Source organism: Lysobacter sp. BMK333-48F3, from assembly GCF_019733395.1.
Taxonomy (GTDB): domain Bacteria; phylum Pseudomonadota; class Gammaproteobacteria; order Xanthomonadales; family Xanthomonadaceae; genus Lysobacter.
Map to the genome: position 1 here is coordinate 3561544 of NZ_JAIHOO010000001.1, position 57671 is coordinate 3619214.

Genomic DNA, 57671 nt, shown 5'->3' on the forward strand with positions numbered 1-57671 from the left:
GCGGCCGCGCCCGGGAACGAGCGGGCGGACAAAAAGAAAGGCCCGCTTGCGCGGGCCTTTCGGGCATTGCGGGAGAGCGCCAGCGATTAGTGCTTGGCGGCTTCTTCCTTGGCCTTGTCGGCAGCGGCGTCGGCCTTGTCGGCGACGTTCTGCGCGGCATCGGCGGTGGCGTCGGCGGCCTTGGCGGCGGCGTCGGCAGCGCCGGCGGCGGCCTGGTCGGCGCCAGCGGCGGCAGCGGCAGCGGCGTTGTCCACGGCGGTGCCGGCAGCGGCGGCGGCGTCGGCGGTGGCAGCGGCGGCGGCTTCGGCGCCTTCGGCGGCGGCGGTGCCGGCGGCGTTGGCGGCCTGGGCGGCGGCGTCGCCAGCCTGTTCGGCGGCGGCGGAGGCCTCAGCGGCTTCGTTCTTGGCTTCTTCGGTCTTGGTGCAGGCCGACATTGCCAGGACGGCGGCGGCGAGCAGGACGAGATGGGTCTTCATGAGCTGTCTCCTGAGGAGTTGTCTGAGAAAAACGTCTGGGTGGATCTGTCAGGCAACGCCAGTGCTCGCTGCGGTCCGGCAAGCCGGCTTCGATCGTTCACTGACCTTACGGAAAAAGCCGCCGGAGAACCGGCGGCTTTCCCGTTCGACACGACAAAAGTCGCGTCGGAACCGAAGCGATATCGCGCGAGGCGATATTACTTCTTGGCTTCTTCCTTGGCAGCTTCCGCCGGAGCGGCAGCGTCCTTGGCAGCGTCGGCAGCCTGGCCAGCGGCGTCGGCAGCGTTCTTGGCAGCGTCAGCAGCGGCGTCGGCAGCGGCCGGGGTGGTGGCAGCGGCAGCGGCGTCGGCCGAGGTGGCGGCGGCGTCGGCGGCGGTGGCAGCGGCGTCGGCCGAAGCAGCGGCGGCGTCGGCGGTGGCGGCGTCGCCAGCGGCAGCGGCGGTGTCAGCAGCGGCCTGGGCTTCGGTCGAAGCGGCAGCGGCGTCGGCGGAAGCTTCTTCGGCCTGCTTCTGGTTCGAGCAAGCGGCCAGGGCCAGGCCCAGAGCCAGGGCGATCAGCGCCTTGTTGAAATTCATGATTCGGATTCCTCGTCGTTTAGTTAGGCAACGCGCAGTTGCGCGCCGATAACATGATGACAAGCCGGTGACGTGTGTCAAGCGGCCCGCCGGTTTTTTTTGTGCAACGCGTTTTTAACTTTTTACACCAACTCGATCGCAATTGCGGTGGCTTCGCCGCCGCCGATGCACAGCGAAGCCACGCCGCGCTTGCCGCCGCGCGTGCGCAAGGCATTGATCAACGTGACCACCAGACGCGCGCCGCTGGCCCCGATCGGGTGGCCCAGAGCGACTGCGCCGCCGTGCACGTTGAGCTTCTCATGGGGGATGCCGAGGTCCTTCATCGGCGCCATCGCGACGCAGGAAAAGGCCTCGTTGACCTCGAACAGGTCGACGTCGGCGACGCTCCAGCCGGCCTTTTCGAGCACGTTTGAAATCGCTTTCACCGGCGCGGTGGTGAACCACTCCGGGGCCTGGGCGTGGCCGGCGTGGGCGACGATCCGCGCCAGCGGCGCGAGCCCGCGCGCGGCGGCCTCGTCGGCCGACATCAGCACCGCGGCGGCGGCGCCGTCGGAGATCTTCGACGAGGACGCGGCGGTCAGCACGCCGTCCTTGCCGAACGCCGGGCGCAGGCCCGGGATCTTGCTGACGTCGATCTTGCCCGGCTCTTCGTCGCTGTCGACCACGGTGTCGCCCTTGCGGCCCTTGACCGTCACCGGGACGATCTCGTCCTTGAAGTGGCCGGAGCCCTGCGCGGCCTGGGCGCGCTTGACGCTTTCCTCGGAAAACGCGTCGATCGCGGCGCGGTCGAAGCCGTACTTCTCGCACGCGGCGTCGCCGAACACGCCCATCGCCTTGCCGTCGTAGGGATTGGTCAGGCCGTCCCAGGCCATGTGGTCGAGGAACTCGGCGCTGCCGTAGCGGATGCCGGTGCGCGAGTTGTTGAGCAGGTGCGGGGCGTTGGTCATCGACTCCATGCCGCCGGCGACGACGACCTTGGCCGAGCCGGCCTTGATCAGGTCGTGGCCGAGCATGATCGCCTTCATGCCTGAGCCGCAGACCTTGTTGATGGTGGTGCAGCCGGCGGCGGTGGGGATGCCGGCGGCGAGCGTGGCCTGGCGCGCCGGGGCCTGGCCGAGGCCGGCCGGCAGCACGCAACCCATGATCACTTCGTCGACCTGGTCGGCGGCGACGCCGGCCTGCGCCAGCGCGCCGGCGATGGCGGCGCTGCCCAGGGTCGGAGTCGGGACGCCGGTGAACTGGCCGAGGAAGGAACCGATGGCGGTGCGCTTGGCACCGACGATGACGACGTCGCTCATGGGGCGAGAACTCCGGGTTCTGTGCGCCGGCGGGGGCCGGCGGGTCGTAGGGCGCCGGCCGCGGCCGGAATCTGCGAATTATGCGGCGCCGTGCTGCAGCGCGGCAAATTCGGCATGGCGGATAACGAAAAACGAACAAATCGCCCCGCGCCAGCCGGCCGGCCGCTGAATGCCGTAGCGGCCAAAAGCGGCCGCAGGTGCCCCCGGGCCGGGGGCATGGCGCCCCGGCGCGGCGGCGGCATGGCAGTGCCGCGCGGCACAGATGAACCGGTGATTGTCGCGGCCCCGGGCTTGGACTAAAACGTGACCGAGCGCAGCCCTTCCGCAAGGGTGCGGACGCTGCGCCTCCTACGGGGGTGTGCGATGAAGCGATACGCAGCGGTGGCGCGGCCGGGAGCGCGCCTGAGCCTGTCCGCGCTGGTGCTGGCCCTGGCCGCCTGCGGCGGGGGCGGCGGAGGCGGCGGCAACCTCCGCGCCGATCCGCCGCCGGCCACGCCGCCGCCGACCACTCCGCCGCCGCCGAGCCCGAACCAGCCTGCGGCCGACGTCCACCTGGCCCTGACCAACGCCCGCGCCGCGCACGCCCTGGGCCTGACCGGGCAGGGCATCCGCATCGGCGTGGTCGACAGCGGGGTGCGCCGGACCCATCCGGCCCTGGCCGGCCGGGTCGGGCCGATGCTGATCTACACCGACCCGCGCACCAACAACCACGCCATCGACGACGTGCTCGGCCACGGCACCTATGTCTCGCAGATCGCCGCCGGCACCCCGGTCGGGCAGTGGCCCGGCGGCATCGCTCCGGGCGCGCAGATCGTCTCGGCGCGGATCCTGGCCGACACCCGGCCCAGCGACGACGGCTCCGGCCAGGGCAACCAGGCCACCAACAACGGCGGCCTGGACATCGTCAGCCGCGACCTCATGAACGCCGGCGTGCGGATCATGAACAACTCCTGGGGCGGCCTGTACTGGACCGGCGACAACGTCACCCAGAGCTTCATCGCCGCCTACCAGCCCTTCATCGACAACGGCGGCCTGGTGGTGTTCGCCACCGGCAACGAATCGCGCCCCGACCCGACCGACAACGCTTCGCTGCCCAGCCAGGGCGCCGGCGCCTCGATCCTGGAGCGCGGCTGGCTGGCCGCGGCCGCGCTGGACAGCAACAACCCGACCCAACTGGCCAGCTATTCCAATGCCTGCGGCATCGCCATGCGCTACTGCCTGGTCGCGCCCGGCAATGTCATCGCCACCGGGGTCAACGACGCGGTCGGCAGCCCGACCTACTGGTTCATCCAGGGCACCTCGTTCGCCGCGCCGCAGGTGTCCGGCGCGGCGGCGCTGGTCTGGCAGGCGTTCCCTTACTTCAACAACGACCTGGTCCGGCAGACCCTGCTCGGCAACGCCAAGGACCTGGGCGCGCCCGGGGTCGACCCGGTGTTCGGCTACGGCCTGCTCGACATCGGCGCGGCGGTGCGCGGCCCGCGCCGGTTCGATTGGGGCGACGTGCGGGTCGCCTTCGACGGCAGCTCGACCTGGTCCAACCCGATCGCCGGCGCCGGCGGCCTGATCAAGGAAGGCAGCGGCACCTTGCGCCTGGACAGCGCCGCCGCCCACACCTACACCGGTGCGACCCAGGTCAACGCCGGCGTGCTGCGCTTGAACGACAACGGCGTGCTGGCCTCGCCGCTGGCGGTGCGGCCGGGCGCTAGCTTCGTCGGCGGCGCCGGCGCGCGGGTCGGCAATCGGGTCGACAACCAGGGCGCGCTGCGCCTGGAAGGCGCCGGCCTGCGCATCGACGGCGACTACCTGCAAAGCGCCGGCGCGCAACTGCAGTTCCTGATCGGCTCGCGCCTGGAGGTCGGCGGCAGCGCCAGCCTGGCCGGCGGCGCGCACGTGCTCGGCCAACTGCCGGGCTATGTGCGCTCCAGCCGCGAGGTGTTCCTCAACGCCGGCAGCGTCAGCGGCACGTTCGACAGCCTGAGCAGCGCGCCGGGCGTGTTCCTGCTGGCGACCCTGGGCTACAGCGGCACCCAGGCCTGGCTCGATATCGTCGCGCTCAACATCACCGCGGCGGCGCAGAGCATCGGCGTGCCGACCGCGGCTGCGGCCGCGGCGCAGCGCGTCGACGGCGCCCTGGTCGGCTTGAACGGCGGCGCCGCGGCGAACGGCGACGGTGCGCAGGGCGGGTTCGGCGCCGGCCTCGGCGCCTTGCAGCGCAGCGCCGACACGGCGCAGGCGCGGCGCTCGCTGACCAGCCTGTCGGGCGAGCTGCACACCGCCGACGCGGCCTTCGCGCAACTGGCGATCGAGGCCAACCGGCGCGCGCTGGAGTCGCGCCTGGACGCGCAGGTCCGGCGGCCGCAGGACGGCGCTTGGAGCGAGCGCCTGGACGCGCAGCGCGTCGCCGCCGGGCGCTACGAGCTCGACGCCGACGGCTGGGTGATGGGCCAGGACCGGCGCCTCGGCGCCTGGACCTATGGCGCCGCGCTGAGCCGCAGCGAAGGCTATGCCCGCCACGCCGAACTCGGCGACCGCGAGCGCAACCGGCAGACCGAGGCGCAGCTGTACGCAGCCTGGAACGGCGAGCGCAACTACGCCTTCGGCCGCGCCGCGTTCGGCTACATGGACCGCGAACTGCAGCGCGAGATCGCCCTCGGCGCGAGCCGGTTCGGGGTCGGCAGCGACTACGGCGAGCGCTACCTGCACCTGGGCCTGCAGGCCGGCCGCCGCTACGGCCGCGGCGCGACGGTGTTCGCGCCTTACCTGGGCGCCGAGCTCATGCGGCTGCAGCGCGAGGGCTTCGACGAGCCCGGCGCGCTCGGCTTCGGCCTGCGCAGCGAAGCGTCCAGCCTGCAGGCGACCCAGGCCCTGGCGGGCCTGCGCCTGCAGCGCGAAGGGCAGTGGGGCGGGACGCGCTGGCGCTGGGACGCGCGCGCCGAATGGCAGCGCCGGCTGAGCCTGCGCGGCGACGCCATCGCCGCGCGCTTCACCGCGATGGAGGTGTGGGCGCCGATCCTCGGCGAGCCGCTGCCGGAGGAAGTCGGGGTGCTTGGCTTCGGCCTGGACCTGCGTTTCCCGCGCGCCGGCGAGCTGCGCCTGGATCTCGACCAGCGCTACGAAGACGGCCAGCCGCGCTTCGGCGCGATGGCGTGGTGGAGCTATCCGTTCTGACGCGGCGCTCGCGCCGCGCCGATCGCAAGCGGCGCGAGCCCCTGTAGGAGCGGCGTGAGCCGCGACGGAGAAAGCGCAGGAAGGCCAACGGCATCGCAATCGGCCGAAGCGCCGTACCGTCGCCTGCTTGCGGTTCGCGTCGTTGCCGAGGTGTCGCGGTCGCGGCTCACGCCGCTCCTACTCCCGAAGGCGCGAGGCGAAGCGCGATGGGGGCGCAAACCAAAACGCCGTCGCGGTTGCGACGGCGTTCGGGTTGCGGCGACCGCGGGACGCGGTGTGGCTCAGCTCTTGCCGTCGAACAGCTCGCGGCCGATCAGCATGCGGCGGATTTCGTTGGTGCCGGCGCCGATCGCGTACAGCTTGGCGTCGCGCAGGATCCGCCCGGTCGGGTACTCGTTGATGTAGCCGTTTCCGCCCAGGGTCTGGATCGCTTCCAGCGCCACCTGCACCGCCGCATCGGAGGCGTGCAGCAGGCAGGAGGCGGCGTCGACCCGGCTCTTGTGGCCGGCGTCGTAGTCGCGCGCGACCTGGTAGGCGAAGGCGCGGCTGGACTGCAGCGCGGTGTACATGTCGGCGATCTTGCCCTGCATCAGGCCGAAGGTGCCGATCGCCACGTCGAACTGCTTGCGCTCGCGCACGTAGGGCAGGGCGATGTCCAGCGCCGCCTGCATCAGGCCCAGCGGGCCGCCGCTCAGCACCAGACGCTCGGTGTTGAGGCCGCTCATCAGCACCTTGACCCCGTGGTGGACCTCGCCGAGCACGTTCTCGGCCGGGATCTGGCAGTCCTCGAACACCAGCTCGCAGGTGTTGGAGCCGCGCATGCCCAGCTTGTCCAGCTTCTGCGCGGTGCTGAAGCCCTTCATGCCCTTCTCGACGATGAAGGCGGTCATGCACTTGCTGCCCGCGTCCTTGCCGGCGGTGCGCATGTACACGATCAGCACGTCGGCTTCGGGGCCGTTGGTGATCCACATCTTGTTGCCGTTGGCGACCCACACGCCGTCGCGCAGCTCGGCGCGGCAGCTCATCGAGCCGACCACGTCGGAACCGGCGCCCGGCTCGCTCATCGCCAGCGCGCCCTTCCACTCGCCGCTGCACAGCTTGGGCAGGTACTTCGCGCGCTGCGCCTGGTTGCCGTTGGCGTACAGGTTGGACACGCACAGGTTGGAGTGGGCGCCGTAGGACAGGCCGACCGAACCGGACGCGCGCGAGATCTCCTCCATCGCCACCAGGTGGGCCAGGTAGCCCATGTCGCTGCCGCCGAACTCGCCCGGCACGGTCATGCCGAGCAGGCCCAGCTCGCCGAGCTTGGGCCACAGGTCCTGCGGAAACGCGTTGTCGTGGTCGATCTGCGCCGCGCGCGGTGCGATCTCGGCTTCGGCGAAACGGCGCACGGCATCGCGCAGTGCGTCGATTTCTTCACCCAGGGGAAAACTGCGCATATCAGCCCTCGTAACGAATCAGCGGCCGCCCATTGAGCGGTTGGAGGTTGCGGTTGTTGCGGCGGTAGTGCGACAGGAACCCGTCGATCTGCCGTTGCGACATGGTCACCGGCGCCGGCATCACGTACCACTCGACATTTTCCGTCAGCGGCGGGGTCGTGAGCGAGCCCAGGTAGTGGTAGTAGGCGTGCGACTTCGGGATCAGGCCCTCGATGTCGATCTCGTGCTGGGCCGGCTTGCGGCCCGGCTGCAGGCCGTCGAGCACGTCCTGCGCGACCGGATTGGCCTGGCCCTGTTCATACATCACCCCGATCACCGCCAGCCGGCCGTCCTGGGCCTTGAACACAAAATGCCCTTCGAGCGGGAAGTGGCGGCCGTCCAGGGTGTGTTCGCTTTGCGAATGGAAGTGGAACTGGGCCAGCTTGAAATGGCGGCCGCGGATGGTGGCTTCGGTGGCGTGGGTGTCGACCTGCACCGCATGGCCGTTGTCTTCGACCTTGTCGACCGGGCCGTGGGTGTGTTTGAACTCGATCGCGCCCGGCTCGGCCGCATCGGCGGCGACGGCGCTGGCGGTGACGATGTCGATCGGCGACTGCGACTTGGCCGATGCGGCCTGCCAGGACTCCTGGCGGTCGTAGTCGTAGACCTCGCGGTGGCCGGCGGCGGCCGGTTCGTTGGCCTGCACGGCGCAGGCGCCGGCGAGAGCGAGGGACAGGGCGACGGACAGAATGAGGGGTGGGGCGATGGCAAGCTTGGGCATGGCGGGCTCCAGGGGCTGGCGACGCGAACGCGAAACGGACACACGGCGAAGGGCGCGTCATGCTAAACGCAGCGACGCGCCATCCCCCTATGTCGGATGCGACGACGGGGCCGTTCGGCCCCGTCGAAGTGGATCAATGACCGCCGCGGATGCGGCCGCGGAAGCTCGGCGTGCTGCGGCCGAGCGGCAGCTTGAGCTTGCCGATCGCGTTGATGCGCTCTTCGGCCAGGCGGTCGGCGGCGGTGTAGGTCGGGATGCTGTCGCGCTCGGCGATCTCGAAGATGCGGCCGAGGTTGTGGTAGATCGTGCGCATCATGCGCATCGCGCGCTCGCGGTTATAGCCGTCGAGTTCCAGCGCCACGTTCATCACGCCGCCGGCGTTGACCGCGTAGTCCGGCGCGTACAGGATGCCGCGCTTGGCCACTTCGTCGCCGATGGCGTTGTTGGCCAGCTGGTTGTTGGCGGCGCCGCAGATGATCTTGGCCTTCAGGCGCGGCAGGGTCTGCTCGTTGACGGTGCCGCCCAGCGCGCACGGCGAGTACACGTCGGCGTTGACGTCGTAGATCTCGTCCAGGCCGACCGCTTCGGCGCCGTACTCGGACACAGCCTTGTCGACCAGGCCCTTGTTGATGTCGGTGACGAAGATCTTCGCGCCGCGCTCCTTGAGCAGCTTGACGAATTCCATGCCGACGTGGCCCAGGCCCTGCACGGCGTAGCTGTACTTGCCGACTTCCTCGTCGCCGAAGCGCTTGTTCAGCGCCGCCATCAGGCCCTGCAGGGTGCCGTAGGCGGTGAACGGCGACGGGTCGCCCGAACCGCCGTGGACCTGATGCACGCCGGTGACGTACTCGGTCTCGCGGTACACGTATTCCATGTCGTTGACGTCGATGCCGACGTCTTCGGCGGTGATGTAGCGGCCGCCCAGCGAATCGACGAACTTGCCGAAGGCGCGGAACAGGGCTTCGGACTTGTCGGCCGACGGGTCGCCGATGATGACCGCCTTGCCGCCGCCGATGTTGAGGCCGGCGACCGCGTTCTTGTAGGTCATGCCGCGGCTCAGGCGCAGCACGTCGTTGAGCGCGTCCTGCTCGGTCTTGTACGGCCACATGCGCAGGCCACCCAGGGCCGGGCCGAGCACGGTGTTGTGAATCGCGATGATGGCCTTCAGGCCGGCGTCCTTGTTATGGCAGAAGACGACCTGCTCATGGCCGAAGGTGTCGAGGGTTTCGAAAATCATCGGGTGCTCCGAACCGGCGCGGGCTGCGCGTAGCGCTGGCGACGCCAGGTGGTGTGTAAGTCGTTGAATGGGAATGGATTGGCCGGTACGTCGTGGCGGTAGGGCCCGGCGTAGCGCGGCGTAGTCTAATGCAATCGGCCGATACGGCTAGGTATTGCAAGGCCCGCGCCGTCGTGGCTGGCGGGGCAGGGAGGCGCATTCAGGAAAGTCCGCGGCGGCGCCTTGCGCGCTCGGCATGGGCGGCGCGGCGTCGGGGTGCGGGTTCGACTTCCGCGCGGCATCGCCGGTTTTTCGCGCAGCGACGGCGGTACGGCGGACCCGCTCGCCGTGGCGCGGCCGGACGGCGCGCACAGCGACTTTGCCGCGGCTGGCTGTTGGTTGTTGCGCAGCGGCATGCGCGCAAGGCAACGCACGAGCGTTCGCAACGGCGCTGGCGAGGTTGTGTCCATCGTGCGGCTTGTCTCGATCCAAATCCGCGTCGCGCGCATCGATGTGACGTGGGGTACTGCGCGCAGGATGCGCCCGGATTCTGCGTGGCGCCGCTGCGTTCGCGCCTGGCAGTCCTCCGGTGCTTTACGACGCTGCGTTGGCCGCAGCGAGCGACGACGCGGCGACGGAGGTCGGCTGCTCGGAACCTCGGCAGGCACGGAGGGCGTTAAGCCGTAAGCGGATACGTGAGGCGACGGCGATCGACGGACGGCTTAACACCCTCCGTCCCCTCGGTGTCCGCGTCGCCGCCGCGAGCGCGTTGGCTTCGATTGCCGGAACCGATGCGAGGTCCCAGGACTTCGTCGCGATCGCGCAAGGACTGCGAGGCGTCGCCCGTGCGACGCGCATGCGCCGCCAGGGCGGCGCCGGGGAACGGTCGCGACGCGGTCCGGCGCCGACCGGCCAGCCGGGGGGCTCGGCCGGGCGGCGCTTATGGATCGACACGGCACGCACGGCGCCGCCGCCGCGCAGGCGGCGAAGGAGTGGCGAAGGGACGGAGGGCGTTAAGCCGCGGACCGCAGACCGGTTTTCAGATCGTCACCACGCGGCTTGACGCCCTCCGTCCCTGACGGATCTGTCGATCAGCGGCGAACCCAGTAGCCGTCGCGGAACCGCCAACCCGGGCCGTGGTGATTCCAGCGCGGCCCGACGTACACATAGCCCGGCCGCACCCGCAGGTAATGCCCGCCGACCCAGACATAGCCGCGTCCGGTCCAGCGCCAATGCCCCGGCGCCCAGGCGTAGCCCGGCCGCGGCCGGATCCGCTCGTAGCGCGGCGGCGGAGGCGCCACCCGCACCACGTCCACATCGATATAAGTCCGCGCCTGCGCCGCCGGCGCGGCTACGCCCGCCATCGTCGCCACGCCGAACACCGCCGCCATCATCCACGGACGCATCGCCATCGTCGTTCTCCTCGTAGTCGGCGGCCACCCGCCGGTCATCGGACACAACGCCGGACCCGCGCCGTCTGTTGACTCGGTCTCGCGCAGCGTTCAGACCCGCGTCGGCTTACTGAAGCTGCGCTGCATCCGTGGGACACCGCTCCTAAAGAAGAACAGGGGTAGGAGCGGCGCGAGCCGCGACTGCGTCGTCGCGATCGGCACCGCCCCCTTGCCATCGACGTTCGATCCATCCCCGGGACTTGCGCCGCCGCTCACGGTTTCGCGGTCGCGGCTCGCGCCGTTCCCGCCCCCGGATTGCGGGGTTGCGGCCGCGACCTGCGTCGCAACCGCGGTTTCTCCGCTGCAAACCGCCTAGCACCATCCCCCACCGCACGGCAAGCCCGCGAACGCGGGTGCCCGCGCGGGGCTACAATACGCGCAGCCCGCAACGCGTATCGAGATGCCCATGAGCACCACCGCTGCCAACGTTCCCGCCGCTCAGCCCGACGCCACCCCGCTGCGTTTCGTCACCGCCGCCAGCCTGTTCGACGGCCACGATGCGGCGATCAACATCATGCGTCGCCTGATCCAGGGGCAGGGCGCCGAAGTCGTCCATCTCGGCCACAACCGCTCGGTCGAGGACGTGGTCCGCGCCGCGCTGCAGGAAGACGCCGACGGCATCGCCCTGTCCAGCTACCAGGGCGGCCACGTCGAGTACTTCAAGTACATGGTCGACATGCTCAAGGAACGCGGCGCCGGCCACATCCGCGTGTTCGGCGGCGGCGGCGGCACCATCACCCCGGAAGAGATCCGCGAGCTGCAGGCCTACGGCGTCGAGCGCATCTACCATCCCAACGACGGCATGCACATGGGCCTGGTGGCGATGATCGAGGACGTGGTCCGCCGCGCCAGCGACGCGCGCCTGCCGACCGAGCCGACTCCGCCGCTCGCGCATATCGACGACGAGATCAGCATCGGCCGCACCCTCAGCGCGATCGAAGAGAACGCGCTCGACGAGGCGCAACTGGCGCACCTGCGCAAGCAATGGCAGTTGGCCGGCGGCAAGACCCCGGTGGTCGGCATCACCGGCACCGGCGGCGCCGGCAAGTCCTCGGTCACCGACGAACTGCTCAACCGCTTCCTGGCCAACTTCCCCGACATGCGCATCGCGGTGATCTCGGTCGACCCGACCCGCCGCCGCACCGGCGGCGCGCTGCTCGGCGACCGCATCCGCATGAACTCGCTGCGCAGCCATCGCGTCTACATGCGCTCGATGGCCACCCGCCGGCAGAACGCGGCCACCAACACCGTGCTCAAGGACTGCATCGGCTTCCTGCGCAGCCTGGGCTACGACCTGGTCATCGTCGAAACCGCCGGCATCGGCCAGAGCGATTCGGAGATCGTCGACCTGGTCGACTTCCCGATGTACGTCATGACCAGCGACTTCGGCGCGCCGAGCCAGCTGGAAAAGATCGACATGCTCGACTACGCCGAGCTGGTGGTGCTGAACAAGTTCGACAAGCGCGGCGCCGAAGACGCGCTGCGCGACGTGCGCAAGCAGTGGAAGCGCAACCGCGTCGCCTTCCAGACCAAGGACGAGGACGTCCCGGTCTACCCGACCATCGCCAGCCAGTTCAACGACCCGGGCATCAGCTGGATGTTCGCCAACTTGTGCCGGTTGTTGCGCGAGAAGCTGGGAGTCGGGAAAGGGGAATCGGGAATCGGCGTCGGTCGCTGCAGCTTCGATCCCCAGATCGACACCTCGCTCAAGGAACCGCGCGCGACGGTGCTGATCCCGGGCAGCCGGGTGCGCTACCTGGCCGAGATCGCCGAACAGGGCCGCTCGATCAACCGGCAGATCGAGACCCAGTCCGAAATCGCCGACCGGGCGCAGTCGTATTGGCAGTCGTTGCACGATCTGGAAGACGCTGCATTGCCGAGGGCGCTGGACCTGTATGCCGGCGAAGCGCTGTTGCCTGCGGGCCCTCACCCCGGCCCTCTCCCGCAAGCGGGAGAGGGAGCAGGGCGGAGCGACGAGCAAAACACCTCTCCCGCGAGCGGGAGAGGTCGCGCCGCAGGCGCGGGTGAGGGCAGCCCGGTCGCCATCGACCGCACCCTGCTGACCCTGCGCCAACGCTACAACGACGCCGTCCAATCGCTGACCTCCGAAGCGCTCAAGCTGCTGCGCGATTGGCCGGCGCGGCTGAAGTCGATCACCGACGAGGTCAACGAATACAAGGTCCGCGACAAGGTCATCCGGGTCGAGAACTACCGCGAGTCGCTGAGCCACCAGCAGATCCCGAAGATCGCCGCGCCGACCTACAAGAGCTGGGGCGAACTGCTGACCTTCCTGCAGAAGGAAAACCTGCCGGGCTACTACCCCTACACCGGCGGCGTCTATCCGTACCGGCGCACCGGCGAAGACCCGATCCGCATGTTCGCCGGCGAGGGCACCCCGGAGCGCACCAACCGCCGCTTCCACTACCTCTCGGTCGGCCAGCCGGCCGCGCGCCTGTCGACCGCGTTCGACAGCGTCACCCTGTACGGCGAAGACCCGGCCGTGCGCCCGGACATCTTCGGCAAGATCGGCAACTCCGGGGTCAACATCGCCTCGCTGGACGACATGAAGAAGCTGTACTCCGGCTTCGACCTGTGCGCGCCAAGCACCTCGGTGTCGATGACCATCAACGGCCCGGCACCGATCATCCTGGCGATGTTCATGAACACCGCCGTCGACCAGCAGGTCGAGAAGTACCTGCGCGAGGACCAGTCGCGTTGGGACGAGGCGCGGGCCAAGATCGACGCCCTGTTCGAAGGCCGCCAGCGCCCGCAGTACAGCGGCCAGCTGCCCGAGACCAACGACGGCCTCGGCCTGGGCCTGCTCGGCGTCACCGGCGACCAGATCGTCGACGCCGAGACCTACCAGCGCATCCGCGACAAGACCCTGGCCACCGTGCGCGGCACCGTCCAGGCCGACATCCTGAAGGAAGACCAGGCCCAGAACACCTGCATCTTCAGCACCGAGTTCGCCCTGCGCATGATGGGCGACATCCAGCAGTTCTTCGTCGACAAGAACGTGCGCAATTTCTACTCGGTGTCGATCTCCGGCTACCACATCGCCGAGGCCGGCGCGAACCCGATCAGCCAGCTCGCCTTCACCCTGAGCAACGGCTTCACCATCGTCGAGTACTACCTCGCCCGCGGGATGAAGATCGACGACTTCGCGCCCAACCTGTCGTTCTTCTTCTCCAACGGAATGGACCCGGAGTACACCGTCATCGGCCGCGTCGCCCGCCGCATCTGGGCCCGCGCAATGCGCGAGCGCTACGGCGCCGACCCGCGCAGCCAGATGATGAAGTACCACATTCAGACCTCGGGCCGCTCGCTGCACGCCCAGGAAATCCAGTTCAACGACATCCGCACCACCTTGCAGGCGCTGTACGCGCTGTTCGACAACTGCAACAGCCTGCACACCAACGCCTACGACGAAGCCATCACCACCCCGACCGAGGAGAGCGTGCGCCGCGCGGTCGCGATCCAGATGATCATCAACAAGGAGCTGGGGCTGAACTTCAACGAGAACCCCTGGCAGGGCAGCTTCATCGTCGACAAGCTCACCGACATCGTCGAAGAGGCGGTGTACAAGGAGTTCGAGGCGATCAGCGAGCGCGGCGGCGTGCTCGGCGCGATGGACACCATGTACCAGCGCGGCAAGATCCAGGAAGAAAGCCTGTACTACGAGCACAAGAAGCACGACGGCAGCCTGCCGCTGGTCGGCGTCAACACCTTCCTGCCCAAGGACCACGGCGGCGACATCGTCACCGAGATCGAGCTGATCCGTTCGACCGAAAGCGAGAAGGGCCAGCAGATCGACAACGTCCAGGCCTACCAGGTCGGCCGCAACGGTTATGCCGGCGAAGGCCTGCGCGGCCTGCAGGCCGCCGCACGCGAACGCCGCAACGTGTTCGCCAGCCTGATGGAGGCGGTCAAGACCCACAGCCTGGGCCAGATCAGCCACGCCCTGTACGACGTCGGCGGCGAGTACCGCCGCAACATGTAAACCGGCGCTTCCGCACCGGCTGCGACGAAAGGCCCGCGCAAGCGGGCCTTTTCGTTTCCGTGCACCAGCCCATGTAGGAGCGGCGTAAGCCGCGACAGCCGAAGCGGCGAAATACCGCGTACTCACCCGAATCGACCGATCTCCAAGCTTCGCAGCGACAGCCGCCGCGGTCCGAGCCTCGGCGGTAGACGCTTGCGACCCTCGCTTCGGTGGTCGCGGCTCACGCCGCTCCTACATGGGCTGGTGCACGGAAACGAAAAGGCCCGCGCAAGCGGGCCTTTCGTCGCAGCCGGTGCGGAAGCGCCGGTTTACATGTTGCGGCGGTACTCGCCGCCGACGTCGTACAGGGCGTGGCTGATCTGGCCCAGGCTGTGGGTCTTGACCGCCTCCATCAGGCTGGCGAACACGTTGCGGCGTTCGCGTGCGGCGGCCTGCAGGCCGCCGCACGCGAACGCCGCAACGTGTTCGCCAGCCTGATGGAGGCGGTCAAGACCCACAGCCTGGGCCAGATCAGCCACGCCCTGTACGACGCCGGCAGCGCGTACAGCGCCTGCAAGGTGGTGCGGATGTCGTTGAACTGGATTTCCTGGGCGTGCAGCGAGCGGCCCGAGGTCTGAATGTGGTACTTCATCATCTGGCTGCGCGGGTCGGCGCCGTAGCGCTCGCGCATTGCGCGGGCCCAGATGCGGCGGGCGACGCGGGGGCGCGGTCGCGGCCAGCGCGGCAAGATCCAGGAAGAAAGCCTGTACTACGAGCACAAGAAGCACGACGGCAGCGTGATCGACGTCGCGGATGCGCGACGGTCGGCACTTATCCGATCATTGTCAACGGCCGCTCCGGCGATCTGCTGGCCCTTCTCGCTTTCGGTCGAACGGATCAGCTCGATCTCGGTGACGATGTCGCCGCCGTGGTCCTTGGGCAGGAAGGTGTTGACGCCGACCAGCGGCAGGCTGCCGTCGCGCACCGCGCGCACGCAAACCGCGCTCGCCCGCACGAAGTCGACGACCGCTCGCCGCACCTCGCCAGGACTGTGCCGCAAGCACGTTCGTTCATCGCGAATCATGCGGGCCCTCTCAATCGGCCATTCGGCGTTCTGGGAAGATCGCCGCGCCTCACGGCACCGGCGACGCGGGGGCGTCGCCGGCATCCCTTTCAGGAGCGGTCCTATGACTATCCCGCTGCGACGGCTGCGCGCCGTCGCTCAGTGCGTTTGGGTGCTGGCTGTACTGGCGTTGGCGACGGCGAACGTCGCACACGCCCAAACGAAAACGCAGTCCGCCGGCAAGACCGTCGGCGACTTCAGCATCGGCGTCGAGCCGCGCACGGTGTTCAGCAGCCGGGAAAGCTCGGTCGCGACCTACGTCGTACTCAGCAGCTCCGACCAGTTCGAGAGCGCCGCCGCGCTCACCGTGTCGAACTTGCCCAGCGGCGTGAGCGCGAATTTCTCGCCGGCCGCGCTGGCCGCGACCGCCAACGGCAGTTCGCGCTCCAAGCTTACCTTGAACGTCGCCGCCGGCGCGACGGTCGGCACTTATCCGATCATTGTCAACGGCCGCTCCGGCGATCTGCTGCGCACTACCACGGTGAACCTGGTGGTGACCGCCGACGCCGGCTACAAACTGGTGCTGTCGGGCACCCAGCACGTGACGCCCATCGGCGGCAGCAGCCAACTGCCGGTGACCGTGGTCGGCACCGCGTTCAACGACCCGGTGAGCCTGGGCGTGACCGGCCTGCCGGCCGGCGTCAGCGCCGCGTTCGGCCTCAATCCGGTCAACCCCGGGGCCAAGGCGGCGGTGAATTCGACCCTGACCTTGCGCGCGTCCGCGCAGGCGAAGCAGGGCCGGTACCCGTTGACCATCACCGGCACGTCCGGCGGCATCGTGCGCAGTGCGGCGATCGACCTGTACGTCAATCCGGCGCCGGATTTCACCTTGTGGACGGTGGGGCGCAGCCGCGCCCTGGTCGCGGTGACCCAACAGGCCGGCATCAGCGGCTGGCTGGACATCAACGCGCGACCGCTGCACGCCTGGAACCAGCCGATCGCTTTCTCGATGGAAGGCCTGCCGCCCGGCGTCAGCGCGCGCTTCAGTCCCGCGGTGGTGAACCCCTACGGCCCGACCAGCATCGCCTTCACCGCCAGCGGCGACGCCGCGCCGGGCAACTATCAGGCCAACGTGGTCGCGACGGCGGCCTCGGCGACGCACCGCTTGCCGGTGCAGCTGACCGTGCTGCCCTACATCGACCCCAGCCGCCTGCCCAACGAACTCACCCGCGTCGGCATGTCGCTGCGCGCCGGCGAGTCCTTGTTGTTCAACATCATGAAACCGGAAGGCTACGCGCCCGGCTTCTACCTCAACACCCAGGTCGGTTTCGGCACCGGCCGCGGCACGCTGTACGTGCGCGAAGGCGCGCCGCCGACCGATACCGAGTTCCATTGCCGCACGTCGGGCGTGTGGAGCACCTTCTGTCGGGTCGAACGCAATCCGCAGGCCGAGTTCCCAATGACGTACTTCCTGCGCCTGAAAGCCGATACGGATATCCAGGGCGCCAGCGTGATGGCGGCCTACGGCGCCGCCTACGACGCCCGCCCGCGCGCGCTGTTCGCCAACCCGACCGATTACCTGGTCAACGACAACACCGTGGTGGAAAGCCCGCTGACCGTCGCCGGGCTCAACGGCAACGGCGGCGCCGCGCGGCTGAGCTATCGCATCAGCCATCCTCATCGCAGCGATCTCAAGATCGAACTGATCGCCCCGGATGGCCGCGCCTACCTGCTGCGCGACCACCACAACGGCCCGATCAACCCGAGCCCGGAACTGCCCCTGGACCTGACCGACCAGGTCGCCAACGGCGTGTGGAAACTGCGCGTCACCGACGACGTCCTCGGCGGCTCCGGCACCTTGCTGCACTGGACGCTGGATTTCTTCCGCAAGCCGTAGCCCTATCCGATCCACGCCCCGCCTTCGCTGTTCCCTTCTCCCGCTTGCGGGAGAGGGGCAGGGGTGAGGGCAAACCAGCCGCGACGACTTCCCCAAAGCTCACGACACCCAGTCTTCGCCGTTCCCTCTCCCGCCTGCGGGAGAGGGGCAGCGGTGAGGGCAAACCAGCTGCGACGACTTCCCCAAGATCACGACACCCGGCTTTTGCCGTCCCCTCTCCCGCCTGCGGGAGAGGGGCAGGGGTGAGGGCAAACCAGCCACGACGACTTCCCCAAGATCACGACGCCCAGTCTTTGCCGACCCCTCTCCCGCTTGCGGGAGAGGGGCAGGGGTGAGGGCAAGCGCAACAGGCAAGACCGGCGCCTTACACTGCGCGCATGGAACAACTCAGCGCCCTGCTGGCGCAACTCGGACACGACTCCGCGCTGGAACAGCCCGACCGCGTTCCAGCCCGGCTCGACGCGCTCGACCGCATCGATGCCTGGCTACCGCACGCGACCGACGTCGACCTGCGTCGCCGCGCCCAGGCCGCCGCCGACCGGTTCGAAGCGCTCAACGCCGCGTTCTACGACGACCTGCGCCAGGACATCCGCAACGGCCACGGCGCCGCGCGCCTGCTGCACTACGCGGCGGCCTGGGCGCGCGAGGTGGCGACCAGCGACCCGCAAGCCTACGACCTGCTCGACGAGCTGATCGCCGGGGTACTGCCGTTCGGCGAGCCTCAGGCCCCGCAAGTCGCGCTGGCGCCGGACATGGTGTTCTACCAGCCCACCCCGGCCCGCCACATCCTGGCGATGATCCGCGCCAGCGAACTCGGCGCCGGCGACGTGCTCGTCGACCTGGGCTCCGGCCTGGGCCACGTGCCGCTGCTGGCCGCGATATGCACCAGCGCCGAAACCGTCGGCATCGAACTGGAACCGGCCTACGTGGCCTACGCGCGCCGGGCCGCCGCCGACCTCCACCTGGCCAAGGTGCGTTTCGTGGAAGCCGACGCGCGCCATGCGGATGTCTCTTCCGGCACCGTGTTCTACCTCTACACCCCGTTCCAGGGCGCGATCCTGGCCGAAGTGCTCGAACGCCTGCACGCACAGGCCGCACACCGCGCGATCCGCGTCTGCAGCTTCGGCCCCTGCACGCCGACGCTGGCCGCACAGCCGTGGCTGGCCCGACAGGACGCCGGCGACGCCTACGGCCCGGCGCTGTTCCATAGCGTCGCCGGCTGAGCCCGCCGACGCGCCGGAGCGTGCGGGCAGGGCAACGCGCAGGACCGCCGCGCCCGTACCCGCGCGCCGCCGCTCCGCGATAATGCCCGCATGACCATCTTCCTCACCGACTTCGCCCGCCCGCGTCTGTTCCCGCGCGAACCGCGCCGCAACACCATCCAGGACATCACCCCGGAGCAGTTCGAGCGCCACCTCAACGACACCCCGCCGTTGATGGTGCTGGACGGCTACGCCCCGTTCTGCAAACTGCATGTGCACCGCAACTGGACCAGCACCCGCTGCCTGGCGGTGCCGATCACCGACGCCAACCGCCACCTGCTGCGCAGCGGCTACGACGCCCGCACCAAGGACGAACTGCCGGTGCTGGTGCGCTGGTTCGAAGACCTCGACCCGCCGGTGGCCGAATACCTGATCGTCATCCTCTACAGCCGCGAACAACTGGCCAAGGAAGGCACCGCCATCGATGCCGACTGGGGCGTGGTCGGCTGCATGTACACCGCCGAGCCGCTCGAGACCCCGATGGCCCCGATCACCATGATGCGCAACGCCCTGGGCGTGGAAGAGGGTGGCTCCGGCGTGGCGCTGGACCGCGAGGCCTACCGGCGCAGCGTCGAGTTCTGGAGCGCGCACGCCAACTGGCGCGGCTGAAGCCAGAAACCGCGCACGGTTCGCATTGCAACGTCGCCGGATTCGTCGTACACCGGGCAGCGGTCGTCTTCGAAGGAAGCCCAGCATGGACCGAACCACCGCCGGTTGCCTGTGCGGCAACGTCCGCGTCGTCGCCACCGGCCGGCCCTATCGGGTCGGCCTGTGCCACTGCCTCGACTGCCGCAAACACCACGGCGCCCTGTTCCACGGCTCGGCGATCTTCCCCGCCGACGCGGTCAGCGTCGAAGGCGAAACCCGCCACTACCGCAACCGCCACTTCTGCCCGAACTGCGGCTCGCCGGTATTCGGCCGCAGCGGCGACGAAGTGGAATTGAATCTGGGCGCCCTCGACGCGCCCGACCAATTCCAGCCCACCTACGAACTGTGGACCGTCCGCCGCGAATCCTGGCTGCCGCCGTTTCCGCTGGCGCATAGCTACGAGCGCAATCGCGAAGGCGGGGGGCGTTACGAAAACTAGGCCAAACAAGCTAATTGGCATATTCGTCCACGCATCGCGAACGTCGAAACACTGCCTGACTCGGTACGACCGCAACCCACGGTTGCGGGTTTCGTTCATTCAACCCGATCGATCGAACAATTTGTGCCGAAACCGCCGCGCAAGGCTTGCAAGCCGGCCCCGGGATAGAGGACTTTTATCCGGCCCCAACGCCCACTCAGGAAGAGGACGCCGCATGTGGATATTCAAGACCAAGCTGCCGCCCCCGGAAGTCCCGCTCAGGTTGCGCGAATTGCTCAAGGACTACCCAGGGCATGTCGAAAACTTACAAACAGTCCTGAATGAATTCGCAGAGCCGACGCCCCGAGTGCAGCCATTGGACGAGGCCATCTGGGCACTTCAGAACCGGCTCGACTGCTTCCTTCAAGAGGCCGTTCGACAGCTTGAAGCCGCGCAGGCCGACGGAAATCCCTTGTCGCTCGACGCGGCCGAACGCGCAAGATCGACGATGGGCCGCGCGCTCTTGAGCTTCGACAGCGATCCTGACGGGCTTGGGCGTTACTTCAAGCGGCACAAGAAGGCATTCGAATGACCTCCCAAGAGCGCGTGTTGGACATAGGGGGCGGCGAGATGATTTTCTGGGATCGGATCGTTCCGGATAGCGGCATGGAGCAGGCCGCATCCCACTCCCAGCCCAAGGCGATCTTCTTGGTGGGCCAGCCGGGCGCAGGGAAAAGCGCCCTGATAGCCATGGCGAAAGCAGACCTGGGCAATGATCTGATCATGATCGACCCGGACAGGCTCCGCAGCTATTGGCCGGGTGTGCGTGAACTGCGCAACGCGAGCCCATACGCCTGGCGTCTCGATACCGACCATGATGTCGGCCTCTGGGCCGCCGCCTTGCAAGAGGTGGCGGTTCGAGACCGTAAAAACATCATCATCGATACCATGTTGAGCGACGCGGAAGCCCTGCTCGACCAGATACGGTTACTGCAGGTCGAGAGCTATGAAGTTCAAGTCCGAGTCGTGGCCGTGCATAGATTGGAGAGCGAACTCGCCGTCGATGCGCGCTTCCTGAGTGGCTTCCTCCGGGACGGTCACGGTCTTTATCACCAGGAAACCTTTCGTAAGCAGTGCTACGAGAACATGCCCAGCTACTTGAACCGCGTGCGCGGTCAAGCAGAAATCCCGATCCGCATCTTCAATTGCGATGGTCTGGAGATCTATGACGGCCGCATCAACCCAGCGCCGCCCGGAGCGGCGCTCGAGCAAGCCCGCGACGCCCGGCTTGCCGATCCAAAAGTCACCAAGGCAGTGCATAAGGGGCTGAAAAAGCAATCGTCGCTGCATCGCGACCTTCCCGAGTTACTCGCGCGCATGACCGAGCCGCCGATGCCATGAGGTGGGAGTTCTGATGCCGGACTGATTCCTTCCGAGGTGAGACTTGGCAAATTGTTTGTACACCTTGACCCTGTCGAAAAGCTCGTGGCTTCGGTCGTGAGGATGCAATGAGCTAGCCAAAAGCAGTCTCGCGTGTCCAGGGGCGCGGGCTTTCTAGTAATGTTTAATTATGGGGCGATGCTTCGAATCGAGGACGTCAAGATTTCCTCGCCCCTCGTGCGAATGGCCGGAGGGTCTTGTTTTCTTCGTTCGTAAAAGCGGCGCTGATGCGTTCGGCTTGGCAGATTAGTTATGCGCGGGATGCAGGTTGATGGCGCTTGCTGAATTTCTCGCGCGCGCAGGCGCGCGCATATAGTTGATTCTTTGGGTGTCGGTCACATTGTTATTTAATGTAACGCCAACAGGGGGCGAAGATGGCTAAGAGGGGTGTGAAGAAGGGCGTTAAAGCCTTGAATAAGACTGGAACTAAAAAGCAAAAAATTGTTGGTCCGAAGTTTAGCAGTGGCGACGTGGGGGCGCAGCCACTTGACTGGATGAAGTTGCTCTCGTTGTCGCGTATGCCGGGGCAGGATCGCAAAAAGCTTATTTATGGGACAATCAATGATCATCGTACAGAACACGAGCGTGATTTTGATAGAGTTGTTTTTTGTACTCCTGTTCGGCGCCTAAAAGATAAAACGCAAGTGTTTCCGTTGGACATGCACGATGGAGTAAGAACTCGCCTTACTCATTCAATGGAGGTCTCAAACTTAGCGCGATCTATGGGGACTGCCGTAGCGGCAAATATCGAGGCGCTCGCGTCCATTCCTGGCGCGCAGAGAAATGTGCCCGCCTTGCTGGCGGCTATCGCACTGACTCATGATTTGGGAAATCCTCCCTTTGGTCATCAGGGGGAGGTCGCAATTCGCAGTTGGGTTGAAAGTAACGAAGCAGAAATCAAGAAGGAGGCTAAGAGTGAGTTCAATAGAGATTTTCTCAAGGACTTCCTTCTCTTTGAAGGCAACGCGCAAGGGTTTCGTCTGCTGACTAGGCTGCAGCATCAAGACCATAAAAGTGGGCTAAGGCTTACTGCATCAACACTTCGGGCATTTATGAAGTACCCATGGTTATCAGGTGCGGTTAATTCTGATGGAGGTCCAAAGAAATTTGGTGTGTTTCGGTCCGAAAAGACTATTTTTGAATGGGCTAGTGCTGAAACGGGGCTAGAGGTTGGGGTTAGGCATCCTTTGAGTTATCTAATGGAAGTCTGTGATGATATTGCTTACTCGGTTTTAGATATTGAGGATGCGGTAAAAAAAGAGCTGGTTAGCGTTGCCGAGCTGGCTTCATTTATTGGTAATGATGAGCGCTTCAAAAACGATGTTCGTGTTGAGCACCTTTTGCAGCAATATAATGATGATCGTGATTGGCTCAATAGCCTCCGCATGCCGCGCGAAGACCGTGTAAAAGTTGCTCTTTCTAGCAAGGAGATCAGAGATTCTCAAGTTGATATTATACGCAGCTATGCGATTGGGCTGATGGTCTCAGATGCGATTGATCGATTTATGGCGCTCGAGACAACTAATGCTTTCGGTACTTTAAAGAAGGGGATTGCTGAGGATTTCAGGTCTTCCCGGCTTGTGGATGCTTTCAAATGTTTCGCTGTGTTGCGCGTCTATAATCACCCCTCCGTTCTTAAGGCGGAGCTGCAAGGGCATAACATCATTCCTGAACTGATGACTGTTTTTTGGAGGTCGATAGTCAAGCATCGACACGGGACGCAATCAAAAATAGACGAATATGTTATGTCACTAATGTCGCCAAACTATGTTCGTGTATACAGGCAGTCTGAGGATCTAGGCCTGCCTTGTTGGTATCGGCAGGTACAATTGGTATGTGATCAGGTTTGTGGAATGACAGATTCCTATGCGATAAGAGTGCATTGCGATCTTCGAGGGTTAGGGGCTCTATGAGCTCAGTGTCTATTCAGGTATCTCAGAAGTTGCGGGGGTTTGTTCGTGCACTTAAAAAATATGACGAACTAAGTGCGGTAATTGATGTTTGGAACGAAGTTGGGGAGGCTTATCTTTTTGGCGGAGCTCCTCGGGATGTTGCTTTCGGTGCCCGGAAGTCGATTAATGATCTCGATATTTTTGTATCGGGCCCCGTGCGAATGGAGTCGATCAATGATCGGGTGTCGTTGTTAAAGAAGACAAATTTCGGCGGTTATCGATTTGTTGTTGGTCAATTCGACGTTGATGTTTGGGAGTTGGATAAAAGCTATGCATTTCGCTTTGATGCTTCCTCATATATAAACGCGCGAAATTTGCTTGATTCAGTCTGCTTTTCGACAGATGGCGTGGCCGTTTCGTTGAAAACTGGTCGGAGCATCGTAACGCCCGAGTTTACTAGCAGTTTGGCCGATCGGAGATTGGATTTTGTGGTTCCGCCTGCGAAATTGGAAGCGGTTATTGGGGCGAGAATTGCCCGCCTTGCGTTGAAGCTCGAGTTGGAGCTCACTCCCGCTGTCGCTAGCTATTTCGTTGAATGCTTAGAAATCTTCGGAATTTCAGCATTAATCGATGCTGAAACTCGGTGGGGGAGTAAGCGTATTCTTAATGAAATATCGATGGAGCAGATAAAGCTTGATATTCGAGAGGCTATAAGGAGGGCTCGTATTTGCTTGCGCAATGAATATTGATACTTACTGTTTGAAAGGGCGGGTTGATTAAATTATTGGGTTCTCGGCGCCGCGTGGAGAGGGCGTTCTTGATGTCGTCCAGCGCTTGGTACGAACGCAAGCACAGCGCTTTGAATGCTTCGCTGAATATTTGGGCTAGATAGCGGGGCTATTAGCCTATCCGGGCTGTAGCTCGTTCCGTCGAGGGCAAATGCATTAGTCCGTCGCTGGACGGACAAGCCGAGACCCGAGCAGAATCTCAGCTCGGTGGACGGAAGTTCGCAATGCCAAGCCGCACCATCATCGTCGCAGGCGCAACAGGTCTCGTGGGTAGAGAACTTCTGTCCGGGCTGCTGGGCGACCAGAGCGTAGCCGCCGTGCATAGCCTCGGTCGCAGAATGCTGGCGGCGCAGCATCCCAGACTAACGGGTCACGTCGTCGACTTCGCTGCACTGCCCTATCTGCCGCGCGCGGACGAGGTGTATCTGGCGCTGGGCATGGCGATCAAGGTCGCCGGCAGCTAGGCAGCGTTTCGTGCCGTCGATTACGACGCCAACCTAGCGCCGTCGCGACGGCGGCCTTGGCCGCGGGCGCCAAGCGGGTCGGCCTGGTCAGCGCGATGGGCGCCGATTCCAAGTCGAAGGTCTTCTATGGCCGGGTGAAGGGCGAACTGGAGGATGCTTTGGCGGCAATGCCGTTCGAGGGCATGGTCTTCGCGCGACCATCGCTGCTGGTCGGGGATCGCAAGGTGCTTGGGCAACCGACGCGGCAAGGCGAGGTGCTGGGCTCCGCTCGGTAAGGTTGTGGGGTTCCTGATCCCGGCGAACTACAAAGCCATCGACGCGTCGGGGGTCGCCTCGGCTTTGCTCTCCGGGGTGCCGTCGGCCCAAGGTAGGAAGGTCCTGCTGTCCGGTGCGATGCGGCGCTTGGCGTTTTCGCGGCCCTGAGTTGCCCTGGATGGAGGGCCAATTCGGCTTCCTTGCCATGGCAATCAAAGTGGTCGCTCGCCTGGAGCGACCCGTTGCGGGGGCTTTAGGTGGACTCGGATACGGCCTTACTGTCTTGGGCCGCGGCTCGGGTCTTCTTGCGAACGTTGGGCTAGGTTTTGCGCGTGCTGTTGGTCGCGCTCTTGATTGAAGGATTGGTTCGCACGCAAGGTGTCCTGCATCGGCGGTGCCGGCTCGGATGTGGAGACACCCGCGTGGAATCCTGGTACGACACCCGCGACCCACAGGGTTCCATCTACAACCCCGATGTGGCCGATGCGACCAGCATCGGGAATGCCGTTCTGCTTGGCTTGAAGCATCGCTTGCGCCACTTTCTCGTCAGTCACCTGCGCAGGTACGTTTTGTCGGATCTTGTCGAACATGGCTTGATCCTCAGGCGCTAGCCGTGAGGGTGTCGGTGTGGGGTCGATGCGTGCTGGCGATGAAACCGGGCTGATCGGGGCAGGGGCCTGCGAGCCGGAGGCTGGTGCTGGGGAAAGGGGGGCTGCATGGGGTGCGCGACTTGCCTCGTAGCGATCGGCAGCCAACTCGGGATCGATCCGCCTGCCAAGATTGACGTTGGCGGCGAAGTCGCGGGTGGGGCGGTCGAAGACCTGGTCCGCTGTTCGTTGGACGATGGCCAATCCGGCCTGGGTGCTGATCGCTGCGAGCGTATGCCAATCTGCGACACCGTTGACCTGCTCAGTCCCATGCCAAAGTTGAAAGGCCTGTACTGCTCGTTGAGTGGCCGAGCCAAAAACGCCATCCGCGGTGATCGGCTGTTTGATCCGCTCATTGATTCCGAGCTGGATCAGATTCTCCTGTAACTTTGTGACTTCCGGGCCCTGCTCGCCGACTTTCAAGCTGCCGTCGACCATCGCGTCGCGTGGTTGGTGAGTTTTGATTACGGAGGTAGGGGCTTGCAAGTACGACGGCAAGCCTTGGTCGTTCGGCTGCATCCAATCGCTGCGATAGCCGGGCGGTTGAAAGCGCTCGGCGACTTGCTGGAAGTCCGGTGTCGCTGAGAGCGCCGCGGCGTGCGTTCGCAATGTCGTTAGCGTCGCAATGTCGGCTGTGCCGGTAGCTGGGAGGTTGTTGCGCTCCTGGAAGAGCGAAACAGCTTCTCGTGTGCTCTTTCCATAGTCTCCGTCGGCTTGCAGCGCTCTACCGTTGGCATCGACCGCGCCGACCAGCTTCAGATTTTCCTGTAACGCTTCTACGGAAAGATTGGCTTCGCCAGGGCGTAGCTCATTCTCGAAAGGTAGTTGGTAGGGGATGCCTTTGAACCGTTCCTCGATGATCAGCAGTTGGTCGAGTCCGTCGCGATTGAGCGCTATATCGTTGTAATAGTCGTAGCTGCTCGTCCCGTAGTCGTCCGTCGCGGCCTGCTTTCCCTGGACGACTTTCACGGCCCCGCCATATCCGGCGATATGTCGTGCTTTCAGGAAGCCCGCGATGTGCTCCTCGGAGTCGCCCTCTACGAGCACTCCCTGCCTCATGGCGGTGCGATAAGCGGCGTCGCTGTTGCGTTTGAACGCTTGATCCTGCAAGTCGGCGGAGGCCTTGTACTGGTCGAGGCTCAAGCCGTCTTTCCAGTTGGAAGCATCTTCCAGGAAGCGGGTCATGCCTCCCGACTCGGCCCAGGTCCATTCCCTGCGATACCCCGACATCGCCGCTCTGACCTTGTCCGCGTCGACGTAGCCCGCATCGGCCAGCCAGGTAGCGCCCGCCTGATACCGTCCGACATAACCCGCACCGTTGATGATGCTCAGGTCGCCGCCATTGCTCTCGGTCAAGACGGTTGAAGCCACCAGTCTCCGAGTGGAATAGTCGCTTAGCCCTTCGATATTGCCCTGAGCATACTGATTGGCCGTCAGTACGGCTCGTTCTTGCCTACGCGTCCCTGCCATGTTCCTCCTCCTTGATGATTGATCACTGGTGCTGCTTGCACTTCAGTTGGGCCATGACCTCGCTCGGCAGGGTCCGTGTCAGGTCGAATACCGTGAAGCCCGCGGTATATTTGCCTCCGTCTTGCTGGCTCGCCTGCACATAAATCTTGTCCCGCCCCGCGATTGAGACAGCGAAGAACGCGCCATTTCCTGTGCCTTCTTCAGCTTCTCCCGGGGTGCATTCATCGGCGATCGTGGAGACTTCAGCCGCAGCGCCGAACTGTTTCTTGAGGACGTCGAGGTAATCGTCCGAATAGAAAGGCTTGCTGATCGAGATGGACTCGACGGCAGCCTGCGACCCGTTGATGGATAGGGTCGAGTCGCCTTCGTTTCTTTTCGTGGTCGCGTAATCCAATCCAGGCCTGCCGTTCGGCACCTCTTTGACCGAGAACCCGAGCAGCAAAATTGTTCCGTGTTGTGAGTAGCGGCCGGAGGCGTACTCTTTGGGCGACGGGTCGATCCATTTGATCTGGGGTAGGGCTCTATACGCCGTCCAATCGCGGCCTTGGTCGCTCACGAACAGCTCGGCGCTGGCGAGCATGTCGCTGGACTGGGCGGGTGCAACACGTTCGGTGCGAGGCTTTGAGCTGGTCGAACTTTCAACCGCGGCGGTTCCCTTCTGGCAGCCTGCCAAGCTCAGTAACGCAATGGCGGCTGCTGCGGTCAGGTAGTTGAGATTCACGTCATCTCTCTTTGTTGGATTGGTCCTTTGGCGAGACTCGGATGAACAGGGGTTCGGTCCCGAAAGCTGTAAATAGGTCAGTCCTCAATAATCATCTCGATCGTGACGGCATGCACGCAGGCAGTCTGATCGCCTTCGGGGGACTGCTGGTGGGTGTAATCCACCAATAGCGATTGTCTGCCTTTCCAGTAGTGCCAGGCTTGCGGTCTGTTGTGCGGCCCGGGGAACTCACTGTACTGGTAATCCATGGCGTTCAGCTTGTCGTGCAGGCCAGCGAGGGCTAGCGCACATGTCCGGCGCCGTTGCGGGTCGTATTGTTTTTCATCCGGAAGGCGGATCCCAACCCGTTTGTCGTCGCTGGTGTACTGGCTGAAATCGAACGAATACGCCGAGCCGGAGTCCAGGCTTCCCTGCATCGACCAGGTGCCTTCGACTCCAGAAGCGCCCAATGGGAAATGCGTCAGTTCTTCCACCCGTGCTTTGCTCAGGTCGTCTGGGGCTAGGGTTCCATGGATCAAGGCGAACAACTTTTCTTCGAACTCTGCGCTGCTCAGCTTTGGCGCTGAGGCCGACGCATTGGGTGTGTCTTTCGCACGCTGAGCCTTGGGGCTGGAAAGCGATGCCGGTTGATCGGATCGACCGGGCTGCGGTGCGGTGACCAAGACCTCCGCTGGGGAGCCGCCGGCGACGAGGCCCAAGCACAAGATCGCGCAACAGAGTGTGCGTGTGTCGAAATGGATCTTGGCGATGAGTCGGGCCATGGACCGGTTCCGAAAAGACGCCGTTAGGGTCATGGAACTGGGATCGGGTTGCAAGAGCAACTGGGAGTAGCGTATTTGCTGGGGCCTATCGGATCAGTTCACAGCTCTGTCGATCACGACCGAGATGTGATCGATGCACTCGATGCCGCCGCGGTCGAGCGGCTCGGTCGGGTAGAGGTCTACGTGGACCACTTGCCCATTCCTGGAGAAACGCCAGTTCGACGCTTTGCCGTGCACTCCGGTCGATCTGTCGCTGCGGAAATTGGCGGCGTCAAGTTTGCGATGCAACGTGTCGAAAGCCAGCGTGCAAGCAGCGGCGCCGGTTCCTTCGCTTTGCTCAATTGGAATCGCCGCAATCTCAAGCCTGATGTCGTCGGCCGCGAATCGCTCGATGCCGATGGAGAATCGCCACCCCTCGACAGTCGTTCCCTTGGCGTAGGACGCATCACGGCTGTCCAGGCGATGCAGGCTCAGTCCGGTCAAGCGTTCGATGTGTGGCTCGGTGAGGTCGGCCTTGGTGCGGACGCCGTCGATCAAGCCTAAGATGATCGACTCCACTTGCTTAGCCGGAAGCTCAGGCGGGGAGAATGGGAGCTGTTTGACAATAGTCATCTCGATCGTCATGGCATGCACGCAGGCGGCCTGACCGCCTGCAGGCGTGTCGTGGTAGGTGTAGTCCACCAACAGCGACTGCCGGCCTTTCCAGTACTGCCAGGCTTGCGGCAACCCATCCGGCCCCGGGAATTCGCTGTCCCGGTAGCCCATGGCTTTCAGCTGGTCGTGCAGGCCGGCCAGGGGCAACGCGCAGGTATGGCGGCGCCGCGGGTCGTAGCGCTTCTCGTCTGGCAGGTAGACCTGCACCTCTTTGTCGTCGTCGGCGTGTCGGCTGAAGTCGAACGAATACGCCGAGCCGGAGTCCAGGACGCCGCGAGCCGACCAGGTGCCGTCGACTTCGGATGGGCCCAGTGAGAGGTGCGTCAGCGCTTCGACCCGAGCCTTGCTCAGATCGTCCGGGTCCTGGATGCCTTGGACCAGGGCGAGGATTTTCTCCCGCAGCGCTGGGCTGCTCAGCTTGGGCGCCGAGGCCTGCGCTTCGGGCATGTCGTTCATGAGCTGAGACTCGGAGCGGGGCGGCGGTGTGGGCTGTTCAGACCGAGTGGCCTGCGGCGCCGTTGCGGAAACACCCGGGGGCGATCCACAGGCGGCCAAGCCCAGACACAAGACCGTCCAGCCGAGCGCGCTGGGGAGGAAGGGAGTCTTGGCGATGAGTTCGGGCACGGGCTGGCTCCCCAATGACAGGGCCAGGGTTGCGGAACGGTCGCAGCCTGGCAAGAGCAACCGGCAGTTGCGCCATTCCTGTGGGTGACGTTCGCAATGGCCATTGGCTTCGAATAGCGCCCACGACAGTCAAACCGGAACGCCCATTCCGTTTCGACCCATTCACACTCAACGACCGTGTCAGTTCTGACAGGTCGGCGACCGATCCGCTTCGCGGCAGACGCTATAAGTCGCTCGACAGGTGTCCGCCTGTCGCCGACACAAGGAGCGTTTGCCTCATGGATTTCGGATCTCGTCGTTCTCTGCGTTTCGTCCCGGCTGCGTTGGCGGCCGGTCTGTTGTGTTCGCTGGGGTTGCAGGCGCAGCCGGTCGGGGGCGACCCGATCGCGGTGTCGTATGCGCAGACCTACCGCGTGCCGGTGTCGGAGGCGCAGCGCCGGATGGCGCGGGTGCCGGCGATCGCGCAATTGGAGCAGCGCTTGCAGCGGGAGCTGCCGGAAGCGTTCGCCGGCCTGTATATCGAGCATCTGCCCAGCTATCGGGTGGTGGTGCGTTTCACCAAGACGCCGAAGGCTTTGCTGGCGCGATACACGAAGGATCCGGTGTTCGTCGCTCAACTGGCGCCGCGGCCGTTGGAATTGCTGCGCGGGGCGCAGGAAGAGTTGGCGGCGCAGTTGAGTTCGTCCGGGGTGGCGTTCGAATCGGGGGTGGACGTCAAGGCTTCGCAGGTGAATCTGTTCGTGCTGGATACCGCGACGGCGGCCAAGCGCCTGTCGGGGCTGATGGCGGTGGCCGACTACATCAAGCTGCACAAGGTGCCGGCGTTGATGACGCCGACCGCGATCGTCGGCGGCAATCAGGTCGACGGCAGCACCCAGCGTTGCACCACCGGTTTCAACGTGTTCAACGCGACGCGCGAGTTGGGGGTGATCACGGCGGGGCATTGCGACAATGCGCTGACCTATATCGGCAGCCCGAACGCGACCCTGGCGTTCCAGAGCGAGCAGAACGGCGGTTCGCTGGATCTGCAGTGGAACAAGCAGTCCGGCGGCACGCCGCAGGAGCAGAGCAACCAGATCAAGCTGGTCGGCGGGCCGCAGGCGACGATGGACATCACCAGCCAGACCACGTCGGCCAACCTGCCGCTGGGCACGACGGTGTGCAAGATGGGCATCACCACCAACTACACCTGCGGCGAGGTAGCGGACAAGAACGCGCAGGCGATGTACGCCGGCTCGGTCGGCACCTATATCCGCGTGCACAACGCCAGCAACCAGGTGATGACCGCCGCCGGCGACAGCGGCGGGCCGGTGTTCGGCACCAACACCGCCTACGGCCTGGTCCACGGCCGCGGCGGCACGGGAACGCCGACCCATAACGATCTGTACTTCATGCCGGTGGATCATTTCTCGGCGATCGGGGTGACCTTGCTGAAGGAGAAGTTCGCCCTGACCAGCATCCCCAACGTGTCCGGGCCGCATAACGTCAGCTTCCAGGCGCAAGTGTTCTTCCAGGGTGTGCCGAAGTTCCCGGTGCAGCGCAAGACCAAGATCGTCAGCTGCGCGATGGGCTGGACCTGCAGCGACTACAACGGAACCTATACGACCAGCAGCACGTCGCCGCTGACGTTCAACTACAAGTGCAACGTCACCGGCTCGAACCCGACCTCGACCTTCGTCTGGAGCACCACCCTGGTCGGCGCCGACGGTGTGGCGACCAATGCGATCCAGCACACCAGCACCTGCACCTCGACCACGGTGGCGGGCGCGGCGAAGGCTGGCGGAGAGGGCGGGGCGCCGTCGATCACGATCGAGCCTTGATGCTGGCCAGGGGCGGCGACTGTCGTCGCCGCCCCTGTAGGAGCGGCGTGAGCCGCGACCGCGAAGATCCGACCTTGCGCCGTCATCTGCGGCGACCGACGCCTTAAAGGGTAGGAGCGGCGCAAGCCGCGACCATGCAGCCGCATGTTTGCGGTCTGTATTTCGACTGAGGAATGTAGCCGTATCGCGTGTATGAGGCAGGGATGTCGGTTGCAAGGTGGATTCGGTGCGAGTCCCACAGTTGCACGGTCGCGACTTGTGACCGGAGGAAATCCCCGTGGGGCGTCGCTCCTACCCGCGACAGGACTTGGTTTCTGACAGGGGCACGGGTCCTCGGGTTTTCTGCGCGTTCCGTGGTCGCGGCTTACGCCGCTCCTACAGGGAGCTGCGGCGGCGACGAACGGTCGTTGAGGCTACCGTTGGTCGTCTGAACAGGGCTTTGTCGTTGGCGGAGTGAGACGGGTGTCCGAGGCTGCGCTGGGCGGACGTTGTCCCCCAGTGCCGGCCGCGTGCCCGCTCCTGCCGCGGGTGCGCCGGCATTCCCCCGTTGACCAGGACCTGTGTCATGACTACCCATTCGACGTTTCGGCGCGGCCCGAGGGGTTGGGCTGCGGTTTCACTGATCGCGTTGGGTCTGGCTGCGCTCGCGTTCGCGAGCCGGATATCGACGTCTTCGTTCGAGTCTGTGCAACACGACGCCGCGGGTGCGTCGCAGGACGCCTCGGGAGCGGGCGGTCCCAATCCGCTGGCCTTGGCGGCCATGCAGATCAACGGCGGCGCGTCGCCGGACGGCATGTGGCAAACCCTGCCGGCGGTGCAATTGCCCGAGCGGTTCCCGGCGCCGACCGCATACGTGCCGCTGACGCTGGACGCGATGATGCTGGAAGCGCGCTTGCGCGGCACGCCGCGCGAGACCTTCGGGCCGATCCCGGAGCAGACTCAGATCTACCTGCCGCGCGCCAGCGGCGGTTTCGTCCAGATCGCGCTGGCGCAGAGCCAGTTGCTGGGGCCGGGGCTGGCCGGCCAGTACCCGCAGATCAAGACCTATGTGTTCGAGGACGAGCGCGAAGGCTTCACCGGCCATATCACCGTCGGCACGCGCGGGGTGTTCATTTCCGGCCAGACCGACGACGGCATCCTGCGCGTCGAGCCGGTCGAGACCGCCAACGGCCGAGTCTATCTGAGCTATCGCGACCAGGACCGCACCGACGGCGCCAACGATTTCCATCAGGACGACGACGATCACCACGGTACGCCGGTGCCGCGCTTCTCCGCCGCGCTGGTATCGCAGATCCAGGCCAACGCCAAGGTCTCGGCCGGCACGCAGTTGCGGATCTACCGGCTTGCGGCGTCGACCACCGGCGAGTTCTACCAGGCCCGCGACGCGGGCGGCGGCGCGGCCGACGTGCTGTCGTCGATCGTCGCCGACCTGGCCGGCGCCAATGCGGTGCTGGAGCCGGAGGTCAGCGTGCGCCTGGTCGTGGCCGATGCCAGCGACGATGTGATCTACAGCGATCCGGACACCGACCCGTTCGACAACACCCAGAGCCCGTGCACGCTGCGCGACGCCAATCGCGACAACAACAAGGTGGTGCTGGACGACGCGGACTACGACATCGGCTTCCTGTTCGCGACCCGCGGCGGCAACGGCGCCAGCGGTTGCGCCTGGTTCGTGGTCTGCCTGACCACCTACGACACCCTGCACAAGGGCCGCGGCGCGGGCCAGATGGGCAACAACGGCGCCAACAGCGCCAGCGGCTTGCTCGCGCACGAGGTCGGCCACCAGCTCGGCGCGCGGCATACCTTCACCGGTTCGGACGGCAGCTGCACGCTCAACGAGTTCCTGGCCGGCGACAGCGAAAGCGGCTACGAGCCGGGCAGCGGCACCACCCGCATGTCGTACAACGGCAACTGCGGCACCGACGATGTCGACACTTCGGTGATCGGCGCCGGTTCGTATTTCCACTCGCGCAGCTTCGACGAGATCGTCACCAACGTGTTCAGCGGCGACGGCTCGACTTGCGGCACGCTGGTGAATACCAGCAATCTGCCGCCGAACGTGAATGCCGGCGGGGATTACACGATTCCGCGGCAGACCCCGTTCGAACTCAGCGGCTCGGCGACGGACGCCGATGCGCTGACCTACAACTGGGAGCAGTACGACCGCGCGCTGACCCAGCGGCCGATCAACACCGACCCCGGCGACGGGCCCTTGGTGCGCTCGCTGCCACCGGGCGCGTCCAGCTCGCGCATCATCCCCAACCTGCAGGATCTGTTGGACGGCGTGACCCGCGCCGGCGAGATCCTGCCGCAGGTCGACCGCGAGATGAACTTCCGCCTGATCGCTCGCGACAATCGCATGGGCGGCGGCGGCGTGGCCTACGACGGCATGCACATCCAGGTGTCGGGCAGCCCGTTCTTCATCACAGCGCCGAACAGCGGCACGCTGGGCGCCGGCTGCACGGTGCCCTTGAGCTGGGAGGTCGGCGGCGGTTCCATCGCGCCGCAGGTCAGCGCGCTGTTCTCCAGCGACGGCGGGCAGAACTTCGCCACCACCCTGATCGGCGCGACCGCCAACGACGGCGCGGCCTCGTTCGTGGTGCCCTGCGCCGGCGGTTCGGACAACCGGATCAAGCTGCAGTCGGTCGGCAATATCTTCTTCGACATCAACGACCAGGACCTGAGCGTGACCAATACCGCGCCCAGCGTTGCGGTCGACACCGCCGGAGGCGCGGTCGACGAGGCCTGCGAGTTCACCGTGCAGTTCAGCGCCCAGGCCACCGACACTTGCGGCGTGCTGGCCGGCGATGTCGAGGTCGAGTTGATCAAGGCGGCGAACAACTACACCCTGGGCACGCCGACGATCAACATCCAGCAGGTCTCGGCTACGGAAGTCGGGGTCAGCGGCAGCGTGGTGGTGTCCGAGCTGACCGGTTCGCCGGCGCAACTGACCGTCCGCGTCACCGCGCAGGACGCCTGTGGCCTGACCACCCAGGACACCGCGCTGGCGCAGATCGTCGACGACACGCCGCCGACGATCGACGTCAGCCTCAGCCCGGACCAACTGTGGCCGCCGAACCACAAGATGGCGCCGATCTGGGCCACGGTGGTGGCCAAGGACAACTGCCCGGGCGTGGCCTACACCCTGACCAGCGTGATCAGCGACGAGCCGGACAACGGCGATGCCGACGGCGACACCGTCAACGACATCCAGAACGCCGCGATCGGCACGGCCGACCTGCAGTTCGACCTGCGCGCCGAACGCGCCGGCAACGGCGACGGCCGCGTCTATACCGCGACCTACACCGCGGCGGACGGTTCGGGCAACGACGTCAGCGATTCGGATACGGTGTTGGTGCCGAAGAACAAGTGAGTTCTTGGGTTTACGAAAGATGCAGGAAAACGCCGCCTTCGGGCGGCGTTTTTCTTCGTCGGCATTTTCCCTGCGTCGCAGTTCCTCTCGCAACGACGATGCAAAGGGTAGGAGCGGCGCAAGCCGCGACCGCGTTGCCGCACATTCGCGTCGCCACCGCCTGCAACCGACGCTCCAACGAGTAGGAGCGGCGTCCCACGGGGATTTCCTCCGGTCACAAGCCGCGACCGCAACGGCAGAGGTCGGTTTCTAACGGCGGCGCCGGGAGTCGGGGTTTCTGCGCGTTCCCTGTCGCGGCTTACGCCGCTCCTACAAGAGCGAAAAAGCGCCCCGGATGGCCGGGGCGCTGGGTTTGCTGCTTGGCCGCGAGGGCTTACGGCGTGGTCTTCAAGGTCAGCGAGTAGGCGCTCAGGATCGGGTTGATCGGGCTGTAGTAGCTGTTGCCGCCGCCGGTGCGGCCCTGGCGGCCCTTGCAGCTGCCGCTGCCGCCGGACAACACGCCCTGGGCCTGGCCGGCGCCGGTGATGAACGAACCGCCGGAGTCGCCGCCTTCGGAGCAGGCGGTGGTCTGGGTCAGGCCGGTGACGGTGCCGTCGGGATTGCCGGCGTCGTCGACGTAGGACACGGTGACGTTCTTGCTGCGGATGGCGCCGCAGCGCCAGCTGCTGGTGCGGCCGGAACGGCACAGCGCGGCGCCGACCGCGGCTTCGGTGCTGCCGGACACGTTGACGTCGCCGTTGCCGTAGCCGTACACGCTGGCCGACAGGGTGTGGGTGCTGTCGACCTGGACCCAGCCGCGGTCCGGGCCGGTTTCGTTGTCGTCGGGCATGCTCGAAGCGGCGAACGAACCCAGGCGCACGCCCGGGGTCCACTGCGAGTCTTCGTTGTAGACCACTTCGCCGGTGTTGCCGCAGTGGCCGGCGGTGGCGAAGCCCAGGGTGGTGCCCTTGGTGACCGAGAAGCCCACCGAGCAGGCATACAGATAGCCGTCGCCCGGGTTGCGCAGATAGCCGCGGCCGCCCTGGATGGTGGTGCGGCGCTGCGGCGCCTCGGCGAGGGTTTCGAAGCGCACGGTGTTGCTGTCCAGGCCGCTGCGCGCGACGAAGTCGACTGCGGCGTCTTCCGCGCCCGGGGCGACGCCGACGATCACGCTGTTGCTGGGCAGGTCGACCGCCCAGCTGTACACGCCCTTGGGCGCCTTGCCGTTGCGCGCCAGCTGGCTGTCGAGCTGACCCTTGGCGGCGTCGAGCGCGGCCAGGCTGTGGCGGGCCTGACGGGTTTCCACGCCGGCCGTGGCCTTGGCGGCCTTGATCGAAGTGCTGGCGGCGACGAAGGCGAAGGAGCCGTCGGCCTTGCGCTCGAGCCAGGCGCCGGCGTAGTGGCGGCCCAGTTGCTTGGCCAGCGCCTTTTCCTGCTGCGCGGCCAGGCGTTCGGCCTTGAGGTACTGGGCGAGCTGATTGCCGGACAGGCCGAGGTCGCGCTGCATGGCCGTCTTCAGGGCGGGGGCGAGCTCGTCGGCGGCGAAGGCCGCGCCGGAAACCATCATGACCGCCGTTGCAGCGAGAACCGACTTACTGATCTTGCGCATATCCAAAAGCTCCTAGGGCAGAGAAGGGATGCGGACAGCGATGCGGCCGGTCCGGGGCAGGCGGGGATGAGCCGGTTGGGGGCGCTCGGGTGGGCCGCAATGAATGGAACGGGGCGGTGCGACGGCGTCCCTACCTTGGAATTGCGACCGAGTGCCTGTTTTGCGTGCGGGTTCAGCGACGCGTGGATGAAGATCGTGAATGAGTGGCGGCCCACGGGTAGGAGCGACGCGAGTCGCGACCGCGAAGCTTCGGCCTTGCGCCGTATCCACCCGCAACCGATGCAGAAGACGAAGCGCGACGGAGAGTTTGTCGACGATGAGTCGATCAGATCGGGCTGTGGGTTGGCGGGAGAGGTTCGGCGCGAGAACGAGGTTTCGCGGTCGCGGCTTGCGCCGCTCCTACCCCGCGATACGGCGTGGTTTCTGATTGCGGCGGCGGGCGTTGGTTTTTCTACGCGTTCCGTGGTCGCGGCTCACGCCGCTCCTACAAGAGGGTCCAGCGCCCCGCGCGAGCGGGGCGCTGGACGACGCGATCAGGGCATGGCCTTGACGCGCGAAATCGCCGCGCGCAGGTCGGGCAGCGGGCCGATCTGGCCGCCGCTGCCGGTCTGCGGGGTGCCGGTGGCGATCAGCAGGTCGCGCATCTGCCGCGGAGTCAGGGTGATGCCGCGCTGCTTGGCGATGCCCGACAGCGCGACCACCGCCGAGGCGACGATCGGCGAGGCGCTGGAGGTGCCGGAGAAGGTCTTGGTGTAGTAGGCGTTGGCGCCGCCGTTGTAGAGGTTGCCGTAGCCGGCGGTGGTGACGCAGCGGCCCCAGGCCTGGACGTTGACGCGGCGGCCGTAGGTCGAGAACGGCTGCTTGGCGCGCTCGGCGACGCTGTCGCTGCACCAGGCGTTGGAACGCGGGCCGCCGGCGCCGACGATGATCGAGCCCGAGTCCGGGCGGCTGCGCGGGAACGGCGAGCCGAAGCAGGCGGTGTTGTCCAGGTTCATGTTGCCGTTGCCGCCGGCCTGGACCACGTGCACGCCCTTGTTGGTGGCGACCACGATCGCGTCGTACACCGACGGCGTCCATTCCACCGGCACGTAGTTGCTGCAGCCGCTGGGGCCGGCGGCCTGCTGCTCGAGCAGCATCACGTCGCCGGCGCGCAGGAAGTTGGCCGCGGTGAGGATGGCGTTGGCCAGGTCGTAGCCGCGCTCGGTGTTCATCGCATTGGTGTAGTGCGCGCTGGCGCCGTTGACCAGGCCGGTGACGCCGAGGCCGTTGCCGTCGGCCACCAGTTCGCCCATCACCGCGGTGCCGTGGTTGTTGTCGTTGAACGGATCGCGCGGGGTGCCGTTGCGCACCTGCGCGCCGGCCAGGCGCAGCTTGGACAGGTCTTCGTGGTTGACGTTCCAGCTGTACTCGATGTCGAGCACGCGCACGCCGGCGCCGTTGCCGCCGGGCTGGGTGCGGGCGTAGTCGCTGTCGATGCCGCTCTGCGCGGCGGGCAGCTTGTAGTGCTGGTTGGCGTCGTAGGCCGGCGAGGCCGGCAGCGGCACCGGCAGCGGCGCGGGATAGGCGATCTCGACGATGCCCATCGCGTTGAGCTCGTCGATCACCCGCTGGATGTCCTGGCCCGGGCGCAGGCGCAGGCGGAACCATTGGCTGAGGTCGGGCTGGGCGTTGCCGGCCTGCGGCTGCGCGCTCTTGGCCAGGCCGGCCAGGGTCGCCGCATCGGCGCGGAACAAGGGCTCCATCGCCGACACCGGGCCGGCGCCGCCGGTCAGGCTTTCCAGCGCGGTCAGGCGGCCGTATTTGGCCGAGGTCGGGCGTCCGCCCTGCAGGCTGACCTGGCTGTCGCGGACGAACTTGACCTCGATGACTTCGCGCGAATCGTAGCGGCCGAGCGCGGTCTTGAGCGGCTTGGCGAACACCGACGGCGCGGCGGGATCGGCCGGCGGCGCGGCAGCAGCGGCGGCGGGCATGGCGGCGATGAGCAGCAGCGGCAACAGGCGCAGCCGGCGGGCCGGCGCGGTAGGAGCGGAAGAGCGCATGAGTGGGTCCTGGATGGATGGGGAGGTGACGTCATGCGAAGCGGTACGCGTCCGGGCTTCGCGGCCGGTGCGGTGCGGGATCGGCGTACGGCTGCAGCGGCGATCCGGCGGCGAGGTTAGTCAGCCGGGTGTGTGCCCTGACTTGAGTCGGATCACGCTTTCGCCGATGCGGCCCGGGCGCGGTTTCGCGCTGCGGGAAACGGGATCGCGCACACGGCTTGAAGGTGTCGCGAAGGGGCGCTGCGTCGTTGCGGCAGACACGGACGTGGCAGGGTAATCGGTTGGATCGCGTGTGCGGTCGCGGCGCCGGACGAATCGTTGTGCAGTGCACCGATACCGCATCGGATGGCGGCGAGTCCGGTCCCTGTAGGAGCGGCGTAAGCCGCGACCCATCGCAGCGGTGTACGCAAGCGTCTTGTCCGAAGCCCCAGACCTTCGACCCGCACGGAGGCTATCGTCCGAATGTCCTGACTTCGGCTGCAGCGCTGTCGTACACCGCTGCGGTGGGTCGCGGCTTACGCCGCTCCTACAGGGGCAGAAGCGAAACCGGGACTTTTGGGACGGGTTCGCGGCGGGGCGCTGGCTATAGTGGCCGGACCCTCGACAGGAGTCGTGCCGTGGTCAAGTCCAGCGTTCCGCTTTTCGCGTTGTTGGCCGTTTCCACCGCGTCCGCCGGCGCCCTGCATGGGATCCAGCCCGGCGACATCAATCGCAACGGCCAGGCCTGCAACGATTTCTTCGATTACGCCAACGGCGCCTGGCGCAAGCAGAACCCGATTCCGGATTACATGGATCGCTGGAGCCGGCGTTGGCAATCCGGCGAGGTCAACAAGGAACGCGTGCGCGACATCCTCACCGAGCTGTCGGCGCGCAACGACTGGCCCCGCGGCAGCGCGGGGCAACTGGCCGGGGATTTCTACGCCGCCTGCATGGACGAGTCGCGGGTCGACGCGCTCGGGGTCAAGCCCTTGCAGCCGTGGCTGGACGAGATCGGCGCGATCGGCGATCGCGACGGCCTGCAGCGCGAGATCGGCAAGCTGCACGCGGCCGGCGTCGCGGTGCCGTTCGGGGTGTTCGCCGGCGAAGACCTGCGCGAGCCGTCCAAGACCATCGCCCACCTATATGCCGGCGGCCTGGGCCTGCCGGACCGCGACTACTACTTCAAGACCGAGCCGCGTTTCGTCGAGGCGCGAGCCAAGTACCTGCTGCACGTGGCCAGGATGTTCGAGCTGGCCGGGACCCCGGCCGAGCAGGCCCGGCGCGATGCGCAGGCCGTGTTCGAGTTCGAAAAGCGCCTGGCCGAGGCGTCGCTGGACAACGTGCAACTGCGCGACCCCAAGCTGCAGGACAATCCGACCGGCTTCGACGACCTGCCCAAGCTGGCGCCGAACTTCGACTGGGGCGGCTATTTCGACGCCGCGCAGATGCCGCGCGCCGCGGTCAACGTGACCCAGCCCAAGTTCCTGCAGCAGTTCGACCGCGAACTGGCCAAGACGCCGCTGCCGCAGTGGCAGGCTTATCTGCGCTGGCAGCTGCTGCATGCCGCGGCCGATTCGCTGTCGACCCCGTTCGTCGAGGAGAACTTCGCCTTCAACGGCAAGTTCCTCACCGGCACCACCCAGATCAAGCCGCGCTGGAAGCGCTGCGCCGAACTCACCGACAACCAGCTCGGCGAGGCGCTGGGGCAGAAGTACGTGGAGAAGTACTTCCCGCCGCAGGCCAAGACGCGCATGCAGGACATGGTCCGCAACATCCTCGCGGCGATGGACGACACCATCCGCGAGCTGGACTGGATGGACGATGCGACCAAGCGCAAGGCGCTGGAAAAGCGTTCGACCTTCGTCGCCAAGCTGGGCTATCCGGACAAGTTCAAGACCTACGACGGCGTCGCGGTGAGCCGCGACTCGGCCTGGGACAACGTGGTCGCCGCCTCGCGCTGGAACGTGGCCGACAACCGCAGCCAGGTCGGCAAGCCGACCGACCGCAGCCGCTGGGGCATGACCCCGCCGACCTCCAACGCCTACTACAACCCGCTGCAGAACGAGATCGTGTTCCCGGCCGGGATCCTGCAGTCGCCGGCGTTCGACGTGGATGCGACCGACGCGGTCAACTACGGCGCGATCGGGGTGGTGATCGGCCACGAGATCAGCCACGGCTTCGACGACCAGGGCGCGCAGTTCGACGCCCAGGGCCGGTTGAAGAACTGGTGGACGCCGGCCGACGGCCGCCAGTTCGCGGCCAAGGGTCAATGCGTGGTCGACCAGTTCGAGGGCTATTTCATCGAGCCCGGCGTGCACCACAACGGCAAGCTGGTGCTGGGCGAATCGATCGGCGACCTGGCCGGGGCCAAGATCGCTTATCGCGCGTATCTGAAATCGCGCGAGGGCAAGGGGCCGGAACCGACGCTCGACGGCTTCACCCCGGAGCAGCAGTTCTTCATCGCCTGGGGCCAGTTCCGCGGCGACGAGACCCGCCTGGAGACCCAGCGCACGATGATCCAGGGCGACCCGCACCCGGTCGCCAAGTACCGCGTCAACGGCCCGCTGTCGAACCTGCCGGCGTTCCAGCAGGTGTTCCAGTGCAAGGCGGGGGATGCGATGGTGCGGGCGCAGGAGCAGCGCTGCGAGGTGTGGTGAGGCTGGGTTCGCGCATCCATGCAAGCCAGGGCGCTGCGCGCCCTGGCTTGGTCGCGGAGACTTCGCAGTCGTGTCGCGGTGAAGCCTTGGATCCCCGCTTTCGCGGGGATGACGGTCTGGGAGTTACGCGGCGAAACCTGCCAACGTCATTCGCGGGGCTGACGATCTGGGAGTTACGCGGCGAAACCGACCCAGCGTCATTCCCGCGAAAGCGGGCTCTGCTTTTCGTCGGCGTTAGCCGTATATCCACAGGCTTCAGCGCCTAGCTTCGTTGCGGCCGTCCTCACTCCTCCGCCGGACGGGTCGGATCGTAGGTAATCAGCTCCCCGGGCTGGCATTCCAGCACCGCGCAGATCGCCTCCAGGGTCGAGAAGCGGATTGCCTTGGCCTTGCCGGTCTTGAGGATCGACAGGTTGGCCAGGGTGATGTCGACGCGCTCGGACAGCTCGGTCAGGGTCATGCGCCGCTCGTGCAGCTTTTCGTCGAGTCGGATCACGATGGCCATACTTACACCGTGCCGTCCAGGTCGGAGCGCATGCGCGCGCCTTGTTCGAATACCCGCGCCAGCACGAACAGCAACAGCACCGCCAGCCAGGGCGCGAACGAGAAGCCGACGTCGATGTCCATCTTCAGCGCCGGCGAGGATTTGGCGGCGGCGTAGACCACCGTCGCGATCAGCAGGCGCACGCCTTCGCCGGCCAGCACCCACCAGGCGATCGCCTGCAGGCGGCGGCTGTTGCCGGCGGCGAACGGGTCGCCGTCGCGTACGGTGTCGACGATGGCCAGCAATTCGCGCAGCACGCGATGGACCAGGTAGGCGCCGAGGATGCCGAGCAGCACCACCGCGCGCAGGGCGTTGTGCAGGTGGCCGTAGGTGGCGCCGAGGGCGTCGAACAGGAACTGCGGCTTGACCAGGGTCGCGATCAGCAGGGCGGCGATGGCGAAGGCATAGAGGGCGTTGAGCACGATCAGCCCGCGGATCACCACGCGGGCCAGGACCAGGGTGTTGGGCGAGCGGGTCATGGCAGTATCCTCCCGATATATCGTGATTCGATATATAAATTATCGAAAAACGATATGCAAGTGCCCGCGGCCGGGCTGAGCTGCCGTCTGTCGGAGGACCCGCGAGCCGGGGAGGGCCTCGGTTCGGGCCGACCGGACGGGTCGCTCCCATCGGCCGCTCCGGACGGCGACGGAACGACCGGCGGCGCAGCCTCCGCGATCGCCGACGGACGGTCGGCCGGCTGCGGCGCAGCGTTGCGTGGCTTGGAGTGCGGGCGCCTGCATGGTGCGGGCCGCCGCCCTACCGGGGGAGCGTAGCCATGTCGAAGAAAGAAGATATCCACGTCGTGCCGCACAACGACGGCTGGGCGGTCCGGCGCGAAGGCAGCGACCGCGCCAGTTCGGTGCACGACACCAAGGCCAAGGCGATGGCGGCCGCGCGCAGCTTGGGCCGCAAGGACCACGTCGAAGTCGTTACCCACGGACGCGACGGACGCATCCAGGACAGCGACAGCTACGGCAACGACCCGTATCCGCCGAAAGACCGCAAGCACTGATCAACGCCGGCGGCGGTTGCGCCCGGCACCGTCGCCGCCGATCGCTTTTGCTTTTCCCCCTTTGCAAAGGGGGGAAGGGGGGATTTGCTTCACCCCCGCAAGCCGATGCGACACACCATCCCCATCGCCACCACGGCTGTCTACGCACCGTCCGGCGACCCGCAGTCGAACCGGCGCTGCGCCGCGGCGTCGCCCGCCTCTCAAACCAGGTCGTCGTCCTCGTCCTTCGCCAGCACCTTGCGCTGCATCGCATCCAGGTAGGCGTCGGCCTCGGCGACGCTGCTGAAGATTTCGCTCAAGGGCACCGCCTTGACCAGATCGAAGACTTTCTGGATCTGCGGTTGCGGGTTGACGATCACGACCTTGCCGCCGCGCGCCGACAGCGCCTTGCGCGCGCGGAAGATCGAGCGGATGCCGGCGGAGCTGATGTACTCCAGTCCGGCCAGGTCCAGCACCAGCGACGGCCGGTCACCGAGCAACGGCGCCAGTTGCCGGTCGAGTTCGGCGTAGCTGGCGGTGTCCAGGCGGCCGGCGAGGCTGACGCGGTGGCTGTTGTGGGTCGCCGGATCGATGCGGATGGTCAGGTCCATGCGGGGCTCCAGGGGCGGGGGCCGGCCTCAGCCGCCGGCATCGGGTCGTGACAGCACCAGGTGCAGCACGTTGTAGGGCTCCTCGCGGGCGTAACGGGCTTCGTCGGCGAGGGAGCGGATCAGGTGCAGGCCGAGGCCGCCGAGCGGGCGCTCGTCGATGTCGGCGTCGAGGTCGGGCGCGGGTTGGGCCAGCGGGTCGAACGGCGGCCCGTCGTCGCGGAAGTGCAGGGCGATGCGTTCGCGTTCGATCGCCAGTTCGAGGGTGACCTCGTGCTCGGCGCCGGGGCGGGCGCCGTGGTCGATCGCATTGCACATCACCTCTTCGCTGATCAGGCGCACGTCGTCGATGCGCTCGCGGTCGACGCCGGCGTCGGTCAGCGCCTGGCCCACCGCGTCGAACAGCTCGGGCAGGCGCGCGCGCTGTTGCGGCGCGCGGAAGAATTGCGCCACGCAGTCCTGCGAGCGGCTGGCGTCGTCGCTGCCGGCCCAGTGCAGCGACAGCACGGTGATGTCGTCGGACTGCGCCGCGCCGTCGGCGAAGCGGTGCACGTCGGCGACCAGGGCGCCGCACAGCGAGCCGGGGTCGGCGCTGCCTTTGAGCGAGGCCAGCAGCCGCTCGCCGCCGAACGGGCGCTGATCGGCATCGAAGGCCTCGGTGACGCCGTCGGTGTAGGCCACCAGCGCATCGCCGTTGCGCAAGCGGCCGCGCCAGACCGGGTAGTGCTCGGCCTCGTCGATGCCCAGCGGCGGCCCGGACGGCAGCTCGATGAACTGCACGCTGCCGTCGGCGCAGAGCAGCACCGGCGGCTCGTGGCCGGCGCTGGCCAGGGCGAACTCGCCGCTGCGCGCGTCGATCAGGCCGCACAGCACGGTGGCGAACATGCAGGTGTCGTTGCCTTCCAGCAGGCGATGCGCGGCTTCCTTCAGCGCGATCTCGGGCGAATCGCCCAGGCCGGCGGCGATTTCCAGCACGGTCATGGTGCGGGCCATGAACAAGGCCGCCGGCACGCCCTTGTCGGAGACGTCGCCGATCGCGAACCACAGGGTGTGGTGGTCGCGCTCGAAGAAACTATAGAAATCGCCGCCGACCGCCTTGGCCGGCTCCAGCCGCGCATTGGCCTGCAGGCGCCAGGCGTCGTCGCCGAGCACGCGCGCGCCGGGCAGCATCGCCAACTGGATCTCGCGGGCGATGTCGAGCTCGCTTTCGAGTTTCTGCCGGGCGGTGCTCATGTCCTGGATCTCGACCAGTTGCCGCTTGATCGAGCCGCGGGCGTTGTCGAACGCGCGCGCCATCACCCCGACCTCGTCGCGGCGCTCGGTCTGGCCCAGCGGATAGTCGAACTCGCCGGCGGCGAAATGGCTGGCCGAGCCGGTGAGGTCGCTGAGCGGGGTGGTGATGCGCGCCGCCATCCGTCGCACCAGCAGGGTGCACAGCAGCAAGGCCAGCGACACCACCGCCGCCAGTTGCACGATGGTGCGCTTGAGCGCGGCCAACAGCGGTCGGTGCGACATCGACACCTGCAGGCCCCAGCCGGTATCGCCGATCGGTTCGAGCACCGAGTAGCGGGTTTCCCGTGTCGCCGGCAGCATGTGGGTGAACTCGAACCGCTGCCGTTGCGCCAGCGCGGCGGCCATGCCGACCAGGTCGCTGCGCCCGGCCTGGGCGATGTAGCGCTGCAGGGTGAACTTGAACGGCAGGTTCGGGTCGGCATGCAGGGTGATGGTGCCCTCCGGCGCGAACAGCGCCGGGCGCTGGCCGTGGATGCGGTGCAGCGGCTCGACCAGTTCCGACCAGCGCGCGATCGGCACGTCCAGGCTGACCATGCCCAGGCGCCGGCCGTCGCGCGCGCGCAGCGGCAGGTTGAGGGTGCTCATCCAATGGCTGCCGGCGGTTTCGTTGAAATACGGCTCCGACCACCACGGCTTGTCGGCCGCCAGGGTGCGTCGGTACCAGGCTTGCCGGTGCGCGGCGTAACCGATCGCGAGCAGGTCGCGGTTGGCGACGCCGCGGCGGTCGGCGCCGACGTAGTAGGCCAGCGGTTGGCCGTCGGGCAGCACGCCGGGCTCCAGCGCGATCAGGCCGCCGACCGCGCTGGCGTCGGCGTCCAGCAGGGCCTCCATCGCCGCGATGGTCGAGGCGCGGTCGAGGGAGAGGTTGTCGAACAGGCCGATCATGCTGGTGCCGGTGATGCGCACCGACTCCATCGATGCGCGCAGGCGCGCCGCGGTCTGGGCGGCTTCGTAGCGGGTCCGGTCCTGGGCGCTGGCGATGATCAGCTGGCGCGCGATCAGGAAGGCGACCACGAACACGATCAGCAGCAGCCCGCCGACCAGCAGGCCGAACCAGAGCATCAGCTTGGTGCGCAGGCTGTCCTGCCACGACACCGGGGGCGGATCGGCGCGCGCGGTCTGCGCGCGCGACGGCAGAGCGGGAACGGGCTCGGTCCGGTCCATCGGCGGCTCCCCAGAGGACCGGCCGAGCATAGCCCCAACCCGGGCGAAAAAACGGAGCGGGTTCTAGTTTCGCCGGTGCCGGTGGACGGACGGCGCGCGCGCGGCCGGGAGCGGTTGCGCCGCCGCGGCATGCGGCGAAGGCGCCGCTTCCCGGAAGGCGCCGCTTCCCGCCGCGGATCGCGAGCCGCGCGGTTTGCGGTGTAATGGCGGCCCGGCTTCTTCCCGTTGCGGTGGCGCATGCGATCGAATCGACTGTCGTGGGTGTTGCTGGCGTTGTGTCCGGCCTGGGCCGGAGCGGTCGGCGCGACCGATCTCATCGTGTCCGAAGCCCAGCTCAAGGCGCATATCCAGGCCTTGCTGGTGCCGTCGCCGTACCGGCTGTCGACGGCGGCGCGGCGCGGCACGATCCGCTATCGGCTCGGCGAGCGCGGCGATGCCTTGGGCTGGCCGTGGCCGCAGACCGGCGAGCAGCGCGCCGCGCGCACGCCCGACGGGCTGGAGCTGACCGTGTGCCGGGACTGCGGCGGCGAAGCCGCACCCGGCGCGGAAGCGCTGCGACGCTACCTGGCGCCGACGCCGTGGCTGCAAAGCGACGACCGGGCGATCGCCGGCTTCGCCCGCGCGGTCGGCGGCGGCAGCGTGGACGCGCGCATGCGCCGCCTGGTCGCGGCGGTGCAGGCGCGCCTGTCGGGCCCGGTGGTCTATTACGGCTACCGCAGTGCGTGCGAGGCGCTAGACCGGCGCGAAGGCGATTGCACCGAGTACGCGCTGTTGCTGGCCGCGGCCGCGCGGGCGCGCGGCATCCCGGCCCGGGTCGTCGCCGGGCTGGCCTACGGCAGCCGCTTCGTCGGCCGTGCGCACGCGTTCGGGCCGCATATGTGGGTGCAGGCCTGGAACGGCGAGCGCTGGGTCAGCTACGACGCCGGCCTGGGCGAGTTCGACGCCGGCCACCTGGCGCTGGCGGTCGGCGACGGCAGCCCGGAGAGCCTGGACGGGGCGATGCGGGCGATCGCCGGCTTGCGGATCGAGGATGCGGTCGGCGTACTCGGCGAGGACGCCGCCGCCGACTGAGCCGCGGCGAAGGCCTATTTTCCCGGCGGCGGTTCGCGCCGCATCGGCAGCTCGGGCAGCTCGGCCTCGTCGTCGACCCACTCGGCCTCGTCGGGCCGGCTGATGCCGCCGACGAACACCATGTCGAGGTCGGGATCGAGCAAAGGCTGCTGCGCCACCGGCGTCTGCGCCGACGGCGCAGTGTTGGACGGATCGAGCGATGCGGCCTGCGCGGGCGGCGCCGGTGCGGCGAGGTCGATCGGGCTGGCGGCCGCCGGCGCGGTCAAGGACAAGGCCAGGGCCGTGCCCAGCGCCAACCGGTACGAGACGCAGACCGGACCGCTGGCCTGCTGCAACAGCGCCGCGCGCTCCGTGTCGCTGCGCCCGTCCAGGCAGTGCACGGTCTTGCCGCACAGGCCGCAATGGCCGTCGATCCGGCGGCGCGCCTGCGCATCGAGCGGGCAGGGTTGGTCGATCCTGGGATAGCGGGCCATGGCAAGTTCCTTTGCGCCGATTGATGCGTTTTTGTAGCACAGGGCCTGCGCCGCGTGCAGTTCGCGCGCCGGCGCGGACCGCCGGTCGGGCGGCGTTGGCCGGCACCGCGTCGCACCCCGCGCGCGGGAGTAGGATGCCTTCGACTCCGGCAACGGCGGCCTTCGGCCGGCCCGCGTCGGCTCAGACGAAGGTGGTCGTAAGCTCCGGCCGGGGGCGACGCCGCAGCGGCGCCGGGCCGTCCGCACGACCATCGCGCCGCCGCATGCCCGTTCGAGGCCTGGCCATGAAACCCGTCCTGCGCATTCTCGCCTTGTCCTGCGCCATCGCCGCGCTGGGGTTGTCGTCCTGCCGCAAGCCCGCACCCGAGGACGACGCGTCCGCAACGCGCGCGGTCTCGCCGCCGGAGTTGGCGATGGTCGGCGCGCACCTGCTCGAGGGGCTGGGCGACTACCGCTTCGCGATCACCAGCAAGAATCCGGAGGTGCAGCGTTGGTTCGACCAGGGGCTGATGCTGACCTTCGGCTTCAATCATGACGCCGCCGAGCGGTCTTTCCTCAAAGCCACCGAACTCGACCCGGACTGCGCGATGTGCTGGTGGGGCGCGTCGCTGGTGGTGGGGCCGCACGTCAACGCGGCGATGAATCCGGAAGACAACGCCGACGCCTGGACCCGCCTGCAGCGCGCCAAGACCCTGGCCCCCAAGGCCAGCGAACGCGAGCGCGCCTTCATCCAGGCCCTGTCGGCGCGCTATGCGCAGAATCCGCCGGCCGACCGGCGCGCGCTCGATCAGGCCTATGCCGCAGCCACCCGCGAACTGGTGCGGCTGCGTCCGGACGATCTGGACGCGGCCGTGTTCCATGCCGAAGCGCTGATGGACCTGCAGCCCTGGGACTACTACGACGAGAACCGCCAGCCCAAGGGCAACACGGCCGAGGTGGTGTCGACCCTGGAATCGGTGATGGCGCGCAACCCCGACCACGCCGGTGCGCTGCACCTGTACGTGCATGCGGTCGAAGCCTCGGCCGCGCCCGAGCGCGGCGCCGCGGCGGCCGACCGGCTGCGCGAACTGATTCCCGGTTCCGGCCATCTGGTCCACATGCCCGCGCACATCTACGCCCGGGTCGGCCGCTGGCACGACGCGGTGATCGCCAACCAGCGCGCGATCGAGGCCGACGACGCCTATCTTGCGATCTGCCGCGGCTACACCCAGGGCGTGTACCCGCTGGGCTACGTGCCGCACAACCATCATTTCCTCTGGTTCGCCGCCAGCATGGAAGGCAGCGGCGCGCTCGCCAGGAGCGCGGCCAAGACCACCGCCGAGCGCACTAATCTTCCGGAGCTGATGCGCAAGGAAGGCTTCGCCGGCCTGCAGCACTTCTGGATGACGCCCTGGTTCGAGCGGGTGCGCTTCGGGCGCTGGGACGAGATCGTCAACGCGCCCAATCCGGCACCGGACCTGCCCTACGTCACCACGATGTGGCACTACGCCCAGGCGATGGCGGCGGTGCGGCAGCAGCGCGCGGTCGATGCGCAACGGCACCTGGACGCGCTGCGGCCGTTGGCCAGCGACCCGGCGATGGAAAAGCTGACCATGTGGGACCGCTATCCCTTGTCGCACGCTTCGCGCATCGCCGAACGGGTGGTCACGGCCGAACTGGCCGCCGCGCGCGGCGAGCGCGATGCGGCGGTGTCGGCTTTGAACGAAGCGATCGCGATCGAAGACCGGATCCCCTACGACGAACCGCCGGGCTGGCATGCGCCGGTGCGCCAGACCCTGGGCGCGGTGCTGCTGGACGCCGGCCGTGGCGCCGATGCCGAGCGGGTGTATCGCGAAGAACTGCTGCGCAACCCGGGCAACGGCTGGTCGCTGTTCGGCTTGGCGCAAAGCCTGCGCGCCCAGGGCAAACAGGCCGAAGCCGATGTCGCGCTGCGCGATTTCGATGCGGCCTGGCGCAATGCCGACGTCAAGCTGACGGCGTCGCGGATGTAGCGCTGCGCGTTCAGCGCGCAGCGCCGCCTGGTCCTGCTGTGCGGATGCTTCGACCCGCGCCGCAGGGCGTGTCGGTCGACGCCGCGGCGTGGAACTCGACCAGCAGGCCGAGGTCGCCCTGGGTCGGGGCCAGGAACGCCTCGCCCCAGGCGCCGCGATAGCCGGTCAGCCGGCTCTCGTAGCCGCGCTCCACCCGCCATTTCGCCTGCTGCAGATCGGCCACGGCGATGCTGAGCCCGAGCACCTGCGGGCCGCGCTCGCGCAGCGCATCGGCGGCGGCGCCGTCGCCGTCGGGTTGCAGGGCCAGCAGATGCTTGCGCCCGACCGGTACGCAATAGCCCCGCGCGCCGATCTGCGCCAGGCGGATGGGAGTCAGGCCGGCGAAGCCCATGCGTTCGAACTGCCTGCGGTCGGCCTCGGCGTCGGCCGACAGCAGCCACAGGCCGCTCAGGGCCTGGGCGCCGTTGGGGTGTTGCGGGCCGATGCGCTGGTCGAGCGCGCGCTCCGGCGTCGCGGCGAGGCGGGCGTAGTCGATGAAGAACAGATTGCTCGACAGCGGCTGCGTTTCGAACGCGAACAGGCGCCAGCGCGGCGGCCGGCCGGGGCCGTCGCCATCGGGGTCGTCGGCCGCGGCGGTGAACAGCGGCGTGGCCGCCAGCCCTTGTTGCCGCAGCAGTTCGCGCGCCGCCTCGAGCGTGCCGGAGCGCAGGCCGAAGGTGTGCGAGCCGGCGCCGCCGCGCAGCGCGGACTGGTCGGCCTGCATGCCGGGGTCGAACTCGGGCTGGGCGCTTTCGATGCCGAACAGCTCGATGTAGCTGCGGTCGCCGAAGCGCACGTAACGATTGGCGACGCCGCCGGTGATCCGTCCCGGCCGGACCTGGAAACCCAGCCTGACCGTCATCGCCGCGCTGATCTGATCGATGCTGCGGCCCCAGACCAGGGCGTGGTCGATTTCGCTGCCGGCGACGGGCGCCGCGGTCGGCGCCGCGCCGGCGGCATGGGCGAGCGCCAGCAGGGCCGGGCACAGCGCGAAGGCGAGGGCAGGGCGCAGGAAGCGGTACACGAGCATTGCGGTCTCCGGGTGTCGGTGCGATGGCCGACAGCTTCGCGGACGCGATGCCATGCCGGCGCGCACGAATGGACGGCGGCGGATACGAACGGACGATCGCGAGGCGCTCGGCTGGCGACCAGCGATGCAGACAAAACGATGGAGCAAGCGACCGCGCGCCTTCTTACCCGATAGCTGCGCCGCCCACAGCGCTGCGCGGCGCGGCATTTACGCCGCGCTTACCGGTTCTTCACGGCGGTCTTCCGCGCTCATGCTCGAATGCGGCCGGTCACCCACGCACGAGGACGTCACGATGAAGCGACTCGCCCTTGCGACCGCCGCGCTGCTGTTGTCGATATCGGGCACGGCCCTGGCCGGTGTGGTCCACGTCAGCGGCCACGGCCAAAGCTACGACCCCGGCATCGCCCTGGAAGACGCCCGCGCCGACGCCATCGGCCAATGCCAGGCCCAGGGCGGCACGCCGATCGCCGAGGTCTACAGCCACGTCACCCGCGCCAACCTGTGGCTGGCCGATTCGATCTGGTCGTGCGAGGTGCCGTAGGGCGAGGATCCGGATCGAGCGATGCCGCGCGCTCGCGATATCGCTCAGGCCTGGCCTTCGGCCAATCCCTGCAACTGCTGCTGGATCAACCCGCGCAGCTGCGCCAGCGGCGTCCGCGCCAGTTCCGCCAGCGGCCGGCCCTGGCCGAGGCGGCGGGCGACGCGCAGGCCGACCAGGTAGCCGCCGCGGGCGGGTTCGGGGCCTTTGTGGCCGGCGCCGAAGAAGCGGTTGGCGTCCTCGGGCGTGGTCGAATCCAGCACGGCCAGCAGCTTGCCGGCGAGGTCGCGCACGCCGGCGTCGTCGACCGCCGCCAGTTTGCGGTCGTCGAGCAGCACCTGCACCCGGCTGGCGTCGGGGTTGAGGCGTTCGCTGACGTAGGTGGCCAGGCCTTCGATCCACAGCGAGCCGTAGACCGGCGGCTGCTCGTCCATCAGCAGTTCGGGCACCAGTTGGCCGTGGTAGAGGTGGAAGGATTCGTGGTCGAGGAACACCGACAGATTGGCCTCGTCGCCGTGGTAGCGGACGATGCCGTCGATGCCGACGAACAGCGGCAGCTTGCCCTGCCACGGCCGCAGGTGGCCGTCGAAGTTGAACAGCGAGGGCATCAGGTAGATCGGCGCCCGCTCGCGGCGGAAGTCGGGGAATTCGCGCTGGAAGTGCTCGACGTGGCGCCGGTAGTGGCCGGCGAAGCCCGCGCTGAGGCGGCGCGCCGATTCGGCGATGGCGTCGAACTGCGGCAGCCAACTGGCCAGCCGTTCCGGCGTGGGCTTGAGTCCGGCGCCGGCGTAGAGCTCGGCGTTCGGGGCGAAGAAGGCCTGGGCGATCGCCTGCACGCGGTCCTCGGCCGCGCGTCCGGCGTCGTAGGCGCGCCAGAACGCCGGCATCAGGTCGCTCGGCGCCGGCGCATCGGCCGCGGGCAGCCGGCCGGCGGCGGCGAGCAGGGGCGAAAGGGCGGCCAGGCGGAGCAGATCGCGGCGTAGCATGCTGAAGTTCCTTGAGTCGGCCGAACCGTCGGGTGAAGTCGTCGATAGCGGCGCGCGAAGGCGCCGAGTCTAGACCGGCCGGTGCGGCGAAGCTGTTTCTTTTTGCGCAACCGCGGCGCGAAGCGCGGGCTTCAGTAGGTGCGTACCCCGTCGGCCAAGGCCAGCTCCACGAACGCCCGCACCCGCGCCGGCAGCATCCGCGCGCTGGGATAGACGGCGTGGATCGGCGAGGGCGGGCGTTCGAACTGCGGCAACAGGATCTCCAGTTCGCCCGCGGCCAGATGCGCGGCGACCTGGTAGTGCAGGGCGCGGATCAGGCCGCCGCTTTCGCGGGCGTGGTCGATCGCGGCCTCGGCGCTGTTGGTGGCCAGGCGCGGGGCGATGGCGATGCGCAGTTCGCGGCCGGGATCGTGCGGGTCGGCGAACAGCCAGTCGCCGTTGGCGTGGACCGGACCGAAGGCGATGGTGTCGTGGCCGGCGATCTGCTCCGGCGTCGCCGGGCGCCCGCGCTCGGCCAGGTAGGCCGGGCTGGCGACCAGCACCCGGCGGGTGCTGCCCAGCGCACGCGCGACCAGGCTGGAATCGCTCAGCGCGCCCAGGCGGATCGCGATGTCGACGCCTTCTTCGATCAGGCTGACGTTGCGGTCGTTGAGCTGCAGTTCGGCGACCACGTCCGGATAGGCCGCCAGATAGCGCCGCACCAGCGCGGCGATGTGCATGCGGCCGAAGGTCAAAGGCGCCGAGATCACCAGCCGCCCGCGCGGCCGTTCCTGTTCGCCGCGGGCGATGTCCTCGGCGGCGTCGACCTCGGCCAGCACCCGCCGGACCTGGTCCAGGTAGCGGGTGCCGGCGTCGGTGAGGTGCAGCGAGCGGGTGGTGCGCTGGAGCAGGCGCACGCCGAGGTGGGTTTCCAGTTGGGCCACGGTGCGGGTGACCACCGGCGGCGACAGCCCCAGCCGGCGCGCGGCGGCGGCGAAGCCGCCGGTGTCGCAGACGGCGGCGAACACGCTCATGGCTTGCAGACGGTCCACGGTTATTCCTGTTTTGGTAATGGTGAAGTGTCTTCGTCGCCGATTATCATCGATACGAGAAAGATTCAAAGTGGCTCCCGCAGCACGACCTTCCCACTCGGTCGCCGGGCCCGCTGCAGCCGGCGACCCTTCGGAGCCTTTCTCATGAGCAAGACCTTGTTGAGCGCGACCCTGTTGAGCGCGCCCCTGTTGAGCATGACCACCGCCGCGCTGCTGGCCGCCGGCGCCGCCCAGGCCGCCCCGACCGCGACCGCCGCCGCGGCGCCGACCGTCCAGACCGCGGCCGCCGTCGAGCAGGTGCGTCACCGCACCGTCGACATCGACGGCGTCGAGGTGTTCTATCGCGAAGCCGGCCCGGCCGACGCGCCGGCGCTGCTGCTGTTGCACGGCTTCCCGACCTCCTCGCACATGTTCCGCGACCTGATCCCGCGCCTGGCCAAGCGCTACCGCGTGATCGCTCCGGACTACCCGGGGTTCGGCTACAGCGCCGCGCCGCCGCGCGAGCAGTTCGCCTACACCTTCGACAACTACGCCAAAGTGGTGGACGGCCTGACCCAGCGCCTGGGCCTGAAGCGCTACGCCCTGTACGTGATGGACTACGGCGCACCGGTGGGTTTCCGCCTGGCGACGGCGCATCCGCAACGGGTCAGCGCGATCGTGGTCCAGAACGGCAACGCCTACAGCGAGGGCATCGCCGGCTTCTGGGATCCGATCAAGGCCTACTGGCGCAGCGGCGCGCCGGCCGAACGCGAGGCGCTGCGCTGGCTGACCAGCGCCAAGGCGACGCAGTGGCAATACACCAACGGCGTGCCCGACGTGTCGCTGGTCAGCCGCGACGCCTGGAGCCACGACCAGGCCGGGCTGGACCGCCCGGGCAACCAGGAAATCCAGCTCGACCTGTTCTACGACTACCGCACCAACCTGCCGCTGTACCCGCAATGGCAGCGTTACTTCCGCGAACGCAAGCCGCCGATGCTGGTGCTGTGGGGGCGCAACGACGAGATCTTCGTCGCCGCCGGCGCCGCGCCGTACCGCCGCGACAACCCGAACGCGACGGTGAAGCTGTACGACACCGGCCACTTCGCCCTGGAGACCCACGGGGTGGAAATGGCGCGCGAGATCGGCGGCTTCCTGGACCGGCATGTGAAGCGCGGTCAGTGAACGGCACACCGCTGCGCCGGCCATGCCGGCGCCAGCGGCGGCATCGTCATCCGAAGCGGTCGCGCGCACGGCATCCCGCCGGCGCCCGATCGCTTCGTCGTGTCTGCACGGTGGCGCGACCGGCGCGGCGGCTTTTTTCGTCCGCACGCACTTCGCTTGAGCGCAGGGAATCACCGGTTCGTCCCGCATTCGATCCAGTTCGTCACCGCCGTGTTGCGCCGGCGCCGGGCGCGCGGGCAGCCTAGCGCCGCATCGCGAGTAACCGGTCGCCGGCGAGGATCGCCTGGCGTGTCTTCGGGCTCGTGGTCGCCAGGCCGTCGCGCCGCCGTAACGTGGCGCGACGGCCAGGACTGCGCGCGTCCGTCGGGGCGGCGTGCGCGAGGCGTTTTCGAGCCCCCTCAAAGGAGTGATGCAATGAACATCCGGAGCTTGGCCTTCGTTGCGCTGGCCGTCGGCAGCGTTTTCGTCAGCGGCTGCAGCGCTATCGCCACCAAAACCAACAGCCTCACCGATGCGGACATCCTGTCCAAGACCTCGGGTGTGCTCGGGCTGTCGCCGTCCGACCTCATCCTGGTCAACCGCCGCACCGAAGGCGTCAACACCTACGCGACGATCAAGGCCAAGAGCGGAAAGACCTATGCCTGCACGGTCAACGGCGGCAATCTGCTGTCGTTCGGGATGACCAACCCGCCGGTCTGCAACCCGATGTGAGCGCGGCCGCGCGGACCCGCCATCGGCCGCGCGCCGACCGGTGGGCATCGCATCGCCGCCGGCAGCCGGACCGCTCACGCAAACGAATCTCATGGACAGCGACATGCCAATAACACTGCGGACGATCGTTCTGGTTGTCGCGACGGTTTCCACCGCCTGCTCGCCCATCGCCGGCACCGGCTCCACCGTGGCGAGCGCGCAGGACTGCCGCGCCTACTACGTGCACACCTATCGCCTGGACGGCATGGAGGCCGCCGCGGTGCTGGGCGAAGAACAACTGAGCAAGGATTCGGCCACCTGCGCCAGCTCCGGACTGGTGACGCGCCGGCATTTCGACTGCGCGATGGCGGCACGCAGCGTGGACGCCTTGCGCGCGTGCGGCGCGCCCGACACGTAGGCCGCCGCCACGGCGAAGCGAAGGCGATGGCCGGACCGCCGCTCGCGCGGTTCGGGTATCGTGTGGACAGGATGAAGCGAGAGAGGCCAATGATGTCCGACCATCGTCGCAACGCAGGCACCGGCGGAGTATTCCGGCGCAAGGCGTGGCTTTCGTGCCTGCTGTGGATCGGCCTGTGCGGCGCCGCAAGCGCGATGCAGGCCGGAGCCGGCGCTGCCGCAACTTCGGCTTCCGGGTCGGGCCAGGCCGCCGAGGCCAAGCTGGTGACCCGCTCGACCCTGGGCGCATGGATGCTGCGCGAGGATGCCGCGCGTCCGGGCTTGAACTGCGCGGTGAAATTCGTGCCGGCGCGGGCCGGCGCGGTCGGGCTGGCGATACTCGGGCCGACCACGAGCTCGCGCGCGTCGTCCATCCTGTTCGACGGCTACGGCATCCCTTCGTCCCGTTCGCCGCAGCAGGTGCAGGTGGAGCTGGTGCAGAAGGACCTGCCGGTCACCCGGCTCAACGCCATGCAGTTGCCCGGCGACGCGGCGAGCTCGGCCGGCGTGCTCGCGATTCCGGCCGGCGATATCCGCCAGACCCTGAAGTCGATGCGCGACCGCGAGGACGAGATGCAGCTGAAGCTGGTCGCCGCTCCAACGGTGTCGGTGGCCTACGACGGCCTGGACCAGGCCCGCGGAGCGCTGCTGTCCTGCCTGGACGGCAAGCGTTTCGTCGGCAAGAGCCTGCGCGAGGCGACCGCCGAACTGCGGCCGCTGGGCACCTCGACGATCCGCGGCCAGACCTTTTTCAAGGGCGCGGCGCTGGCGAAGAAGAAATACCCGCCGAAGGGCAGCCGCGCGGTCGGTCTTATCTGGATGACCGACGAGTTCAAGGTCTGGTACGAACAGGTCAAGCGCAACAAGAAGCTGCCCGAGCAGATTCCGCTGCACATCCTCAAGCATTTCATGTCGACCCGGATCCTCGACGACCAGGGACGTTGGGAGTTCACCAACATGCCGGCGGGCGAATACCTGCTGGTGGCGAATTTCTCCTACGAAAAGACCGTCAACCGACCCGAAGTCGTCGGCCGGACCGATGTCTACCGGGGCAATCAGTACATCGGCTCCAACGACCAGGTCGCGTACTGGTCGTATACGGTGCAGCAGGGCACGACGTTCGAGAAGAAGGTGACGGTGCCGCGCGACGGCGAGACCATCGATGTGGCTTTGGACAAGTCGCAGATCTACTGCTTCATCGTCTGCTTCTGAGCGCAACGCTCACGCGCCGGGCTTGCGCGGCGGGCGTTTGCGCGCCGCCAGCCCATCGCCGCGCGCGGCGTCGTCGGCGCCGATCTGGCGGCGCTCCAACGCGCCGCTGCCGGCGGCGCGGACGATGCGCTGGAAGGTCGGGCATTCCTGATGGCTGGGCGCGCGGCAGCGCGCGGCATGGCGCAGGCCGTCGCGCATCGCGCCGAGCCGACGGATGCGGCGGTCGAGTTCGTCGGCCTTGGCCAACAGCAATTGCCGGTCGATGGCGCGGCCGCCGTCGGCGAACACCCGGCCGATTTCCTCCAGCGAGAAGCCGGCGGCGCGGCCGAGCGCGATCAGGGCCAGGCGTTCGAGCACGTCGGCGGCGAACAGCCGGCGCAGGCCGCGCCGGCCGAGCGAAGCGATCAGGCCCTTTTCTTCGTAGAAGCGCAGGGTCGAGGCGGGCACGCCGGAGGCGCGGGCGACTTGGGCGATATCCAGGCACTGCACGGGCTTGACCTCAAGCGAACTTGAAGTGGCATGGTGCGGACTCCTTCCTCGCCAGGCAAGCCGCCATGACCGTTCCGACCAGTTACGACTTCGAACCCGAAGCAGCGGCCGAACCGACCCCGCCGCACATCGACCAGGCCGCGTTGTGGAACGGCCCCGCCGGCCAGGCCTGGGTCGAGAGCCAGGCGCTGCTGGACGCGATGCTCGCGCCGCTGCTGCCGGTGTTGCTGGAACCGGTATCGCGACGGCCCGGCGCCGAAGTGTTGGACGTGGGCTGCGGCACCGGCGCGCTGGCGCTGGCCGCGGCGCGCGCCGGCGCGCGCTGCACCGGCGTCGACATCTCCGAGCCGATGGTCGGACTGGCCCGCGCCCGCGCCGAACGCGAAGCCGTCGATGCGCGCTTCGTCTGCGCCGATGCGCAGCGCCACGAACTCGGCGGCGCGCGTTACGACCTGATCCTGTCGCGCCTGGGCGTGATGTTCTTCGACGACCCGGTCGCTGCGTTCGCGCGCTTGCGCGGCGCGCTGCGCGAAGGCGGCGCGATGCGTTTCGTCGCCTGGCGCGGCGCGGCGGAGAATCCGTTCATGACCTCCGCCGAGCGTGCGGCGGCGCCGCTGTTGCCGGGCCTGCCGCCGCGCTCGCCGGGCGGCCCGGGCCAGTTCGCGTTCGCCGATGCGCAGCACGTGCGCGAGATCCTGCAGCAGGCCGGTTGGCGGGCGATCGAGTTGCGCGGGTTCGAGGTCGAATGCGGCTTCGCTGCGCGCGAACTGCCGGGCTACCTGAGCCGATTGGGCCCGGTGGGGCTGGCATTGGCCGCGGCCGACGAGGCCACGCGGGCGAGGATCGTCGAGGCGATCGTGCCGGCGTTCGCGCCGTTCCTGCGCGGCGACCGGATCCGCTTCCAGGCCGCCTGCTGGTGCGTCGACGCCGAGGCCTGAGCATGGCGTCGATGCGGGAGCGGCCGATCCTCCGTAGTCCGAAAGTCACTCCATCTTTCGGCATGGTGTATTAGTAAGATACAACGCTAGCATTGTGTTCATCGGGGCGCGGCCGAGACCGAAACGATCGGCCCGCCCTGT

The 57671-nt window shown here is 67.4% G+C and carries 47 protein-coding genes and 1 pseudogene; 24 read left to right on the top strand and 24 right to left on the bottom strand.

Features of this window, described 5'->3' with window-relative positions; translation table 11 throughout:
- Positions 1 to 86 precede the first annotated feature (86 nt).
- From K4L06_RS22740 to K4L06_RS15350, 3 genes are all read right to left on the bottom strand, one after another.
- Positions 87 to 476, bottom strand: a complete 390-nt coding sequence (locus K4L06_RS22740) for a hypothetical protein (protein WP_221672222.1) — start codon at positions 474 to 476, stop codon at positions 87 to 89.
- 197 nt (positions 477 to 673) lie between these two features.
- A complete protein-coding gene (locus K4L06_RS15345) occupies positions 674 to 1051 on the bottom strand; it encodes a hypothetical protein (RefSeq protein WP_221672223.1) in 378 nt (125 codons plus the stop codon).
- A gap of 122 nt (positions 1052 to 1173) precedes the next feature.
- Positions 1174 to 2349, bottom strand: a complete 1176-nt coding sequence (locus K4L06_RS15350; RefSeq protein WP_221672224.1) for an acetyl-CoA C-acyltransferase — start codon at positions 2347 to 2349, stop codon at positions 1174 to 1176.
- Between the two features lie 363 nt (positions 2350 to 2712).
- On the opposite strand from K4L06_RS15350, the gene K4L06_RS15355 reads away from it, so the two are divergent.
- Positions 2713 to 5517, top strand: a complete 2805-nt coding sequence (locus K4L06_RS15355; protein WP_221672225.1) for a S8 family serine peptidase — start codon at positions 2713 to 2715, stop codon at positions 5515 to 5517.
- 281 nt (positions 5518 to 5798) lie between these two features.
- Here the strand turns inward: K4L06_RS15355 and K4L06_RS15360 are convergent, their stop codons facing one another.
- From K4L06_RS15360 to K4L06_RS15375, 4 genes are all read right to left on the bottom strand, one after another.
- Positions 5799 to 6956: an isovaleryl-CoA dehydrogenase gene (locus K4L06_RS15360; RefSeq protein ID WP_221672226.1), complete on the bottom strand. Its 1158-nt coding sequence runs from the start codon at positions 6954 to 6956 to the stop codon at positions 5799 to 5801.
- A 1-nt stretch (position 6957) separates the two neighbouring features.
- Positions 6958 to 7716, bottom strand: coding sequence for a carbonic anhydrase family protein (locus tag K4L06_RS15365; RefSeq protein ID WP_221672227.1), 759 nt, complete (start codon positions 7714 to 7716; stop codon positions 6958 to 6960).
- Between the two features lie 133 nt (positions 7717 to 7849).
- Positions 7850 to 8953, bottom strand: a complete 1104-nt coding sequence (locus tag K4L06_RS15370; RefSeq protein ID WP_221672228.1) for a Glu/Leu/Phe/Val dehydrogenase dimerization domain-containing protein — start codon at positions 8951 to 8953, stop codon at positions 7850 to 7852.
- A 1070-nt stretch (positions 8954 to 10023) separates the two neighbouring features.
- Positions 10024 to 10344 carry a hypothetical protein gene (locus K4L06_RS15375; protein WP_221672229.1) on the bottom strand — a complete coding sequence of 107 codons (321 nt, stop codon included), beginning with the start codon at positions 10342 to 10344 and terminating at the stop codon, positions 10024 to 10026.
- 445 nt (positions 10345 to 10789) lie between these two features.
- Here K4L06_RS15375 and K4L06_RS15380 point away from each other — a divergent pair, with 445 nt between their 5' ends.
- Positions 10790 to 14383 carry a methylmalonyl-CoA mutase family protein gene (locus K4L06_RS15380; protein ID WP_221672230.1) on the top strand — a complete coding sequence of 1198 codons (3594 nt, stop codon included), beginning with the start codon at positions 10790 to 10792 and terminating at the stop codon, positions 14381 to 14383.
- Positions 14384 to 14691: 308 nt separating this feature from the next.
- Here the strand turns inward: K4L06_RS15380 and K4L06_RS15385 are convergent.
- Positions 14692 to 15083, bottom strand: a pseudogene (locus tag K4L06_RS15385) (methylmalonyl-CoA mutase family protein); the annotation flags it as partial.
- Positions 15084 to 15131: 48 nt separating this feature from the next.
- On the bottom strand, positions 15132 to 15446 hold the full coding sequence (locus tag K4L06_RS15390; protein WP_221672231.1) for a hypothetical protein: 315 nt from the start codon (positions 15444 to 15446) through the stop codon (positions 15132 to 15134).
- A gap of 103 nt (positions 15447 to 15549) precedes the next feature.
- Here K4L06_RS15390 and K4L06_RS15395 point away from each other — a divergent pair, with 103 nt between their 5' ends.
- From K4L06_RS15395 to K4L06_RS15440, 10 genes are all read left to right on the top strand, one after another.
- Positions 15550 to 17322 (top strand): proprotein convertase P-domain-containing protein, encoded by a 1773-nt coding sequence (locus K4L06_RS15395; RefSeq protein ID WP_221672232.1) that lies wholly within the window; start codon positions 15550 to 15552, stop codon positions 17320 to 17322.
- A 377-nt stretch (positions 17323 to 17699) separates the two neighbouring features.
- Entirely contained in the window at positions 17700 to 18545 is an 846-nt protein-coding gene (locus tag K4L06_RS15400) for a methyltransferase domain-containing protein (RefSeq protein ID WP_221672233.1), read from the top strand.
- Between the two features lie 90 nt (positions 18546 to 18635).
- On the top strand, positions 18636 to 19193 hold the full coding sequence (locus K4L06_RS15405; RefSeq protein ID WP_221672234.1) for a DUF3228 family protein: 558 nt from the start codon (positions 18636 to 18638) through the stop codon (positions 19191 to 19193).
- An 85-nt stretch (positions 19194 to 19278) separates the two neighbouring features.
- Positions 19279 to 19671 carry a GFA family protein gene (locus K4L06_RS15410; protein WP_221672235.1) on the top strand — a complete coding sequence of 131 codons (393 nt, stop codon included), beginning with the start codon at positions 19279 to 19281 and terminating at the stop codon, positions 19669 to 19671.
- Between the two features lie 214 nt (positions 19672 to 19885).
- Positions 19886 to 20242 carry a hypothetical protein gene (locus K4L06_RS15415; RefSeq protein WP_221672236.1) on the top strand — a complete coding sequence of 119 codons (357 nt, stop codon included), beginning with the start codon at positions 19886 to 19888 and terminating at the stop codon, positions 20240 to 20242.
- Positions 20239 to 21051, top strand: coding sequence for a zeta toxin family protein (locus K4L06_RS15420; protein WP_221672237.1), 813 nt, complete (start codon positions 20239 to 20241; stop codon positions 21049 to 21051). The genes K4L06_RS15415 and K4L06_RS15420 overlap by 4 nt, the downstream gene beginning before the upstream one ends.
- Positions 21052 to 21464: 413 nt before the next feature.
- Positions 21465 to 23003, top strand: coding sequence for a dGTP triphosphohydrolase (gene dgt / locus K4L06_RS15425; RefSeq protein WP_221672238.1), 1539 nt, complete (start codon positions 21465 to 21467; stop codon positions 23001 to 23003).
- A complete protein-coding gene (locus K4L06_RS15430) occupies positions 23000 to 23731 on the top strand; it encodes a hypothetical protein (RefSeq protein ID WP_221672239.1) in 732 nt (243 codons plus the stop codon). The genes dgt and K4L06_RS15430 overlap by 4 nt, the downstream gene beginning before the upstream one ends.
- Positions 23732 to 23994: 263 nt before the next feature.
- On the top strand, positions 23995 to 24234 hold the full coding sequence (locus K4L06_RS15435) for a hypothetical protein (RefSeq protein WP_221672240.1): 240 nt from the start codon (positions 23995 to 23997) through the stop codon (positions 24232 to 24234).
- A 56-nt stretch (positions 24235 to 24290) separates the two neighbouring features.
- A complete protein-coding gene (locus K4L06_RS15440; RefSeq protein WP_221672241.1) occupies positions 24291 to 24509 on the top strand; it encodes a hypothetical protein in 219 nt (72 codons plus the stop codon).
- Positions 24510 to 24764: 255 nt separating this feature from the next.
- On the opposite strand, the gene K4L06_RS15445 is transcribed toward K4L06_RS15440, so the two are convergent.
- From K4L06_RS15445 to K4L06_RS15460, 4 genes are all read right to left on the bottom strand, one after another.
- The gene (locus K4L06_RS15445; protein WP_221672242.1) at positions 24765 to 26606 is read right to left on the bottom strand and encodes a peptidoglycan-binding domain-containing protein; all 1842 of its coding nucleotides are present in this window, start codon (positions 26604 to 26606) and stop codon (positions 24765 to 24767) included.
- 22 nt (positions 26607 to 26628) lie between these two features.
- Positions 26629 to 27327 carry a hypothetical protein gene (locus K4L06_RS15450; RefSeq protein WP_221672243.1) on the bottom strand — a complete coding sequence of 233 codons (699 nt, stop codon included), beginning with the start codon at positions 27325 to 27327 and terminating at the stop codon, positions 26629 to 26631.
- A gap of 77 nt (positions 27328 to 27404) precedes the next feature.
- Positions 27405 to 28088, bottom strand: coding sequence for a hypothetical protein (locus K4L06_RS15455; RefSeq protein ID WP_221672244.1), 684 nt, complete (start codon positions 28086 to 28088; stop codon positions 27405 to 27407).
- Positions 28089 to 28181: 93 nt separating this feature from the next.
- Positions 28182 to 29198, bottom strand: a complete 1017-nt coding sequence (locus K4L06_RS15460; protein ID WP_221672245.1) for a hypothetical protein — start codon at positions 29196 to 29198, stop codon at positions 28182 to 28184.
- Between the two features lie 446 nt (positions 29199 to 29644).
- Here K4L06_RS15460 and K4L06_RS15465 point away from each other — a divergent pair, with 446 nt between their 5' ends.
- On the top strand, positions 29645 to 31186 hold the full coding sequence (locus tag K4L06_RS15465; RefSeq protein WP_221672246.1) for a S1 family peptidase: 1542 nt from the start codon (positions 29645 to 29647) through the stop codon (positions 31184 to 31186).
- Between the two features lie 685 nt (positions 31187 to 31871).
- Positions 31872 to 34559, top strand: a complete 2688-nt coding sequence (locus tag K4L06_RS15470; protein WP_221672247.1) for a reprolysin-like metallopeptidase — start codon at positions 31872 to 31874, stop codon at positions 34557 to 34559.
- Between the two features lie 373 nt (positions 34560 to 34932).
- Here the strand turns inward: K4L06_RS15470 and K4L06_RS15475 are convergent, their stop codons facing one another.
- A complete protein-coding gene (locus K4L06_RS15475) occupies positions 34933 to 36147 on the bottom strand; it encodes a S1 family peptidase (RefSeq protein ID WP_221672248.1) in 1215 nt (404 codons plus the stop codon).
- A 533-nt stretch (positions 36148 to 36680) separates the two neighbouring features.
- Entirely contained in the window at positions 36681 to 38186 is a 1506-nt protein-coding gene (locus tag K4L06_RS15480; protein WP_221672249.1) for a S8 family serine peptidase, read from the bottom strand.
- A 617-nt stretch (positions 38187 to 38803) separates the two neighbouring features.
- Between K4L06_RS15480 and K4L06_RS15485 the strand changes: the two genes are divergently transcribed.
- On the top strand, positions 38804 to 40822 hold the full coding sequence (locus K4L06_RS15485; RefSeq protein ID WP_221672250.1) for a M13 family metallopeptidase: 2019 nt from the start codon (positions 38804 to 38806) through the stop codon (positions 40820 to 40822).
- A gap of 283 nt (positions 40823 to 41105) precedes the next feature.
- Here the strand turns inward: K4L06_RS15485 and K4L06_RS15490 are convergent, their stop codons facing one another.
- Positions 41106 to 41327 carry a helix-turn-helix transcriptional regulator gene (locus K4L06_RS15490; protein ID WP_221672251.1) on the bottom strand — a complete coding sequence of 74 codons (222 nt, stop codon included), beginning with the start codon at positions 41325 to 41327 and terminating at the stop codon, positions 41106 to 41108.
- Positions 41328 to 41329: 2 nt separating this feature from the next.
- Positions 41330 to 41845, bottom strand: coding sequence for a DUF2975 domain-containing protein (locus K4L06_RS15495; RefSeq protein ID WP_221672252.1), 516 nt, complete (start codon positions 41843 to 41845; stop codon positions 41330 to 41332).
- A 299-nt stretch (positions 41846 to 42144) separates the two neighbouring features.
- Here K4L06_RS15495 and K4L06_RS15500 point away from each other — a divergent pair, with 299 nt between their 5' ends.
- On the top strand, positions 42145 to 42381 hold the full coding sequence (locus K4L06_RS15500; protein WP_221672253.1) for a DUF2188 domain-containing protein: 237 nt from the start codon (positions 42145 to 42147) through the stop codon (positions 42379 to 42381).
- Between the two features lie 200 nt (positions 42382 to 42581).
- Here K4L06_RS15500 and K4L06_RS15505 read toward each other — a convergent pair whose 3' ends face one another.
- Positions 42582 to 42971 (bottom strand): STAS domain-containing protein, encoded by a 390-nt coding sequence (locus K4L06_RS15505; protein ID WP_221672254.1) that lies wholly within the window; start codon positions 42969 to 42971, stop codon positions 42582 to 42584.
- A gap of 27 nt (positions 42972 to 42998) precedes the next feature.
- On the bottom strand, positions 42999 to 45425 hold the full coding sequence (locus K4L06_RS15510) for a SpoIIE family protein phosphatase (protein ID WP_221672255.1): 2427 nt from the start codon (positions 45423 to 45425) through the stop codon (positions 42999 to 43001).
- Positions 45426 to 45662: 237 nt separating this feature from the next.
- On the opposite strand from K4L06_RS15510, the gene K4L06_RS15515 reads away from it, so the two are divergent.
- Positions 45663 to 46496, top strand: a complete 834-nt coding sequence (locus K4L06_RS15515; RefSeq protein ID WP_221672256.1) for a transglutaminase-like domain-containing protein — start codon at positions 45663 to 45665, stop codon at positions 46494 to 46496.
- 14 nt (positions 46497 to 46510) lie between these two features.
- Here K4L06_RS15515 and K4L06_RS15520 read toward each other — a convergent pair whose 3' ends face one another.
- Positions 46511 to 46969 (bottom strand): hypothetical protein, encoded by a 459-nt coding sequence (locus tag K4L06_RS15520; RefSeq protein WP_221672257.1) that lies wholly within the window; start codon positions 46967 to 46969, stop codon positions 46511 to 46513.
- A 284-nt stretch (positions 46970 to 47253) separates the two neighbouring features.
- On the opposite strand from K4L06_RS15520, the gene K4L06_RS15525 reads away from it, so the two are divergent.
- The gene (locus tag K4L06_RS15525) at positions 47254 to 48960 is read left to right on the top strand and encodes a hypothetical protein (RefSeq protein ID WP_221672258.1); all 1707 of its coding nucleotides are present in this window, start codon (positions 47254 to 47256) and stop codon (positions 48958 to 48960) included.
- Between the two features lie 10 nt (positions 48961 to 48970).
- On the opposite strand, the gene K4L06_RS15530 is transcribed toward K4L06_RS15525, so the two are convergent.
- Complete coding sequence (locus K4L06_RS15530; protein ID WP_221672259.1) at positions 48971 to 50029, bottom strand: VOC family protein; 1059 nt, start codon at positions 50027 to 50029, stop codon at positions 48971 to 48973.
- Between the two features lie 292 nt (positions 50030 to 50321).
- On the opposite strand from K4L06_RS15530, the gene K4L06_RS15535 reads away from it, so the two are divergent.
- On the top strand, positions 50322 to 50570 hold the full coding sequence (locus tag K4L06_RS15535) for a hypothetical protein (protein ID WP_221672260.1): 249 nt from the start codon (positions 50322 to 50324) through the stop codon (positions 50568 to 50570).
- A gap of 44 nt (positions 50571 to 50614) precedes the next feature.
- Here K4L06_RS15535 and K4L06_RS15540 read toward each other — a convergent pair whose 3' ends face one another.
- Together K4L06_RS15540 and K4L06_RS15545 are read right to left on the bottom strand one after the other, a co-directional pair.
- Positions 50615 to 51553, bottom strand: coding sequence for a hypothetical protein (locus tag K4L06_RS15540; protein WP_221672261.1), 939 nt, complete (start codon positions 51551 to 51553; stop codon positions 50615 to 50617).
- Positions 51554 to 51684: 131 nt separating this feature from the next.
- Positions 51685 to 52584, bottom strand: coding sequence for a LysR family transcriptional regulator (locus tag K4L06_RS15545; RefSeq protein WP_221672262.1), 900 nt, complete (start codon positions 52582 to 52584; stop codon positions 51685 to 51687).
- 144 nt (positions 52585 to 52728) lie between these two features.
- On the opposite strand from K4L06_RS15545, the gene K4L06_RS15550 reads away from it, so the two are divergent.
- From K4L06_RS15550 to K4L06_RS15565, 4 genes are all read left to right on the top strand, one after another.
- On the top strand, positions 52729 to 53745 hold the full coding sequence (locus tag K4L06_RS15550) for an alpha/beta hydrolase (RefSeq protein ID WP_255595159.1): 1017 nt from the start codon (positions 52729 to 52731) through the stop codon (positions 53743 to 53745).
- Positions 53746 to 54159: 414 nt separating this feature from the next.
- A complete protein-coding gene (locus tag K4L06_RS15555; RefSeq protein ID WP_221672263.1) occupies positions 54160 to 54456 on the top strand; it encodes a hypothetical protein in 297 nt (98 codons plus the stop codon).
- Between the two features lie 91 nt (positions 54457 to 54547).
- A complete protein-coding gene (locus K4L06_RS15560) occupies positions 54548 to 54853 on the top strand; it encodes a hypothetical protein (RefSeq protein WP_221672264.1) in 306 nt (101 codons plus the stop codon).
- Between the two features lie 92 nt (positions 54854 to 54945).
- Entirely contained in the window at positions 54946 to 56103 is a 1158-nt protein-coding gene (locus K4L06_RS15565) for a hypothetical protein (RefSeq protein WP_221672265.1), read from the top strand.
- 9 nt (positions 56104 to 56112) lie between these two features.
- Here K4L06_RS15565 and K4L06_RS15570 read toward each other — a convergent pair whose 3' ends face one another.
- Complete coding sequence (locus K4L06_RS15570; RefSeq protein ID WP_343225770.1) at positions 56113 to 56592, bottom strand: helix-turn-helix domain-containing protein; 480 nt, start codon at positions 56590 to 56592, stop codon at positions 56113 to 56115.
- Between the two features lie 65 nt (positions 56593 to 56657).
- Between K4L06_RS15570 and K4L06_RS15575 the strand changes: the two genes are divergently transcribed.
- Complete coding sequence (locus tag K4L06_RS15575) at positions 56658 to 57530, top strand: class I SAM-dependent methyltransferase (RefSeq protein ID WP_221672266.1); 873 nt, start codon at positions 56658 to 56660, stop codon at positions 57528 to 57530.
- The last annotated feature ends 141 nt before the right edge of the window (positions 57531 to 57671 follow it).

Bases quoted from the DNA above. Each gene is read 5' to 3' on its own strand.
- K4L06_RS22740 (WP_221672222.1), bottom strand. From the start codon at position 476: ATGAAGACCCATCTCGTCCTGCTCGCCGCCGCCGTCCTGGCAATGTCG.
- K4L06_RS15345 (WP_221672223.1), bottom strand. From the start codon at position 1,051: ATGAATTTCAACAAGGCGCTGATCGCCCTGGCTCTGGGCCTGGCCCTG.
- K4L06_RS15350 (WP_221672224.1), bottom strand. From the start codon at position 2,349: ATGAGCGACGTCGTCATCGTCGGTGCCAAGCGCACCGCCATCGGTTCC.
- K4L06_RS15355 (WP_221672225.1), top strand. From the start codon at position 2,713: ATGAAGCGATACGCAGCGGTGGCGCGGCCGGGAGCGCGCCTGAGCCTG.
- K4L06_RS15360 (WP_221672226.1), bottom strand. From the start codon at position 6,956: ATGCGCAGTTTTCCCCTGGGTGAAGAAATCGACGCACTGCGCGATGCC.
- K4L06_RS15365 (WP_221672227.1), bottom strand. From the start codon at position 7,716: ATGCCCAAGCTTGCCATCGCCCCACCCCTCATTCTGTCCGTCGCCCTG.
- K4L06_RS15370 (WP_221672228.1), bottom strand. From the start codon at position 8,953: ATGATTTTCGAAACCCTCGACACCTTCGGCCATGAGCAGGTCGTCTTC.
- K4L06_RS15375 (WP_221672229.1), bottom strand. From the start codon at position 10,344: ATGGCGATGCGTCCGTGGATGATGGCGGCGGTGTTCGGCGTGGCGACG.
- K4L06_RS15380 (WP_221672230.1), top strand. From the start codon at position 10,790: ATGAGCACCACCGCTGCCAACGTTCCCGCCGCTCAGCCCGACGCCACC.
- K4L06_RS15390 (WP_221672231.1), bottom strand. From the start codon at position 15,446: ATGATTCGCGATGAACGAACGTGCTTGCGGCACAGTCCTGGCGAGGTG.
- K4L06_RS15395 (WP_221672232.1), top strand. From the start codon at position 15,550: ATGACTATCCCGCTGCGACGGCTGCGCGCCGTCGCTCAGTGCGTTTGG.
- K4L06_RS15400 (WP_221672233.1), top strand. From the start codon at position 17,700: ATGGAACAACTCAGCGCCCTGCTGGCGCAACTCGGACACGACTCCGCG.
- K4L06_RS15405 (WP_221672234.1), top strand. From the start codon at position 18,636: ATGACCATCTTCCTCACCGACTTCGCCCGCCCGCGTCTGTTCCCGCGC.
- K4L06_RS15410 (WP_221672235.1), top strand. From the start codon at position 19,279: ATGGACCGAACCACCGCCGGTTGCCTGTGCGGCAACGTCCGCGTCGTC.
- K4L06_RS15415 (WP_221672236.1), top strand. From the start codon at position 19,886: ATGTGGATATTCAAGACCAAGCTGCCGCCCCCGGAAGTCCCGCTCAGG.
- K4L06_RS15420 (WP_221672237.1), top strand. From the start codon at position 20,239: ATGACCTCCCAAGAGCGCGTGTTGGACATAGGGGGCGGCGAGATGATT.
- dgt (WP_221672238.1), top strand. From the start codon at position 21,465: ATGGCTAAGAGGGGTGTGAAGAAGGGCGTTAAAGCCTTGAATAAGACT.
- K4L06_RS15430 (WP_221672239.1), top strand. From the start codon at position 23,000: ATGAGCTCAGTGTCTATTCAGGTATCTCAGAAGTTGCGGGGGTTTGTT.
- K4L06_RS15435 (WP_221672240.1), top strand. From the start codon at position 23,995: ATGCCAAGCCGCACCATCATCGTCGCAGGCGCAACAGGTCTCGTGGGT.
- K4L06_RS15445 (WP_221672242.1), bottom strand. From the start codon at position 26,606: ATGGCAGGGACGCGTAGGCAAGAACGAGCCGTACTGACGGCCAATCAG.
- K4L06_RS15455 (WP_221672244.1), bottom strand. From the start codon at position 28,088: ATGGCCCGACTCATCGCCAAGATCCATTTCGACACACGCACACTCTGT.
- K4L06_RS15460 (WP_221672245.1), bottom strand. From the start codon at position 29,198: ATGAACGACATGCCCGAAGCGCAGGCCTCGGCGCCCAAGCTGAGCAGC.
- K4L06_RS15465 (WP_221672246.1), top strand. From the start codon at position 29,645: ATGGATTTCGGATCTCGTCGTTCTCTGCGTTTCGTCCCGGCTGCGTTG.
- K4L06_RS15475 (WP_221672248.1), bottom strand. From the start codon at position 36,147: ATGCGCAAGATCAGTAAGTCGGTTCTCGCTGCAACGGCGGTCATGATG.
- K4L06_RS15480 (WP_221672249.1), bottom strand. From the start codon at position 38,186: ATGCGCTCTTCCGCTCCTACCGCGCCGGCCCGCCGGCTGCGCCTGTTG.
- K4L06_RS15490 (WP_221672251.1), bottom strand. From the start codon at position 41,327: ATGGCCATCGTGATCCGACTCGACGAAAAGCTGCACGAGCGGCGCATG.
- K4L06_RS15495 (WP_221672252.1), bottom strand. From the start codon at position 41,845: ATGACCCGCTCGCCCAACACCCTGGTCCTGGCCCGCGTGGTGATCCGC.
- K4L06_RS15500 (WP_221672253.1), top strand. From the start codon at position 42,145: ATGTCGAAGAAAGAAGATATCCACGTCGTGCCGCACAACGACGGCTGG.
- K4L06_RS15505 (WP_221672254.1), bottom strand. From the start codon at position 42,971: ATGGACCTGACCATCCGCATCGATCCGGCGACCCACAACAGCCACCGC.
- K4L06_RS15510 (WP_221672255.1), bottom strand. From the start codon at position 45,425: ATGGACCGGACCGAGCCCGTTCCCGCTCTGCCGTCGCGCGCGCAGACC.
- K4L06_RS15515 (WP_221672256.1), top strand. From the start codon at position 45,663: ATGCGATCGAATCGACTGTCGTGGGTGTTGCTGGCGTTGTGTCCGGCC.
- K4L06_RS15520 (WP_221672257.1), bottom strand. From the start codon at position 46,969: ATGGCCCGCTATCCCAGGATCGACCAACCCTGCCCGCTCGATGCGCAG.
- K4L06_RS15525 (WP_221672258.1), top strand. From the start codon at position 47,254: ATGAAACCCGTCCTGCGCATTCTCGCCTTGTCCTGCGCCATCGCCGCG.
- K4L06_RS15530 (WP_221672259.1), bottom strand. From the start codon at position 50,029: ATGCTCGTGTACCGCTTCCTGCGCCCTGCCCTCGCCTTCGCGCTGTGC.
- K4L06_RS15535 (WP_221672260.1), top strand. From the start codon at position 50,322: ATGAAGCGACTCGCCCTTGCGACCGCCGCGCTGCTGTTGTCGATATCG.
- K4L06_RS15540 (WP_221672261.1), bottom strand. From the start codon at position 51,553: ATGCTACGCCGCGATCTGCTCCGCCTGGCCGCCCTTTCGCCCCTGCTC.
- K4L06_RS15550 (WP_255595159.1), top strand. From the start codon at position 52,729: ATGAGCAAGACCTTGTTGAGCGCGACCCTGTTGAGCGCGCCCCTGTTG.
- K4L06_RS15555 (WP_221672263.1), top strand. From the start codon at position 54,160: ATGAACATCCGGAGCTTGGCCTTCGTTGCGCTGGCCGTCGGCAGCGTT.
- K4L06_RS15560 (WP_221672264.1), top strand. From the start codon at position 54,548: ATGGACAGCGACATGCCAATAACACTGCGGACGATCGTTCTGGTTGTC.
- K4L06_RS15565 (WP_221672265.1), top strand. From the start codon at position 54,946: ATGTCCGACCATCGTCGCAACGCAGGCACCGGCGGAGTATTCCGGCGC.
- K4L06_RS15575 (WP_221672266.1), top strand. From the start codon at position 56,658: ATGACCGTTCCGACCAGTTACGACTTCGAACCCGAAGCAGCGGCCGAA.